Origin of the sequence: Actinokineospora cianjurensis, assembly GCF_003663795.1 — a bacterium.
GTDB lineage: Bacteria > Actinomycetota > Actinomycetes > Mycobacteriales > Pseudonocardiaceae > Actinokineospora > Actinokineospora terrae.
Genome location: NZ_RCDD01000008.1, coordinates 114,144 through 171,814, shown reverse-complemented (window position 1 = coordinate 171,814; position 57,671 = coordinate 114,144). Strand labels below are relative to the sequence as shown.

Here is a 57,671-nt window from a genome sequence, read left to right as displayed (position 1 = left end):
GTCGACCATCACCGTCATAGCGGCCGAGTCTAGGTAACGGCCCTTGATGGCCGCGCGGTCGCCGACTAGCGTCTGCGCACTTCACCCCAGCCGAGGAGGCGCTAATGGTGTTCGCCCGGGTGGCGACCGTGCTGCTCGCCGTGGTCGCGATGATGATCGGGGACTCCCGCGCCTCGACCCAGTGGATGACCTACCTGCCATTCTGAGTCAATTCTGTGTATAAGTGGAAAGCGCCATTTAAGTAAGGCCCGATTGCCCATAAAATGCCCGTGATCGCACAGTTTGTCCGCTTTGACCTGCGCCTTCACGGTGATGACGATGTGAAGATTTGGCCGTGTGAAGGCCCTGGTTTCACTCGCTTGCCCGGGGATAGCGTTCGGCGCCAATAGTTCATCCCTGCGTTTTCCAGGTTTCCCTGCCGTGGATTTCCCAACCACGTGAGACCTGGGAAAGGAGCACCATGAAGCCGGCACATCGCCTGCTCGCCGTCGGCGGCGCGGTCGCCGCGGGACTGGTCGTCGTCGGGACCGCCATCGCGGTCCCGAACACCCAGGCCCAGCCCGCGACCGCCACCACAGCCGCCCAGGCCCAGGCCAACGCCACCAGCGCTGTCTCGGCGCTGGTCGCCAACCCGCCTGCCGCACTGCACGCCAGTGGCAAGGACAAGTTCGTCCAGAAGGCCGTGCGGTCCGCCGGTGGCCTCAACTACGTCGCCTACGACCGCACCTACAAGGACCTCACCGTCATCGGCGGTGACTTCGTGGTCGCCACCGACGACCAGGGCACCGTCAAGGCAACCTCCGTTGCCCAGGACAACACCCTCGGCGAGGTGGACGTCACCAACGCCAAGCTGACCCAGGCAGGTGCCGACGCCGTCGCGCTCAAGCAGGTCACCGGCGGCAAGTCCAACGGCGCGGGCCGCAAGGTCGTCGTCGCCGAGGGCAGCGGGCGCCTCGCCTTCGAGAGCAACGTGATCGGCAAGGACGAGCACGGCCACGCCAGCGCGCTCAGCGTCTACGTCGACGCCCAGGACGGCCGCGTGCTGCGCACCGTCGAGCACCTCGCGGAGGGCACCGGCACCGGGTACTGGAACGGCCCGAACCTGCCGCTGAACACCACCAAGTCGGGCAGCACCTACAGCCTGAAGGACCCGAGCATCTCGGGTCTGGACTGCCGCGACTACAGCTCCGGCGCGGTCTTCTCCGGCTCCGACGACTCGTGGGGCAACGGCACCGCGACCAACAAGGAGACCGGCTGCGCCGACGCGCTGTTCGTCGCCCAGACCGAGAACAAGATGCTCTCGCAGTGGGTCGGCCGCAACAGCTTCGACGGCCAGGGCGGCGCCTGGAAGATCAACGTCGGCCTCGACGAGCAGAACGCGTACTACTACTCCTCGCGCCCGGCGTACGTGAACCTCGGCCACAACCCGCAGGGCCAGTGGGTCGGCTCGCTCGACATCCTCGGCCACGAGATGGGCCACGGCATCGACGACCACTCCGGTTCCGGCGGCTTCTCCGGCGGTGGCACCCAGGAGTTCATCGGTGACACCTTCGGCACCGCGACCGAGTGGTACGCCAACGAGCCCTCCGCCTACGACGAGCCCGACTACATCATGGGCGAGGACACCAACCTCGTCGGCAGCGGCCCGATCCGCTACATGTACAAGCCCTCCCTGCACGGCAGCGACCCCAACTGCTACTCCAGCAGCGTGCCCAACATGGAGGTGCACGCGGCGGCCGGTCCCGGCAACCACTGGTTCTACCTGCTCGCCGAGGGCTCGAACCCGAGCAACGGCCAGCCGGTCAGCCCGACCTGCAACAACACCACGCTGCAGGGCATCGGCATCCAGAAGGCCATCAAGATCATGCACGGCGCCGTGCAGCTGAAGACCTCCAGCAGCTCCTACCTCAAGTACCGCACCTGGACGCTGACCGCGGCCAAGAACCTGTACTCGGGCAGCTGCGCGGAGTTCAACGCGGTCAAGGCCGCCTGGGACGCGGTGAGCGTCCCGGCCCAGTCCGGTGACCCGACCTGCACCGGTGGCACCACGCCGCCGAGCAGCACCACCACGACGCCCCCGACCACCTCGTCGACCCCGCCGACCACGAGCACCCCGCCGACCACCACGACCCAGCCCCCCGGCGGCTGCTCCGGCCAGAAGATCCTGAACCCCGGCTTCGAGTCGGGCAAGACCAACTGGACCGACCCGAACACCACCATCGGCAACTGGACCAGCTACCGCGAGCCCGCTCGCAGCGGCACCCAGTCGTCCTGGCTCGGTGGCTGGGGCTCGGCGCACACCGACACCGTGTCCCAGTCGGTCACCATCCCGGCCGGGTGCCGGGCGACGCTGAGCTTCTACCTGCACATCGACTCCGCCGAGACCGAGAACCTGGCCTACGACAAGCTCGCGGTCACCCTCGGCTCGACCTCGGTCGCCTCGTTCTCGAACACCAACAAGGCGAGCGGCTACGTGCAGAAGACCTACGACGTCTCCGCCCTGGCAGGGCAGACGGTGACGTTGAAGTTCGCGGGCAGCGAGGACAGCAACCTGCAGACCTCGTTCGTCCTCGACGACCTGGCACTGACCCTGGGCTGAGTCCCCAGAGCAGTCCGGTAGGGATAACAGGGAAACGGGCGGGCACCCGGGGTAACACCCGGGTGCCCGCCCTCTTCCCATTCAGTAGCTCACTCGTGCTCGTGCAGGTGCGTCCTGGCGTGGTTGTCGAGCGCGGCCCGGATCTCCTTGTACGACTTGGGCTCCGCGGTGGCGGCCACCCGCGCGGTCGGACCGTTCGGGCCCGCGAACGGCTTGCCCGGCGTGTAGAGCCACACCTTCAGCAGCTGCCGCACCGGCCGGTTCGGCGCGATCCGCTCGGCCAGCGCGGTGAACTCCTCGATCCGGCCGGTGCCGCCCTTCTTGGTGGCCTGCCAGGTCTTGAGGATCTGGAAGAACTTCTCGTCGCCGACCTGCGAGCGCAGCGCGTGCACGGCGGCGGCGCCCCGGTCGTAGACCGCGGCGTCGAACTGCCGGTCCGCGCCCGGGTCGCCGGGCAGGACCTGCCAGAACGGGTCGTCGGCAGGCTTGGAGTCGTAGACGTACTGCGCCAGCTCCGCCGCCGTGCCCTCGCCGACGTGTTCTGACCACAGGTACTGCGCGTAGGTCGCGAAGCCCTCGTTGAGCCAGATGTCGCTCCAGCGGCCGACCGCGACGCTGTCGCCGAACCACTGGTGGGCGTTCTCGTGCGCGACCAGCGAGGCGTTCGAGCCCGCGATGAACCCGCGCGCCCCGTACACCGGCCTGGTCTGGTTCTCCAGCGCGAACCCGATCGCGGTGGTCACCACGCCGCCCTGCGCCTCGAACGGGTAGGGCCCGAACTGGGTGGCCAGGAACTCGTTGATCTCCGGGGTGCGCTCGACGCTGGCCTTCGCCGCGCCGAGGGAGTCGCCGAGGTCGGCGCCGTAGGCGGTCACGAACGGCTTGCCGTCCGGCGTGGTCTGCCGGTTGACCTCGAACTTGCCGACCTCCAGCGAGGTCAGGTAGGTGGCCTGCGGCTGGGTGCTGCGCCACCACCAGCGGGTCCAGCCGGTGCGGTTCTTGGTGGTGCGCACCAGGGTGCCGTTGGACAGCGCGACGACGCTGTCGGGCACCTCGACCGACACGTCGAAGGTGGCCTTGTCGGTGGGGTGGTCGTTGGACGGGTACCACCAGGACGCGATCTCCGGCTCGTTCACCGCGAGCGCGCCGTCGGCGGTCTTCACCCAGGAGGTGAACCCGTTGATCTTCACCGTGGACGGCCGGTCGTTGTAGGCGACGACCACGGTGACCGGGGCGCCCTTGGCCAGCGGCCGCGCCGGGGTGACCACCAGCTCGCCGTCACCGGCGGCGTTGGCCGAGAAGGTCGCCGCCACGTTGTTCACCAGCACCGACGAGACCCGCAGTCCGAAATCCAGGTTGAATCTGGACAATTCCTGCGTGGTGGTCGCGGTGATGGTCGTCGTGCCGGACAGGACATCCGTCGTGGGCTGATAGGTCAGTCGGATGTCGTAGTGCGAAACGTCATATCCGCCGTTTCCGGCATTTGGGTAGTACGGGTCGCCGACGGTCGGCGATCCCGGGCCGGGTGCGGCCGCTGCGACGCTGGTCAGCAAGGTGGCGGCGACGCAAGCGAGCGCTGCGGTGGATGTTCCGCGAACAGTTCTGCGCATGATTCCCTCCCTCGTGGGCGCCGCCGAAGGTAGTGCTTCCTCCGGGTGTTGACATACGGCCGAAAGTGGGCTCCTACAAACTGGGAATCATTTGTTTCACCGCTGCAAGCGATAGCGACGAACGGCGTGGGCCATTGCGGCTAACCCTCGTGTGCCATGCTGTCGGCGTGCTCAGCGAAGACCTGGTCCGGCTGCGGCAGGCCCGCGACCGGATGGACCGCGACTACGCGCAGCCGCTGGACGTGGCCGCGCTGGCCAAGGGGGCGCTCATGTCCTCCGGCCACTTCTCCCGCAGCTTCCGCGCCGCCTACGGCGAGTCACCGCACAGCTACCTGATGACGCGGCGCGTCGAGCGGGCCAAGGCCCTGCTGCGCCGGGGCGACCTGAGCGTCACCGAGGTGTGCTTCGCGGTCGGCTGCTCATCGCTGGGCTCGTTCAGCTCCCGGTTCACCGAACTGGTCGGCGAGAGCCCCAGCGCGTACCGGGCGCGCTCGCACGACGACGCGGTGGGCATCCCCGCCTGCTACGCCAAGCGCTTCACCAGGCCGGTCCGCCACCCGGTCACGAATGGAGAAGCGACCGGGCCGGGGCCGAAGTAGCGTCGTCCACATGGCACTGACGATCTCGCACACCTTCATCGCCGTCCACGACCACGACGCCGCGCTGGCCTTCTACCGCGACGCCCTCGGGCTCGAGGTCAGCAAGGACGTCTCCTACGAGGGCATGCGGTGGGTGTCGCTGCGCCCGCAGGCCCAGCCCGAGCTCGAGATCGTGCTCGAGCCGCCCGCCGCGGACCCGAACACCTCCGCCGCCGACCGCGCCGTCCTCACCGACCTGCTCGCCAAGGGCCTGCTGCGCGGGGTCATCTTCGCGACCGACGACTGCGACGCGACCTACGAGCGGGTCGCGGCCAGCGGCGCCGAGGTCGTGCAGGAGCCGATGGACCAGCACTACGGCGTCCGGGACTGCGCGTTCCGGGACCCTTCTGGCAACCTGATCAGGTTCACCCAGGCCAAGCAGGCGTAACACCCGGTAGCCAGGGGCCGACATCCTGTTGGCGCCGCTCGGGACCGGGGCGGCGCGGAGGGGGTTGGTGCGGTCTATGCCGGGCGAGTCCCGCGCCGTGCTCATCGGCACGTCGACCTACAGCGACGCCGACCTGCCCGACATCCCGCAGGTCGGCCCCGGCCTGGCCGAACTGGGCCGGTTGTTCACCGCGCTCGGGCTGGTGCAGGGCTGTGACCTGCTGCTCGACCAGCCCAGCGTCCCCGAGCTCGGCCGCGGCCTCACCGCGGCGATGGACCTGGCCGAGGACCTGCTGCTGGTCTACTACATCGGCCACGGCCTGGTCGGCCGCTCGCACGAGCTGTACCTGGGCATGCGCGACTCGGTGCCCGCGCACCCGGACTTCGGGTCGCTGTCGTACAACTCGCTGCGCGAGCGGGTGCTGGACAGCCCGGCCGCCACGAAGATCGTCATCCTGGACTGCTGCTTCTCCGGCCGCGCGCTCGGCTCGGCGCTGTCCTCCCAGGTCGACGAGCTGATCATCGACGGCACCTACCTGTTGACCTCGTCGCCGCGCGACAGGGTGTCTCTTGTGCTGCCCGGCGAGGAGCACACTGCCTTCACCGGCCGCCTCTTGCGCCTGCTTTCCACCGGCATCGCCGGCCGCGGCGACCACGTGACCATCGACGACGTGTACCACGAACTCCTGCGGATCATGACCGCCAGCGGTCTACCCCGCCCGCAGAAGCGCGCTACCCGAGCCGCCGACCAGTTCCGCATCCCGAACCGGGCCGCCGTTGTCTCTCCTGAGGACCTGCGCGCCCAGGTCGAGGCTGTTGTCGACGTGGCCCGCGCCTCCGGCTGGTCTACCGCGGTCGATGACCTCACCGGCCTGCTCAACCGCCAACTCGACTCCCTCCCGACCGATCACCCGGACGTGCTGCGCACCCAGTCCCACGTGCTGTTCGCGCTCGCTGCCGGTGGTGCCGCCGCTGAGTCCGCCGGTCGGTTGGCCGAGGTACACGCCGCCCAGGTCGGCGCGCACGGACAGGACCACGTCGACCCGCTGCGCACTCAGCACTACCTGGCCATCTGCGTGGGTGAGAGCGACGGGCCTCTTGCGGCTATCCCGCTGCTGCGAGTGCTGACTCCGGCGCAGCGCCACGTGCTCGGGTACGAACACGAGGACACTCTTCGCGCCCACCACACGTTGGCCAGGTACCTCTACCGGTCAGGAGCGGTGGAAGAGGCGCTGGTGCTGCTAGAGGAGGTGCTCGTGATCCGCGAACGAGCCCTGGCGGCTGGCGACCCGGTGCTGCTGCGTACCCGGCGCGACCTGGAACTGGTGCGGAGGTGGTCCGGTGGTTGAGCGGTTCGAGGGGTTCACCGAGGACGCCCAGCGGGTCATCGCCCTGGCCGAGGCGGAGGCCGGGCGGTCGCACCACGACTACCTCGGGTCCGTCCACCTGCTGCTCGGCCTCGCCCAGGGGCGTGGCCACGCAGCGCGCACGCTGGTGGGGGCGAAGCTCGGGCCGGACGTGCTGCGCGCGCGAGCCGAGTCCCACGTCCGCCGCGGGGTGTCGACCGGCCGGGCACCGCTGCGGGTGGCGGCCGAGGTGCGCCGGGTGGTGGAACACGCTCGGGAGGAGGCCGCTGAGCTGGGCCGCCCGTTGGTCGACACCGAGCACCTGCTGCTCGGCCTGCTCAGCGAACCCAACTGCGTCGCCGCCCAGATGCTGCACAGTCTGGGCGCGGACCGCTTCGACCTACGCCAACGGGTCATGGCAGCGCTAACTCCGACGCCCCGTCCTACCGGGAACCGGCCGGTCGACCGCTACACCGAGGCGGTACCTCCCGCGCCTGCTCTTGGCCGTGACGCCGAGATCGACCAGGTCGTGAGAATCCTGGGCCACCGCACCGGCGGCGTCGTCATCCACGGACCAGCGGGCATCGGCAAGTCCGCGGTGGTGCGCGGGGTCGTCCACCGGATCAGCACCGGCAAGGTGGTCCGCGCCCTCGCTAACCGCCCCGTCCGCGTCCTGCGCGCCTCCCTGGCGGCCGACGTCCGCGAACTGGTGGAGGAACTTCTCAAGCTGCACTGCGTGCTCTGGGTCCCGTTGCCGTCCGCGCAGGCTGCGTCGGTCCTGACCCTTGCCAAGCAGGTCGGCGTAAGAGTCATCGTTACCGCTGACGACCTGTCAACGCTCCCCGAGGACAGTCCCCGCGAGACCGTCGAACTCTCCCCCTTGGCCGTTGACGCCACCGTCCAAGTTCTCGCCGCCCTCCGCCCGGACCTCCAGACCCAATACGACATCACCATCACCGACGACGCCCTGGTGGCCGCAGCGGAATCCGCCCCCACCCCTCTCCCCGGCTCCGCCATAGACCTCCTGGAGTACCTCTGCTCCCGCGCCACCGACCCGATCCTTACCGCCGACCACGTCCGCCCCACCCCAACCACCCCCGCCGACTTCGACACCGACATGTGGTCCCTCGGGTGACGGTCGACCAGTTTCTGTTCGGCTGGCGCCCAGGGCAGGGGTACGACCTCGTCTCGGCTTCGGTCAGGGAGGCTCGTACCTGGGTGGACAGGTTGCGCCCGCACGTCCGTCTATACGGGTTCGAGCACATACCGCCACCGGCTGACGCCCTGTCCTACCTGGTCTTCCCCGACCACACGGCGGCCGTGGTGCGTCGGTTCAACAATGGCCCCACGGTCGGTCTTGGCGCTACGCACGCCCTAGTGGGACAGCAGTCTGATCTCACTCCGGAGACCGCGCTCGGCCTGGCCAACTGGGCCGGCTGGCTCCAGACGGACCCTCTTATCCCAGCGACCCTGCCCGACGCCGTGGTGCCGCCGACCCAAGAGGCGATCCGCCGAGTCCAACCCAGGTTGGACGCGCTCACCAGGACACCGCCCATCACCATCGTCGGTTGCCCCGAAGAGGACAAGATCCCGCTCCTCTGGTGCCTGCGCCCGCGCTCGTTCACGACCCACCACCACACCCGCGCGGCCGGGGCGGACGTCGTCTTCCTCCCCGAAGGCTGACGTTTGCGCTGGTCAGGGCGAATTCATCGCCCGACCGATGAGTTTGCGCGCCCGGTCCCGTTACACGGGTACAAGGATGGCCACCGAGGCCCCCGACCCGAGGAGACACAGCAATGGACTGGCAGCTTCAGGTAGTCGTCGTTCCGGTTTCCGATGTGGACCGCGCGAAGGAGTTCTACGCGGACAAGCTCGGGTTCCGGGTGGACAACGACTTCCGCGCGGGCGAGCACTTCCGGGTGGTCCAGGTGACCCCGCCCGGCAGTGCCTGCTCGATCACCTTCGGCAAGGGCATGGGCGACGGCGAGCCGGGCAGCGTGAAGGGCTGCCACCTGGTCGTCACCGACATCGTGGCCGCCGGGAAGCAGCTCGACGCGGCCGGGGTCGAGCACTCCGGGCCGCAGCACTTCGTCGACGGGGTGATGACCCCGGGCGCGGACCCGGAGAACCGCGACTACGGCTCGTTCATCTTCTTCGCCGACCCGGACGGCAACGCGTGGGCGGTGCAGCAGGTCGTCACCCCGGCCAGGTGAGCGGTGACCGACTTCGAGCAGTACCGGCGTGAGCTGCACGTGCACTGCTATCGCATGCTCGCCTCGTACGAGCAGGCCGAGGACGCCGTGCAGGAGACCTTCCTCAAGGCGTGGCGCGGCCGCGACGGCTTCGACGGCGGCAACACCAGGGCGTGGCTGTACAAGATCGCGACCAACGTGTGCGTCGACCAGGCCCGCTCGGCCACGGCGCGCACCGAGGTGGCGTGGCTCACCCCGTACCCCGATCGGGAGCTCGACGAGGTCGCGCCGACCGCGCAGGAGCCGCACGTGGTCGCGGTCGCCAGGGAGACCATCGAGTTGGCCTTCCTGGCGGCCCTGCAGGTCCTGCCCGGCCGCCAGCGGGCCGCGCTGCTGGCCAGGGAGGTGCTGGGGATGCCTGCCGCGGAGATCGCCGACCTGCTCGGGGTGAGCGTCGCGGCGGCCAACAGCGCCCTGCAGCGGGCCCGCGCGACCCTGCGCGACCACCTGCCCGCCCGGCGCGACGACTGGGCGGCGCGGGAGCCGACGGCGGCCGAGCGGGACCTGCTCGCCCGGTTCATCGACGCCCACGAGCGGTGCGACGCCCCCGCGGCGCTGGCCGTTGCCGCCGAGGACATCCGGGTCACCATGCCGCCCAACCCGCTGCGCTTCGACGGCCGCGACGCCATCGCGGGCCTGCTGGAGCGCGCCTTCGGCCCCGACCGCGACGGCGATTGGCGGTTGCTGCCGACCACAGCCAACCGGATGCCCGCCGCCGCGAGCTACCTGCGCAGGCCGGGCGACACCGAGTTCCGGGCGTTCAAGCTCGACGTCCTGCGGGTCGAGGCCGGGCTGATCGCCGAGATCACCACCTTCGGGTACGCCCTGTTCGACCACTTCGGACTGCCGACGCGGCTGCCGTGAGGTGCACAGGGTCCACATAGGTCGGCCACAACGGGGGCAAAGCGTCCGCGCCGATCGTTGTGGGCATGGAGACGATGCTGGCCCCGATGGGCGAACGGACGGACAACGGTGACCCGGTCGTGCTCGACGTGGTCATCCCGGTCCACAACGAGGAGCGTGACCTGGAGCCCTGCGTGCGGACGGTGCGCGCGTACCTGGCGGTGTCGGTGCCCTACCGGTTCCGGATCACCATCGCCGACAACGCGAGCACCGACGGCACGCCGCTGGTGGCGCGCGGGTTGGCGGAGCGGTTCCCCGAGGTCGCGGTGCTGAGCATGGCCGAGAAGGGCCGGGGGCGGGCGCTCAAGGCGGCGTGGCTGGCGTCGGACGCGGCGGTGGTCGCGTACATGGACGTCGACCTGTCGACCGACCTGGCCGCGTTGGGGGCGCTGGTGGCGCCGCTGCTGTCCGGGCACTCGGACGTGGCCATCGGGTCGCGGCTGGCCAGGGGCGCGCGGGTGGTGCGCGGCGCGAAGCGGGAGTTCATCTCGCGGTCGTACAACCTGATCCTGCGCACGGTGCTCGGGGCCAGGTTCTCCGACGCGCAGTGCGGCTTCAAGGCGCTGCGCGCGGACGCCGCCCGCTCGTTGCTCCCGCACGTGCAGGACACCGGCTGGTTCTTCGACACCGAGTTGCTGGTGCTGGCCCAGCGCGGCGGCATGCGCACCTACGAGGTCCCGGTCGACTGGATCGACGACCCGGACTCGTCGGTGGACATCGTGGCGACGGCGGCCGCCGACCTGCGCGGCGTCGCCCGGCTGTGGCGCTCCCGGTCCCGCAAGGCAGGCCGAGCCCTCAGGTCCGCGCGCGTCGCGGCCCCGGCGTGGTGAACCCGTGCGCGAGCAGCTCCCCGGTCGGCACCGGGACCCGCAGGTAAGCGGTCTGGGCGAAGGACTTGACCCGCACCGGAACCGGGACGTACAGCCCAGGATCGTCGTTCGCGTACCCAGACAACACGGCGTCCACGTACGCCCGCTCCGACACGACGGCAGCGACCTTGGTGCCTGGCCCCGACCGCTCCAACAACGCACGCACGGGCCCGGCATCGAGTAACCGGTGCGCCTGCACGCGGGCCATACCGCTACCTGCTGTGATAGACCTACCTCCCGTGAGCGGTCCTATATGGATAGTCACCCGCATCCGCACTCCGTCACTCAACACCTCTTGCAATGCAGGCAGAAACGGATTCAACAACCGCGGCAGCAGCCCTGACCGCAGCCCCAACACCCACCCGTCCCCCGTACTCACACTCAACGAGGCCCGCCCCCACTCCGCCCCCAACCCACAAACCTCCAACGCCCGCACCAAAACCCGCGGCACCAACCCCGTCAACGCCGCGTGCTCCCGCCCCGGCCGCCCCGCGAAGTCCTTCACATCCACCACCAAAATAGCCCGATACGGCGGCAACTCCACCCCACCACCCACTGTCGACTCCTCTCACCGGAGCCCCCAGCCTGCCCACCCCACCCCTCCCCAACCGTCCGCTACCGGACTGATTCCCCCCTGGAAACCGCCGCGCCCTCACGCGCTCTCGCCTCTAGCGTGCGCCCCGGCCCCCTCCAGCAGCCCCACCCGCCCGCCGCCCCAGGCAGGCCCACTACCAACCAACCCGCCGCAATGCCTTGCCCCCAGCCCCTGCGGACGCCCTCAGGCCCGTTCGCGATGCCTTGCGCCCTCTGTCCGGCGCCTGCTGATGGCCCCACCCCTTTCGGCGACGACTTCCGCTCCCGGCGCCGCCCTGCGTGTATGCCCGCACGCCTCCGCGCTGCCCCGCCCCGACGCCATCCCTCGCACCCCGCGCCACCTCGCACCCCAGGCCGCAGTCCCCGCCCCGCGGCCTCGCACCCTCTTACGCCCCCGCACCCGCCCCGCACCCGCGACCGGGGCGCAGCCCCCACCCTCTCCGGGGGGCGGCCCCGACGCCAGTCTAACGAATGTCAAGCCCCCGCAGGGCGAGTCCGCGCGATCTGTGGACAACCTGACCGTTGTGGATAAACCCGACCAGCGAACCCCGACCATCGCCGGACTGGCTTCACCCGATAGGGAACCCGGCCCGGCGCGCCAGTTCTGATCTGTCCGCGACCACCAGCCGCGGTCCACGCCCCAAGGCGCCGCATCGACGCAACTCCGCGATCTGTTCGGCAACGGTGCTCCGCGCCATCCCCAGTGCCCCCGCGACCGCCTCTTGCGACAACGGCACCCGCCGGTCCGCACCTTCTGCTCGGTCGATCACCTCAAGCAGCAGCCGCGCGACCCGAGCGCCACTAGACAGGTGCACCACCGGAACCGCGCCCACCATCGCGACCAGCTTGATCCGCAGGTACTCCCTAACGGCGCCTCTAGCACCGCCCGCCAACACCCCGTCCAACGCCGCGGCCCCCAACACGGCAACCGTGCACCGGTCCAACGCCACCACGGACGCCGTTCGCGTAACCCCCGCCTCTGGCGCTAACTCGCCCACTAAGTCCCCAGGTCCGCGCAACGACACGAGCAGCTGCGCCCCCGACACGTCCGACACCATCACCCGGACCCGCCCTCGCAGCAGCGCTAGCACCTGTCCGCCCGGTTCGCCCTGTCGCAGCAGCACGGCTCCTCTCGCGTACTCCCGCGCTGTCCCAGCGGCCACGACCGCCGCCCATAACCGCGCGCCGACCAGGGCTTGGAAGGTCTGCACACCCTCCACCTACCGCTCTAAGAGCCACTGCGCGCGCCGGGACCCGCCTGGTTCGCCCGAACTGATCACGCGTGGCCACCTCGTCAACCTGGACAGAACTTGGTCAACCGGTGCCGGACCCCGCCGGTCCGCAGCGCGGCGGTTTACCGTCGGGCGCTGCCAAGCAGGAAACGAGCAGGAGAGGAGCTCCACCATGGAGACCGAACAACCGAGGTGAGTAGCGCGCCGCCCACCGCCCCGCGATGATCACGGTGACCTGGTGAGCGGCGGAGGGTGGCCCATGCGACTTCCGAGTGACCTGGTGGCCGAGTCCCTGATGGCCTACCTCTCCGAGGAGGACCGCGCGCACGTGGTCGGGACCGGGACGCCGCGGGTGTTCGGCGCGGGTGAGACGTTGCTGCGCCAGGGTGACCCGACCGACCACGTGCTGGTCCTGGTGCACGGTTGGGCGCGGGTGCTGACCAGGCGCGCGGACGGGCAGACGGTGCTGGTGGCGTTCCGCGGCCCCGGTGACGTGCTCGGTGACCTGGCCGCGTTGCACGGGTGGGTGCGGTCGGCGGACGTGGAGAGCCTGGAGGAGGTGCACGCGGTGCACTTGCGGGCGCACGAGTTCGGCACGTTGCTCGAGGAGCGCCCTTCCGTTGCGATCGCGATGGTCAAACAGCTCGCTGCTCGGCTGCGTGAGGCCGAGAACGCCCGCGCCGAGTTCGCAACGATGCACGTCACCGAGCGCGTTGCCGCCTATTTGCTCTGGTTGTCGCACAGCTACGGTGTCACGACCGACGCGGGTGTCGCGTTGCGCGTCCCGTTCACCCAGCAGGACATCGCCAACCGAGTTGGCGCCTCGTTGCGCGCCGTGGCCAGGGCGTTCGCCGTGTTGCGCGACCGCGGCATCGTCGTCAACACCCGCAGGCAGACCGTCATCGCGCGCCCGGACGTGCTGCGCGCCTTCGTCCGCGAGGTCCCCGAGCTCTGATGTGCCAAATGGCGTGCTGGGGGCGCGCCACAGGTCATCGCGAGGGCGTTGTCCCAGGGGCATCCTTGGTCTTGCGAGCGAGATCCGGGGAGGGATCGGGATGAGGATGCTGATGACGGTGGGATCGGTAGCGCGAATCGGTTTCTGGACTTTCCTGGCCGGGTTCGGTTCCGGCATGTTGCTGGTCATCGGTTTCTGACCGGCCACCACGGGTGTTTCACCACGGGGGAGTCGTCTGCCCTTGAGCTGGAGGAGGTGTGTGCGATGGAGAGCCACTGGATCCTGTTCTTGCTGGTCTGAGCGCTGCCGCCGCTCGTCGGGGGGTGGGCGGCGGCAGTAGGGGGAATGGGGGGTGGCGCCCGGTCCGCGTCGGGGTAATGCGGACCGGGCGCCCTTCTTCCCGCCATTGTCGGCGGAATTGCGTGGCGGATCCGGTAACGGGAAGGCGGGTGCGGCGATGCTGGTGGGTGGAATGGGCGTGCGAAAGGGTGGTGGCCGGGTGGGAGTCGAGATCGCCGATGTCGTCGCCGAGCTGAAGGAGGTCCGCCGGGGTCGGGGCGTGCGCTCCGACGACCTGCACCACCGGGTCGGCCCGGCGCTGCGGATGGCCTGCGACATCACCGACCTCGACGACCCGGCGCTGGTGCGGCGCAAGCTGGTGCTGCGGCTGACCCACCTGGGCGCCCGGCTCCCGTCCGACCTGAACCTGGCCGCGACCGCTGCGCTCGGCCTGCACAAGGACGCCGACGGCGGGTTCCTCGACCAGCGGATCGACTGGCTGGCAACGAGGTTCGACCGCGATCCGCGCACCGCGCGCAGGCGGGTGGACAGTGCGTTCCAACTCTTGGCGGAACTGCTCTACGACGCGGGCATGCGCGACCGCAAGTCTGGCTCGTACTCGCCGGACGGGTGGTACGTGGAGTCCCTGCGGGCAGCGCTACGGCTGGATCTTGAGGTACCGACGCTCACCGAGCAGCGTCAGATCGTTGCCGCAGTGGATGAACTCGATGAGTTGGTGCTATCGCTGAGTGCCCCGCGCGACCAGGCGATGCCAGACGGGCAAGCGATCACCGCCGAGATCGCCTACGGCGGCGAGATCGTCGAGGAGCAACGCGTCTCCTCTAGCCATACCCGCTTCATCGTCCGCTTGCCTAGTCCGCTGAGTCTTGGACAGCGGCATGACTACAGCATCAAGTTCACCTCTTACCCGCGATCGTGGATGCGGCCGTACTACGTGTTCACGCCGTTGCGTCGGTGCGAGGAGTTCACGGTTCGCGTGCGGTTCGATCCCGCGCATCCGCCGAGTCGGGTATGGCGCATCAATGGCTTGCCCGCCAAGGCTTTCGAGGACTTCGCTCCGGGCTCGGACAACCTGGAGATCGACCGAGTGGGGGACGTCGCCCTGGAGTTCCACGACCTCCAACAGGGCCTCAGCTACGGCCTGCAATGGCACAACTAGCTTCCCGTTCGCCCTAAAGTGAATCCGCGTCCGCTTCGAGTGAACTCCCTGGCACGCCAGCACTTTCCCAGGACACGATGGATGCATGCGACTGCTCCCCATCCTCATCCCACTGCTGACCGCACTCCTCACCACCGCGACGGCCACAGTGCCCACGGCAACGGCGGCCGCGGCGCTCACCGCTGCAACCGCGGCAACCACTGACATCCAGTGGCGCACCTGCCCAGGCGGAATCCGCGCGGCGGACGCGGGCTTGATGCCCACCGCCCGATCGCCTGCCGCACAAGGACAACGGTGCGGTCAGATCCGGGTGCCCTTGGACCACGGCAAGGTCAACGGTCCGGCGATCACCATCGCCGTATCGCGGTTGACCATGGCCGATCCCGCTGTCCGCCGTGGTGTTCTGCTCATCGTCCCCGGCGGCCCTGGCGGCGCGGGACTCGACCTGCCCGGCCAGGTGGCGATGCTGATGCCGCCCGAGGTGCTCGCGCGCTATGACCTGGTCAGCTTCGACCCGCGCTTCGTCGGTCGCAGCACCCCGGTGACCTGTGGCATTCCGGAATCCCGCCTCATCGACATCGAGCCGTGGCCGCGGCCGGGGTTGTCGGCGTCCATGGACCGGATCGCCGCTGGGTGCGATGCCCGGTTGGCGCACACCAGCTCCGCGGACATCGCGCGGGACATGGACCTGGTCCGACGTGCGCTAGGGGAGAAGCGGGTATCGCTGCTCGGCTATTCCGCGGGGGCCTTCCTGTCGGCGGTGTACCAGTCGCTCTTCCCGGACCGGGTGGACCGCGCACTGCTCGACAGCGGCGCCGATCCCGACCTGGTGTGGCGGGGCGTCTTCCGGGCATGGGGCGCGGCGACCGAGGCACGGTTTCCGGACTTCGCGGCCTACGTCACCCGCACCGGCCTGGTGGCGAACCCAGCCGAGGCGCGCGCCCTGTACTTCGCCCTCGCAGCCCGGCTCGACACCCGGCCGGTGACACTGACCGACGGCAATGCCCTGACCGGGTCGGTGTTCCGGGAGGCGACTCGGCAGGCGCTGTACTCAGACCAGTCGTTCCCCGGCCTGGCGGCGCTGTGGTCGGCGCTCCGGGACGGGCGTGTGCCGGGAGTGACGTTGGCTCAGGTCGTCCCGATCTTCGCAGGCAAGTCGGCCCCTGCCGAACCCGGATGGCCCGCGGTCCCACCAGATTCCTTCGTGGTCGGCTTCCTCGGCGTCGTGTGCCGTGACGCCGTCTGGCCACGCTCCACCCACCGATACACGGCAGACGTCGCAGTCGACTCGCTCCGCTACCCGTTGGTCGGCTCGATGTCCGCAGGCATGTTCCCCTGCGCACGGTGGCGCTTCCCGACCGCTCCACCAGTCACGCTACGCCCAGCCACCAGAGACACCCTCGTCCTGCACAACCTCCGCGACCCAGCAGCCCCCTTATCCGGTGGCCGCGCCCTGGCATCGGCCCTCGGCCCCAAAGCCCGATTCCTGTCCTTCGACCAAGGCGGTCACGGAACCTACCTCCTGTCGGCCAACCCCGAGGCCAACGCCATCGGCACGGCCTACCTGGCCCATGGCCTATTACCCGGCTAACGGCCAACCAGACCATTCCCGCCGGCCTTGCCGTTGCCCATCCGCCAACCAGCCTGATCATCTCCAGCGAGAGCGGCCGCCACCGGACAACAGGGGCTCGTTGGTTTCAGGTGATGGGTGCTGGGCCTTGACCTCAATGGGTCATTGCGCCACCGTGCCGGTCGCCGTGGTGAACACCGCGTGGTCGGCCATCTCGCCGCCCCGGTCTCAGGTGATCGATTTCCGAGGGAACTCGGGCAGGGTCCTCATCTTGTACGCCAACAACATCGCGACCCGATCCGCCGGCCGGTCATGAGGAACCCGGATCAACATCACGAACCGCGTCTGAGCTCCACCAGCATCAGGATCTGCGATGTACCCGCCGACCCGAGAACCAGGTCACCCCCCAAGAAACCGGGCACCACCCGGTCCTCGGCCTCCTTCGGACGCACGCCGATGTTGACCCTACGTACGACCGACTGTTCCAGCGTTCGGTGGGTCGGGGAGAGGAGAGGAGAGGAGAGGAGAGGAGAGGAGAGGAGAGGAGTTGTAACCCGCTTGATAAGTGGGACCGCGTTTCTTGGAATGTTATGACAAAGGGGACGATGGCAACGGGAAGGGGGGTTGCTGTGGGTGGGTGATAATTTCGCGCGGGCTTCTTGCGGGTGTACTGGCCGGTAGTTAGCGTGGGCCCACGGCGGCTTTCTGCTGATTATCCCGGGTTGTTCGCACCCGAGGGAGGAATACCGTGAATCCTGCCAAGATCTCTAGGACCCTGGTCGCGGCGGTGGCGGGCACCGGTGCTGTGGGGCTGGTGGCGGCTGGGCTGCTGCTGGGCTCCGGTGCCGGTGTGGCCGAGCCGGTCTCGTTGACGCTGAACTACACCTGTCCGTTCCCGTTGATCGGCAACCAGGCCATCAAGGTGGTCATCAGTTCCGACATCCCGGCCACCATCGGTGTCGGGGAGCCGACCGGCGCGTTCGACATCACCGCGATCACCACCGTGCCGGACACCGCCACCCAGGGCCTGACCCTGGTCGGGGCCGCGACGGTGGAGGGCAAGGCGGTGTCGGGGGCCAGTGTGGCGGCGCCGGGGGTGACGGTGCCGGTCAATGTGCCGATCACGGTGGAGAAGACGCCGGTGCCCGCGTCCGGGGCGTTCGACGTCAAGGCCACCGGGCAGACCCCGTCGCTGACGTTCGCCCAGGCGGGGACGGCGAAGATCAGTGTCAACGAGTTGACGCTGACCCTCACCCCGAAGAAGGCGGACGGGACCCTGACCGGGCTCGGCACGTTCGACTCGCCCTGCACGCTCAACCCCGGCCAGGACAACACCCTGCACACGTTCCAGATCACCGGAGGCACCACCCAGCCCACCACCACGACCACCACGCCGTCGACACCAACGACCACGGCCACCACGACAACGCCGCCGATCACCACGACGCCGACCACTACGCCGCCGACCACTACGACAACGCCGACGAGCACGACCCCGACCACCTCGAGCACGACACCGACGACGACCACGGCGCCGCCGACGACCACAACGCCACCGACTACCCAGCCGACGACCACAACGACTACGCCGCCAACGACTACAACGCCGACGACCACGAGCGCGACGCCCACCAGTACGACACCGCCGACCACGTCAACGTCCCCGACCACCGCGACGACCACTCCGACGACCACGCGGCCGCCCGGTCCCGGGGTGAAGGTGGACTACGACCTGACCGGCAGTTCGAACCTCAAGGCGCTCAAGGGGTCCGTCGCGCTCACCGGCGGGTTCAGTGCGGAGGCGGACCTGGCGGCGGGGCGGTACACCGGCAGGCTCGCGCTCAACCCGACCAGCGGCAGGTTCACCATCCTGGGGTTCCTGCCCGCGACGGCGGCGGTGGCGTTCGAACAGGTCGGCACGGCGGGTGGCGCGCTGAGTACCGGCGCCATCACCTTCGCCGGGAAGTTGGACATCAAGCTGACCCGGATCGCGGTCCTGGGTCTGCCCGTCTACCAGGGTGACACCTGCAAGACCGTCACCCCGTCCGACGTCACCCTCACCTCGTCCGGCCCCTTCGACGTCCTCAAGGGAGGCAAACTCACCGGCGGCTACGACCTCGGCAAGGTCAGCGGTTGCGGCAAGCTGAACAACCTCATCGCCCCTCTCATCACCAGCAAGGGCAACACCATCGACGTCACCCTGGCGATCAAGAAGTAGCCCCGCACAAGCCGACCTCGGGGCTCCTCCCCGCCCGCCCGAGGAGTCCCGGGGAGCCGGCACGTCGCAGTGCTGCTCTGCGGTTCCACGGCCATCCGACCGAGGAACCGCAGAGCGGTGGCGCACCACCGGGTAGGGCCCGCTCAGGGATGGGGCTACTGCCGGATGGCCCACTCCGGCAGGCGGGCGGCGATGTCGGTGGGGCTGGGCAGGGCGGCGATCTCCTCGGCGAGTGCGGCGACGACCTTGGCTGCTGTGTCGTCGGCGAGGAGGTCGGTGGCGGCCTCGGTCAGGGCGGCCGCGGTGACGGCTTCGCCGAGGAGTTGTTTGGCCGCGCCCGCGGTGGTGAAGGTCTCGGCGTTGGTGAACTGGTCGGCGCCCTGGGGGACGAACAGTTGGCGTACCCCGGCGGCCGCGGCGCCGAGGGTGGTGCCGGAGCCGCCGTGGTGGACGACCAGGTCGGTGTGGGGGAGTACCTCGGCCTGCGGCACCCACGACTCGATGGCGACGTTCGCGGGTGGCTCGCCCAGGGCGTCGAGGTCGACCGCGGGGCCCGCGGCGACCAGGACGCGGTGGCCGGTGGCGGCGAGGCCGTCGATGGCCTCGCGCAGGACCTTCGGGTTGCCGAAGGCGGTGCCGAGGGTCAGGTAGATCAGCTTGCCCTCGCCCTGCGTCACCGCCGCCGGGAGCTCGCCGGGTGTGGCGAAGGCCACCGGTCGCAACGGGACCCTGGTCGCGTACTCGGCCAGGGTTTCCCTGTCCTGCAACGACTCCGGGTAGATGTCGAGGTACGGGCCGCCGAAGCCCAGCTTGGTCGTGTCGTCGAGTTCGACGCCGAACTCCGCGGCGAGGGTGGGCAGGGCGTTCTTCAACGCGGGCAGGTGCGCGAGCGAGGTCGGCTTGCTGATCCCGTGCGCCACCGCCGGGATGCCCGCGAGCTTCGCCGCGATCGCCGCGCCGAACGCCGCCGACTCGTTGACGACCAGGTCGAAGTGCCGCTCCCGCAACAGCGGCAGCAGGTCGGCGACGGCCAGCCGGGGCAGGACCTCGCCGAACACCCGCATCGCGGCGCCGGTGACCTCCTCCGGCTCCATGTCCTGCAGCGTCCGGTCGCCGACCACCCGCTTGAACTCGGTGGCCATGTCCCCGCCCGCGTGGATGGTCTCGAACCCCAGCGCGGCCACGACGGGGTGGAACGTCTCCCAGGTGGCGTAGGTGATCTCGTGCCCGGCCGCCTTGGCCGCGATGGCCAGCGGCAGCAGGGGGAAGGTGTGCCCGTGCGCGGGCAGACTGCTGAAGAGGATCTTCACCCTCTCCAAGGTAGGCAACATCGCCGCACCCAGGCGAGTGATTTGCCCGCAGCGCCCGACTGATGTCGGATTCCGCCGGAAAATCGCCCCCCAGCGTGGCCAAGAACACCGCCCACGAACCAGCGCACGACCGACCCCGACCCAAGCGGTGCGGCGAGCCGAACCTCACCGTGGCCCTGAACTGCGCATGCGCGCGTGACGAGTCGTACCCCAGGTGGCCGGGAACACCACCACCGAACCAGTGCGCGACCGGGTTCGGTCCAAGCGGTGGCGCTTTGCGTGGATGCGTGGAGCAGCGGGCGAGAGTGGTGGTCGGCTCGTGTGGGCGCGGCGTGGGGCGTCGGACCTTGGCGTGGGCGGGGCGCTGTCTGCTGGGTTTGGTCTAGGTGATGTGGCGAGCCGCGATGGGGGGCTTATTCCAGGGTGGTCAGGAATATCGACCGCTGTGCTTGGACCAGGGCGAGGCTGGACTCTGCCCATTCGATCGCCCGGGACGCGTGCGCGCGGCGCGTTGGGCTGAGGCGGGTGTCGTCGAGGTTGGTCGTTTCCAGGGTGATGATGCGGGTCTGTTGCTGGACCATCGCGTCGACCAGGGGTTCTGCGTCGACCTTGCCGTAGCCGTCGCGGAGTTGGCGTAGGTGTGCTGCCTGGGAGGTCACCGGCACGTTCCCGGTCGATTGGACGCACCACGTCCATGCCAGGTATGCCAGGTCCGCGAGCGGTTCGCCCGGTCGGCACCCGGTCCAGTCGATGAAGGCGACTGGCACGCCGCGCTGGAAGATGGTGTTGAACGGTCCCGCGTCCCCGTGCACCACGCAGGCGCGGTCTCCAGCGAGCGGGTGCCCTGCTGTGACGTCGTGAAGCCCGCGGAGCATCGCCCCCGCCCGCGCGTACGCCCCCTCGGCGCGCTGCGAGGGGTGATCCGTCGTCTCCCCGGGGATGTAGCTGAGGACGTCGCGGCCCTTCTCGTCCACGCCGAGGTGCCGTGGGGCGTAGGGGTAGCCCGCGGATTCCAGGTACCGCAACACCTCCGCCGCGAACGTGGACCGACTGCGCCGCACCGTGTCCCCGACGCGGACGACCTCCGCAGTGCTATTCCCCCCGACGAGGTGCTCTTCCACCATGCCCACACCCTCGGCTGATGACCAGGCCGGAGTCAACAGGCGAGGGTGTGGGGAGGCGGTCAGCGCAGCGCGGGCGGGAGTTGCGCGGGGTCCCCGGTCGGCCAGGTGAGCGGGTCGCCGAGGGGGACCAGGTCGGTGAGTTGGAGGACGGACCACGGCGAGATGTCGAGGGTGCCGGTGGTGACCTCGTCGAGGAAGTCCGGCCAGGTCAGCCAGCGGACGGAGTCGACCTCGGCGGGGTTGGGCTGGGGTTCGGTGTCGACGACGACCCGGTACACGGGGCAGATCTCGTGTTCGACGATCCCGTCCGGCATCACCGCGCGGTAGCGGAACGCGGGCAGGATCAGCTCGACCTTGTGCGGTCCCGGTAGGCCCAACTCCTCGGTCAGCCTGCGCGACACCGCGTCGAGCGGGGACTCGCCGGGGGCGGGGTGCCCGCAGCAGGAGTTGGTCCAGATGCCGGGCCACGTCTTCTTCGTCAGCGCCCGGCGGGTGATCAGGAAGCGGCCGTCGGTGTCGAAGACGTAGCTGGAGAAGGCCAGGTGCAGCGGGGTGTGCTCGTGGTGCACGGTGGCCTTGTCCGCCGTGCCGATGCTGTTGCCCGCGTCGTCGAGGAGCACGACCTGTTCGGCGATTGTCACCCGGTCACTGTGCCGTCACACCCTGCGCAGGGCAAGCCACAACCGATCCCCCGATCGGGGCCAGAACGGGGGATCGGCCACTCACAGTTCCGCGGGCGCCTCGATGCCCAGCAGGTCCAGCCCCAGCACCAGCACGTCCGAGGTCACCCTGGTCAGCGCCAGCCGGGACGCGCGCACCTCGTCGGGGACGTCCAGGCGCAGGATCGGGCAGCTGTCGTAGAACGTGGTGAACGTCGAGGCCAGGTCGTAGAGGTAGCCGGTCAGCTTGTGCGGTGCGTAGCCCTCCACCGCGGCGGCGATGGCGGCGGGCAGTTGCAGCAGCCGCACCAGCAGCGCGCGCTCGGCCGGGTCGGTCACCAGGACCTCGCCGAAGCGCGGCGTGCCCGCCTTGCGCAGCACCGACTGGCAGCGGGCGTTGGCGTACTGCAGGTACACCGAGGTGTTGCCCTCCTTGGCCATCATCCGCGACCAGGTGAAGACGTAGTCCTTCTCCCGGTCGTTGGACAGGTCGGCGTACTTGACCGCGCCGATGCCCACCGCGCGGGCCACCTCGGCCTGCCGGTCGGAGTCCAAAGAGGACCGTTCGGCGACCGTCTTGGCGGCCTGCTCGACGGCCTCGGCCAGCAGGTCGGCCAGCTTCACCGACTCGCCGGAGCGGGTGCGGATGGTCTTGCCATCCTCGCCGAGGATGGTGCCGAATCCGATGTGGACGCTGGTCTGCGCCTCGGTCAGGTACCCGGCCTGCCTGGCCGCCGCGAAGATCATCGCGAAGTGCTGGGCCTGCGGGGTGCCGACCACGTAGAGCAGGTCGGTCATCCCGCGTTCGGTGATCCAGTACCGCACGGTCGCCATGTCGGTGGCCGCGTAGCCGTACCCGCCGTCGCTCTTGCGCACGATCAGCGGCAGCGGCTCGGCCTCGCGGTTGGTGAACCCCGGCGGGAACACGCACACCGCGCCGTCGCTGATCTCGGTGAGCCCCTTGGCGGTCAGCTCGTCGATCACCGTGTCCAGGTACGGGTTGTAGAAGCTCTCCCCGTAGACGTCGCCGGGGGTGAGCAGGATGCCGAGCAGTTCGTAAGCCTGCTGGAAGTGCGCGGTGGACTCCTCGACCAGCGCCCGCCACAGCGTCAGCGTCTCCTCGTCGCCGCCCTGCAGCGCGACCACGCGCGCGCGGGCGCGGTCGGCGAAGGTCGGGTCGGCGTCGAACTTGGCCCTGGCCTGCTGGTAGAACCGGTTGAGGTCGCTGATGCCGGAGTCGGCGCCGTGCCCCTCGTCGACGAGGTGCTCGATGAGCATCCCGAACGGGGTGCCCCAGTCGCCGAGGTGGTTGTGCGGGACGACCTCGTGGCCCGCGAAGCGCAGCAGCCGCAGCAGCGCGTCGCCGATGATGGTCGAGCGCAGGTGCCCGATGTGCATCTCCTTGGCCACGTTCGGGCTGGAGTAGTCCAGCGCGAACCGGCGCGGCTGCTCGACCGGCGCGACCCCCAGTCGGGTGTCACCCAGCAGGGCGCTGACCCGGCCCGCCAGCCACTCGTCGCGCAGCCGCAGGTTGATGAACCCCGGTCCGGCGACCTCCGGCACCTCGAGCAGGTCGGCCGAGTCCAGGTGCGCCACGATCGCCTCGGCAACCTCGCGCGGCGCCTTGCCGATCTTCTTGGCCAGGCTCATCGCCGCGTTGCACTGGTAGTCGACACCCTCTCGGGTGGACGGTCGGATGACGGCCTCCGCCGGGGTGATCTCCAGACCGAGTCCGCGCCGCAGCGCCCCGGCCACCCGTGCCCCTAGCTCCAGCCCGACATCCCCGTGCGCCACCCTGGCACCTCCTCGCTTCTCGACACCGAGTATCCCAGGGTCGCGCACGGGGATTTCCGGCGCCCGCCGCCGCTCGGCTCAGCAGGTCGACTTCTGCGCCCGTCCGGCGAACCTGGCCTCCAAGAACCCGTACGCCTCCGGGTACGCCGCCACCGCGCCGCCGACGTGCGTGGGTGCCACGTTCGTGGCGAACCGCACGTTCGCGCCGAGCCCGCACCACCGCCGCACCAGCGCCCGCCCGGTCGCGTACGGGATCACGTCGTCGAGCAGCGAGTGCGTCACGAGCACCGGCACCGCGGGCTTGCGCTGACCCAGCAGTTGCTCGGCCACGATCGTCCGGAACGGTTCCTCGCCGAGCAGTGCCGCGATCGGTCGACCGTCGCGGGTGAGCCCGGCGGTCTTGGCGAAGGCGTAGCGGGGGATCGACTCGAACAGGCACTGCCCCTTGATGTCGGCCAAGAACCGCTTGCCCTTGTCGTTGAGGTAAGAGGCCGCGTCGATGCCATAGGACGCCTCAAGCCCCGCCACCGCGTAGCCGACGAACGCGACGTACAGGCTGCCGTCGAGTGTCGTGCCCACGTCGGCCAGGTCGGCCGGGACCGCTCCCGCCGAGACACCCCGCAGGTCCAGTTCCGGCGCGTACGTCCCGGCGAGTTCGGCGGCCGACGCGGCTGCCCCGCCGCCCTGCGAGTACCCGACGACCGCGACCGGCCCGCGGTCCGGCAGTTCCGGCAGCTTCTGCGCCGCGCGGATCGAGTCGAGCACCGCGGTCCCCTGCACGGCCCGGCTCATGTACGTGTGCACCCCCGGCGTCCCGAGCCCCTGGTAGTCGGTCAGCACGACGGCCCAGCCCCTGGCCAGCAGCCCCGCCACGAACGGGCCCTCGTACTCCATCCCGGCCGCCAGTTGCCGCGACGGCGCGCACTGGTCGCCGAGGCCCTGCGTGCCCGCCGCGTACCCCACGACCGGCCGCACGCCCGCGCCCGTCCACGCCTTGCGTGGCGTGATCACCGTTCCCGTCACCGCGATGGCGGCGCCCGTGCGGTCGCTGGAGCGGTACATGATCCGCGTGACCGAGCCGTCCACCCTGATCAGCTTCGCCGGGTCGACGAAGAACTCGGAGGGTTGCGTGCGCACGAGGTCACCGTTGTGCGCGGGCAGCGTCGCGGGTGGTTGGTAGAAGTCCTCTTGTGCCGTGGCGACCGCGGGCGCCGCGACAATCAGGGCACTCACGGCGAGCGCGAGTGGCCCGAGCCGCTTTCGGTTGAGTGGCATGGGTTTTCCTCCGACCTGGTGGGGGACCGGATCGAAAGCTACTGACAGGTATAGCCACTGTGCTCGTCGTCACAACGAACTTTGTCCACCGCGACAACCGGGGAAATGGCAGTGGGGGCCACGACGCCCGTGCGGTAGGCGGTGGCCCCCACGCCAACTGGAGCCACTGTGTGGGACAGGCTCCTGGCCGGGCTGGCTTCGTGTCCTGGCTGGTCGGGGCAGGGCGCGGCGGTGGGGGTTATGCACGCCCACCGCCGCCGCCACGCGTTCCCCAGACCCGCAGGGGGGCGGTCCGCGACGGGCGGCCTGCTCGGTGCAGGGTCCCCGGTCCCCCAGCCCTCGTTGGGGGTGCTCCGGCGAGTTGAGCGGTGTTCCCGTCGCGTGGAACGAAGTCAGTATTTGTTAACCACCGTGAACATGACAAGACGGTGCACCGGTGCGGAATTTCCCGTTTCCCAGTTCTGCGCCGTTCAGCTCTCGGCCAGGTCCCGTTCCACCGCGGCCAACTCCGCCGCGCTGCCCTGCACCTTCGGGCCGGTGAACCACTTGCGCGCCGACACAATCCACCACAGCGCCGCCCCGCCGAGCAGCACCGCGAACGCGATCGGGGTGTAGTTGAGCGAGTCCCAGGTCACCGGGTACACCTGCGGCAACATGAACAGCACGAAGATGAAGCCGACCCAGATGGTCGCGATCGTCCCAATAGGACGGCCCCAGCGGCCGAGGTGCCACGGTCCCGGTTTGAAGTCGTCACCGGCCCGCACCCGCAGGAAGATCGGGATGACATAGGCCGTGTAGAGGCCGACGACGGCGATCGAGGTGACAGCGGCGTACGCGGTGTAGCTCCACAGGTAGGGGACGGCCAATAGGAACGCTCCCACCGCCGCCAACCACACGGAATTCGTCGGCGTCCTGGTGCGCTTGTTGATGCGGTGCCACACCCGCGAACCGGGGATCGCGCCGTCGCGGGCGAAGGCGTAAATCATCCGCGAGTTGCCGGTCACCGCGGCCATCCCGCAGAACAGCTGCGCGCCGATGCAGATCAGCAGCAGCACCTTGCCGGTGGCGAGCCCCACCGCGTCGATGAACACCTGCGCGGGCGGCACCCCGGTCGCCGAGCTCGCCGCGCCGTCGTAGTCCTGGATGGCGAAGGTGAGCCCGATCAGCAGCACCCACCCGGCGGCCAGCGACACCAGGATGGACATGACGATCCCGCGCGGTCCGGCCACCGCCGCGCCGCGGGTCTCCTCGGTCATGTGCGCGGACGCGTCGTACCCGGTCAGTGTGTACTGGGCGAGCAACAGGCCGATGAGGAACACGTAGACAGGTGAGCTCCACCCCGTCTGGTTCACGAACTCGCCGAAGACGAACGACGCGTCCTGGTGCTTGTCCGGTACTACAGCCAGCACGATCACGATCGCCAGCACGCCCAGTAGGTGCCACCAGACGCTGACGGTGTTGAGGATCGCCACCACTCTTACGCCGAAGGTGTTCAGCAGCGCGTGCACCAAGAGGATGATCGCCAGCAGCAGCACGGTGTGCCCGGGCGTCGCCGCGAAGCCGAATTGCAGGTCTAGGAACGCGTTGAGGAACAGCGCCGCGCCGAAGTCGATGCCCGCGGTGACCGCGACCTGCCCGACCAGGTTGAACCAACCGGTGAACCACGCCCACGCGGGCGCGTTGCGCTTGGCCAGCTTCGCCGCCCAGTAGTACAGGCCGCCCGCGGTCGGGTAGCTGGAGCACACCTCCGCCATGCCGAGCCCGACCAGCACGACGAACACGCCGACCAGCGGCCAGCCCCAGATCATCGCCGCCGGTCCGCCGGTCTTCATACCGAACCCGTAGAGGGTCAGGCAGCCGGACAGGATCGAGATGATCGTGAAGGACACCGCGAAGTTGCTGAACCCCGACAGCGAGCGGCGCAGCTCCTGGGCGTAGCCGAGCGAGTGCAGCCTGGCCTCGTCGGAGTCGGGGGTGTCTGAGGGGGGAATCTCGGAGGTGGGCATACCTGCTCCAATGGATCGAAGGCGCTCCATTGCTGGGCCAACAAGTGTGATCCTCGCTACTCTGCGGGTCAAGGTCCATTCGCGGTGACCTGTCGACTTCGGCGGGTAGTCACCGGTTGGGCCAGGTCGGCGGGTTTGCGGCTGGGCGGTTGCGCTGACGGCGCGGCACTGCGAGCATGCTGGGGATAGCCTCCAATGGTCTGTTCCTGATCCTTTACGGGAGGTAGGCGTGGCCGAGACCGGGTTCCCCCTCGAGCGGCTGCGCGCGCTCGCCGACCAGGGCGAGGTCGACACCGTCCTGGTCGCGGTGACCGACATGCAGGGCAGGCTCCAGGGCAAGCGGGTCACCGCCAGGTTCTTCTTCGACGAGGTCGTCGCCAACGCCACCGAGGCGTGCGACTACCTGCTCGCGGTGGACGTCGAGATGAACACCGTCCCCGGCTACGCCAGCTCGTCCTGGGAGGACGGCTACGGCGACTTCGTCCTGCGGCCGGACCTGTCCACCCTGCGGCTGCTCCCGTGGCACCCCGCGACCGCGCTGGTGCTCGCGGACCTGGAGTTGGTCGGCGGCGGCCCGGTCACGGTGTCGCCCCGGCAGGTGTTGCGCCGCCAGCTCGACCGGCTCGCCGAGCGCGGCCTCACCGCGTACGTCGGTACCGAGCTGGAGTTCCTGCTGTTCAAGGACACCTACGAGCAGGCGTGGGACGCGGGCTACCGGGGGCTGACCCCGGCCAACCAGTACAACGTGGACTACTCGCTGCTGGGCACCGGCCGGGTCGAGCCGGTGCTGCGCGCGATCCGCAACGGCATGGCGGGTGCCGGGATGTACCCGGAGTCGGCCAAGGGCGAGTGCAACCCCGGCCAGCACGAGATCGCCTTCCGCTACGCCGACGCGCTCACCACCTGCGACAACCACAGCGTCTACAAGACCGGCGCCAAGGAGATCGCGGCCGCGCTCGGGCACAGTCTGACGTTCATGGCCAAGTACAACGAGCGCGAGGGCAACTCCTGCCACATCCACCTGAGTCTGCGCGAGGCCGACGGCACCCCGGTGATGGCGGGCGACGACGAGCACGGGTTCTCCCCGCTGATGCGGCACTTCATCGCCGGTCAGCTGGCCTACCTGCGTGAGCTGACCTTCTTGATGGCGCCGAACGTGAACTCCTACAAGCGCTTCGCCGACGGGTCGTTCGCGCCAACGGCGTTGGCGTGGGGAGTGGACAACCGCACGTGCGCGCTACGGGTCGTTGGGCACGGGCAGTCGCTGCGCGTGGAGAACCGGGTACCGGGCGGTGACGTGAACCCGTACCTGGCCGTGGCCGCCATGATTGCCGCCGGGTTACGCGGCGTCGACGAGCGTCTACCGCTGGAGGACGCGGTGACCGGTAACGCTTACACTGCCGCCAAACCCCGTGTCCCGACCACCCTGCGCGAGGCGGCTGACCTGTTCGCGGCGAGCACGGTCGCGGCTGAGGAGCTCGGCGCGGACGTGGTCGACCACTACCGCAACGCGGCCGCGGTCGAACTGCGTGCGTTCGACGCCGCCGTCACCGACTGGGAGCGCGTGCGTGGCTTCGAACGGCTCTGACCGGCCGCCGGTCATCGGCATCACCACCTACCTGGAGAACGCCACCTTCGGGATCTGGGAAACCGAGGCCGCGGTCCTGCACCGTGACTACCTGGACTCAATACGGGTAGGAGGCGGCAACCCGGTCCTCTTGTCCCCGATCGGCGACTGGCGCCCCTCAACCCTGGACTGGCTCGACGGCTTAGTACTGTCCGGCGGCGCCGACGTCGACCCGGCTCGGTACGGCCAACCGCCGCACCCGACCACTGGGACCCCGCAGCCACTACGGGACGCGTCGGAGTTCGCGCTACTGGCAGCCGCGATCGAGATGGACTTGCCTCTGTTGGCCGTCTGCCGCGGCCTTCAGGTGCTCAACGTGGCGCTTGGCGGGACCTTGCACCAACACACACCCGAGATCGTTGGCACTAACGACCACCTTCCGCACGTGGCGTCCTTCGGCAAGACGGAGATCTCGGTGACACCGGGGTCACTGCTCGGGGACATCCTGGGCGAGTCGGTGTCGGTGCTGTGTCATCACCACCAGTCGATCGACCGGGTAGCCGACGGCCTGCATGTGGTCGCCCACGCCCAGGACGGCACGGTCGAGGCCCTGGAACTCCCCGGCCGCCGCTTCGTGGTCGCCACCCAGTCCCACCCGGAACAGAACGTCGACGACACCCGCCTGTTCACCGCCCTGGTGGCGGCGGCTCGGGCCAGGAGGGAAGGCCGATGACCGCGTTCGAGGTCGTGAACCCGGCGACCGAGGAAGTGATCGCCTCGGTCGGGTTGGCCGGGGTGGACGAGGTTGATCGGGCTATCGGGCGGGCCGCGGCGGCGTTCGCGGAGTGGTGGGCGGTGGCGCCCGCGGATCGGGCTCGGTTGTTGCGGCGGTTCGCGGACGCGGTGGACGCGGATCTGGAGAACCTGGCCGGGCTCGAGGTGGCCAACGCGGGGCACACGATCGGGAACGCGCGGTGGGAGGCGGGCAACGTCCGTGATGTCCTGCACTACTACTCGGCCGCGCCGGAGCGGTTGTTCGGGCGGCAGATCCCGGTCGCGGGGGGTGTGAACATCACCTTCGCCGAGCCGCTGGGGGTCGTGGGGGTGATCGTGCCGTGGAACTTCCCGATGCCGATCGCGGCCTGGGGGTTCGCGCCCGCGTTGGCGGCGGGCAACACGGTAGTGCTCAAGCCTGCGGAGTTGACGCCGTTGACCGCGTTGCGGCTGGCTGAGCTGGCGCGCGAGGCGGGTATCCAGGAGGACGTGTTCCAGGTCGTCCCCGGGCGGGGCGATGTCGTCGGGCAGCGGTTCGTGACGCACCCGGCGGTGCGCAAGGTCGTGTTCACCGGGTCGACCAGGGTCGGCAAGCAGATCATGGCCGGGTGCGCCGACCAGGTGAAACGGGTGACCCTGGAGCTCGGCGGCAAGAGCGCGAACATCGTCTTCGCCGACGCCGACCTGGCGAAAGCGGCCGCCACCGCCCCGTACGCGGTGTTCGACAACGCCGGTCAGGACTGCTGCGCGCGCTCGCGGATCCTGGTCGAGCGGTCGGCCTACGACGAGTTCATGGCCGCGTTCGAGGTGGCCGTGCGCGGGGTCGTGGTCGGGGCGCCCGGCGAGGAGACCACGGAGATGGGGCCGTTGATCTCCGCCGCGCACCTGGACCGGGTGCGGTCCTCTGTGGACGACGCGCCGGTCGCGTTCCGGGGTGCCGCGCCGGACGGGCCCGGCTTCTGGTTCCCGCCGACCGTGCTCGGGCCGGGGAACTACCGGGCCCAGTCGGAGGAGGTTTTCGGCCCGGTCGTGTCCGTGGTCCCGTTCGCGGACGAGGCGGACGCGCTGCGGCTGGCCAACGACACCGAGTACGGCCTGTCCGGGTCGATCTGGACCCGCGACGTCGGCCGGGCGCTGCGGGTCGCGCGCGGGGTCGAGGCCGGGAACCTGTCGGTCAACTCGCACTCGTCGGTGCGGTACTCGACGCCCTTCGGCGGCTTCAAGCAGTCCGGGCTCGGCCGCGAGCTCGGACCGGACGCGCTGGCCGCGTTCACCGAGGTCAAGAACGTCTATGTGGACACCCAGGAGTGAGCATGCGTCTAGAGGGACGGGTCGCCGTGGTCACCGGCGGCGCCAGCGGCATCGGTCTGGCGTCGGTCCGGCGGCTGGCCAGTGAGGGCGCCAAGGTCATTGTGGGTGATATTGACCCAACAAGTGGACTGAAAGCAGCCGAAGAGGTGGACGGGCTGTTCGTCCAGGTCGACGTGACCAGCGAGGACGAGGTCAAGGCCCTGTTCCAGGCCGCCGCCGACACCTACGGCTCGGTCGACATCGCGTTCAACAACGCGGGCATCTCCCCGCCCGAGGACGACTCGATCCTCACCACCGGCCTCGACGCCTGGCGCCGCGTGCAGGACGTCAACCTGACCTCGGTGTTCCTGTGCTCGAAGTACGCGATCGAGCACATGCGCCGCGCGGGCAAGGGGTCGGTGATCAACACGGCTTCCTTCGTGGCGGTCATGGGCGCGGCGACCTCGCAGATCTCCTACACCGCGTCCAAGGGCGGGGTGCTGGCGATGAGCCGGGAGCTGGGGGTGCAGTTCGCGCGTGAGGGCATCCGGGTGAACGCCCTGTGCCCCGGACCGGTGAACACGCCGCTACTGCGCGAGTTGTTCGCCGCCGACCCGGAGCGCGCCGCCCGCCGGCTGGTGCACATCCCGCTCGGCCGCTTCGCCGAACCGGAGGAGATCGCCGCCGCGGTGGCCTTCCTGGCCAGCGACGACTCCTCGTTCATGACCGCGTCGCAGTTCCTGGTCGACGGCGGGATCTCGGGGGCGTATGTCACTCCCGAATGACCCGCTCGACCCGGCCATGGCTGCCCTGTTCCGCCCGGTCCGCGCGGGCAACGCCTTCGAGGAGACCATGGAGCGCATGCTCCAGGCCATCCGCCTCGGGGTCGTGCCGCCGGGCGGACAGCTGCCACCCGAACGTGAGCTCTCGTCACGCCTCGGGGTGAGCCGGGTGACCTTGCGTGAGGCGCTGCGGGCGTTGCAGGAGTCCGGCCACGTCGAGTCCCGACGTGGTCGCTACGGCGGCACCTTCGTCCGCGTCCCGTCGTCGGACCCCCTGCCCGCCCCGGGCCCGGGCGACATCGAGGACACCCTGACCCTGCGCTACGCCCTGGAAACCGGCGCCGCCGAACTCGCCGCGTCCCGCTCCCTGCCGCCGGCAACCCGCCGCCACCTCCGCGGCTGCCTCGCCGACGCCTCCGCCGCGGGCATCGACCACTACCGCCGCACCGACTCCCGCCTGCACCTGGCCATAGCCGAGGCCACCGCCACACCATCCCTGACCGCCGCCCTGGCCGACGTCCGCACCCGCCTCAACGCCCTCCTGGCCGCCATCCCCCTGATCCCGGCCAACCTCACCCACTCCAACGCCCAACACAAAACCATCATCGACGCCATCCTCGACGGCGACGCCGGGGCCGCCCGCGCCGCGATGGCCGAACACCTGGCGGGCACGGCGGCGCTGCTTCGTGGGTTCCTGGCCTGATCCGGCGCCGTCTAGTCAGCTTGACGCTTGCGCGGCAAGCGCGATAGACATACCCTGTGGTCAACAAGCGGCTGCGCCCGACGGCGCTCCTTCGGTTGACGCGCAAGGTGGCGCGTCAGCACAAACGCAGTCTGGTAGAGGAATCTGGGCGAGGTAAGGGGTCGCACCGCCTGTACTTGCTACTGGATGAAGGCGGCGCCGAAGTCGGGCGGATCGTCGTCCCTGATCACGCGCGAGAGCTGTCGTGGACGGTGTTGCGCAGCATCGAGGACGCGCTCGCCCACGAGCTCGGCGAGCGGTGGATGGAGGAGAAGTGACTGACCAACTGCCCGTCTACTCCGTCGTGGTCTCCCGGGAGGACGACCTCTGGGTGGCCGTGGTCGAGCAACTCCCGGGCGGTGCGACGGACGTCGAGCGCTTCGGGGAGCTGCCGGACGCGGTTCGAGACCTCGTGTCGACCCTGGTGGGCGTCGAGCCCGACGCGTTCTGGATCGAGTGGCGCTACCAGCAGGGCGACGCGGACCTGACCCACGTGATCGAGACCTTCCGCCAGTGGGAGCGGCTCGCCACGCAGTTGTCGCGCCACCGGGACGCGTCGCGGCTGGCGGCTGTGCGCGACATGCGTTCCGCTGGGCTGTCGTACCGGGAGATCGCTGACGTGATCGAGGTGTCGCACCAGCGGATCGGCCAGCTGCTGGACAAGTCCGGCGTCGTCGACGGTGCTGAGAAGGCGCTGGCGGGCGTCGTCATCGACGGTCCCGGGTCGGGTGTCGCCACGCCGTTCGACATGCTGGTCGCGGTCCTGCTCGACAGCGCGCGCCGACTACCTGCGGCGTCCAGGTCCGGTCTGCTGGCCACCGCTGCGTCGCTGCTGCGCGAAGCGTCTGTGGACCTGCGGCCCGCTGGGTGATGAGGTGCGCTAGGTCTGCTTCTCGGCCAGGGCGACGACGACCTGGTTGGGAGTCTTCGGAGATGATCCGGCCGTCCTGCGCCTCGGTCAGCCGGCCCGTGCCAGGCCGAACACCCCGCCGCGCCGACCGGTCGAGTCGCCGGTGGCCGCGTGGAACCGCGGGTAGCGAAGAGCATCCACACGCCGATCCTGCCAGCGGCTACTTGGTGACGATGGGTTCGGGCTCGGCGAAGTTGTCGCCGCCAGGGGGTGAGAGGCGGGTGGTGTGGAGGGAGATCACGCGGCCGTCGGTGCAGGTGATGCGGAGGTCGGTGACGTTTTTGTCGACGGCGTAGGTGTCGATGCTGGTGATTTCGGGGTGGCCTGCTGCTTGGAGCTGCTCGCGCAGGTAGTCGACGAAGCGGTCGCGGCGCATCAGAGGGCCGACTCGGGGATCGCGTACGCGGCGTGGGCGGGGACGCCGGGGCCGGTGACCTCGCGGACCATGATGGTGGCTCGGGCGCCGCTGGCGAAGTCCACGCGGAGCCTGCTGTGCCCCTTGTCGATCTTGACCACCTCGGTGATCTCCGGGTGGTCCTTGCTCAGGACGTCGAACAGGACGTCATCGAGTTCGCGGAGGCGCATGGATCAATATAGGCACACAAGGGCCCCCGAAATGATTCGGGGGCCTCGTGTCAGCTGACTCTGGTGAGGAGGCTGGTGAACGCGCGGGTGGGGAACCGGAGGGTGGGGGCCGGGTTCTTGGTGTCGCGCAGGTGGACGGTGGTGGGGGTGGGGTGGGCTACCTCCACGCAGTCGTTGTTGCCGCCGCCTGCGCCGCTGAAACTGCTGCGGCGCCAGGTCATCGGGTGACGCCGGTGAGGAAGATGGCGAACGACTGAGTGCCGAAGCGCAGGTTCGGGCCGGTGTGCTTGCTGTCTCGAAGGTAGACAGTGGACCCGATGGCGGGGCGGGCGACTTCGACGCAGTTGTTGTTGCCGCCGCCTGATCCGGTGCGGCTGCTGCGACGCCACTGAAGCTCGTTCACTTAGCTCAAACTCCTTACTCTGGCGCGGATCACCTCCGCGCTGTCCTCGGGGTTCAGGGCTTGCGTCCGAATATCCCCGAACATGACTAGGAATTGCTGGACATCGTGTTCATTCTCCACCCACACACCACCTGCTGGGTGCTCTAGATACACGACGTCTGAGTCGCCCTCGTCGTCGAAGGTCATGATCTGGTACCCGCCAGACATGTTGCCGTAGGCGCCAACCTCGAACGGAACGACGTGCAGTGTCACGTTCGGTTGCTCGACGAGGGCAAGCAGTCGCTGCAACTGGTCGTGAAGCACCTTGCGCCCACCGACTTGCCTATGCAGCGCGGCCTCGTCGAGGCAGATGCACACCTCGATAGCGTCCGGATCCTCGAGGAAGCGTTGGCGCTCCAGTCGGGCCTGGACTAGTTCGTCTACATTGGATTGGCCATTTGTCGTGGCGAACATCGCCGTCGCGTAGTCGGCGGTCTGGAGTAGACCGGGGATCGCCGAGGTTTCCAAGGCAAGGATCTGCTCGGCCTCGCGCTCGGTGTTGACGAGTTCGCGGAAGGCTTTGGGGGAGTCGGCGGGGAGGCGGATCTTGGGCATGGTGACCGAGGCGGCGTCGTAGAGGGTGCTGGCCTTCTCCTCGGCGTCGTCGCCCGCGCCGTAGTAGGTGAGCAGGACCGAGACGGCGGCCCAGGCGGGCTTGTAGATGCCGTTCTCGTACCGGCTGATCGTGCTCTCCTCCGTCTTCAGCTTGCGTGCCGCGTCCACCGCGCGCAGGCCCGCTGCCTCTCGGAGCTCGCGCAGGTATCGGCCGAGTCGCTTCTTGCGTCGGGTCGGGGTTGCCGCCATGGGATGAGCCTAGCGACTGTCCGTGTGGAGCATGTGCACTCTAACGGGGCATTGTTGGAGCAACTTGCGCCGGCCTAGGTTGGCGTCATCACCAACAGACGACAGGAAGGTGCCCCCATGCTGCGCTCCGATCTGGAGATCACCACCTGGGCCAAGATCAACGACAGTTGCTCGATCTCCGCCGAGGTCGAGGGGACTGACCTGGTGGTGCGCTTCGCCGGTCAGCTCGACAACTTCGAGGTCCTGTTCACCCCCGCCAGCCTCGACCAGCTCATCACCGCCGCCACCGAGGGCCGCGCCCTGCTCAACGCCTGACCCCGCCGTCCGACCCGCCGCCGGTAGAGGGCATTCACCTCCTCCGAACGGACCTGTGACGTACCTTTTAGGGGTCCGTTCCACAGCCGAGGGGGTGCACCACATGCCGGACGACCGGCGGCGGGTCCCCCCACGCCGCCCCCAGGACCCCGAGGCCCCCCGCCCCGCCCGGCGGGCCCCCGAACCCCCGCCGGAGCGCACCCGCCACTCGGGCTCGCTCAACGGCTCTCTCGACCCGACCCCCTCCCGCCCCACCGGCGCCAACCCCGTACCGCCTCGTCCGGCCGCCGCCGGGCAGCCACCGCCCCACGGCCGCCCCGCGAACAGCCAGCCCGCGACCAGCCAGCCCGTGAATGGCCGCCCCACGAACGGCCGCCCGGCGAACAGCCAGTCCGCGAACAGCCAGCCCGCGCGCCCGCCCCGTCCAGTGAACGGGCAGCCGCTCAACGGCAGGCCGATCCGCCCGGCGACCGGTCGCCCGGCGGCGGACAGGCCCGCGGCAGGCAGGCCGCCGCACGCGCGAGCCCACCCCGCCGAGGCGCGGACCGAGTTGATCCCGCCGGTCACCGACGACGACCCGACCGAGTTCATCCAGGCCCACCGCGGCTCGCTCGGCTACCGGGACCCCGAGACCGAGCGCATCCGGCCTGCCGACCAGGACGAGCCGGACGACCGGGTCCACCTCGACGACCCAGCCGACTACGACGACCACGACGACCACGACCACGACAACAACGACGACCCGGACGACGAGTTCGACGACGACCCGCTGCCGCCGCCGCGTAAGCGCAAGGAGAGTGCCGCGTCCGTCATCGTGCGGTCCGTCGGCGAGATCATGGTCACCCTCGGCGTGATCGTGCTGCTCTTCGTGGTCTACGAGGTCTGGGTCACCGACCTGGTGTCCGCCGAGAAGCAGGAGGACGTCACCGTCGCGCTCGACGACCAGTGGCAGCACCCCGACCCGGCCGACCCGCAGCGGCAGCAGAAGTTCGAGTTCGCCGACGGTGAGGGCATGGCGAAGCTCTACATCCCCGCGCTGGGCGACGACTACCACTTCACCGTCGTCGAGGGCACCTCCGCCGCCGACCTCGAGACCGGTCCCGGCCACTACAAGAAGTCCGCGCTCCCCGGTCAGCCGGGCAACTTCGCCGTCGCCGGGCACCGGGTCGGCAAGGGCGCGCCGTTCAACGACCTCGACCTGCTGTCCTCCTGCGACGCGATCGTGGTGGAGACGCAGACCTCGTGGTTCGTCTACCGGATGCTGCCCACCTCCGACGACGCCAAGAACTGGGCCGCCAAGGCCGCCGACCCCCAGTGCGCCGGGGTGGCCCCGCAGACCGGCGACTACGCCAGGGCGACCGGCCGCCAGATCGTCACCCCGCAGCAGAGCGAGGTCGTCGCGCCCGTTCCCGGCAACCCCTCGGCGAAGACCGCGGCCGAGCAGCGGCAGAAGATGATCACTCTCACCACCTGCCACCCCAAGTTCTCCAACCGGCAGCGGATGGTCCTGCAAGGCGTCCTGGTGCGCGAGCAGCCCAAGAACGCAGCGGAGCCCACCGCGGTTCCCGCCGAATTGCGCGAGACCGCCTAGAAACACCCCATGGTCCACTTCACACACTGCTGACCAGCATCGTTACCGACATTTACCCGACCTGGTGAATCCGGCGGTGCTGGCGCGCGCCGCCCGTGCACCCAAGGCAGATTCCGATTCGTCGGAAACTGTCGTTCTGCATGGGAGTTGGGACATGTCCATAACGAGAGCGGTCCGCCGTGGTCTAGCGGCGGTACTGGCAACGGTGACCGCCGCCGCCGGGGTCGTCGTCCTCGGGGCCGCTCCGGTGGAAGCCGCGGTCGTGCGCCCGTTCACCCTGAACTACGACAAGGAGCTCTACGGCGACTTCGTCCAGGCGGGCAACGGCACCATGCAGTGCCCCAACGGCGACGACCCCGAGGACCCGTTCGGCGAGCCGATCGCGACCTGCACCCAGTCGCAGGCCAGGACCAACACCACCTCGACCGGCATCAACGACAGCTACTACATGCGGTGGGCCGACGTCGACGGCTCCCCGGCCACCTACAACTCCAGCACCGGCTCGGTCACCATCCCGGCGGGCGCCAAGATCGACTACGCCCGGCTGAACTGGGCGGGCGACACCGGCACCGTCCGACTCGCCGACGGCACCATCTCGTCCTCCCCCGGCTGCAACACCCGCCAGTTCCTCGCGGGCGCGGGCAACGCGATCCTGCCGTCGGGGACCCCGGAGTCGACCTCGGCCCGGCTGACCGTCGGCGGCGTCACGACCGCGTACGCACCCGCGGTGATCAGCCGCGACGCGCTGGCGAACGTGCCGAACTCGCAGCCGCAGTTCTACACCGCCTACGCCAACGTGACCGCGCAGGTCGCGGCGAACCTGACCACCGGGTCCGCGCAGACCCTCACCGTCGGCAACGTGTGGTCGCCGCAGGGCTTCGGCTGCTTCGCGGGCTGGTCGCTGGTCGTGGTCTGGTACTTCGACGCGCCCAACGGTGACGCCCCCGCCAAGCGCGAGGTCTACATCTACGACGGCCACGTGCGCCAGTCCTCCGCCGACGCCGCGACCACCACCACCGTGTCCGGCTTCCGGGTGGGCGACGACAACGTCCGCGTCGGCGTCACCGCCTACGAGGGCGACTTCAACATCAGCGGCGACTCGTTCTCCATCAACGGCACCGCCGTGGAGGAACCGATCTCGGCGGCCGTGACGAACAACTTCTTCGTCTCCAACGCCGAGAACGACACCAACCCCGCGGTCGCCAACAACATGAGCGTCGACTCCAAGGTGATCGCGACAAACCTGATCACCACGGGGTCCACGTCGGCGACACTGACCTTCGCGACCTCGGGTGACACCTACCTCGCCGAGAACCTCGTGCTGTCGGTGCCGATCCCGTCGATCAGCGTCACCAAGACGCTCAACGCCCCCGGCCCGTACAAGCCGGGTGACACGGTCACCTACAACTTCTCCATCGTCTCGCCGGGTGGCTCCAGCGCGACCAGCGTCGAGGTGGACGACCCGCTCGCCGCGAACTGCGACAGGGTCATCGGCACACTGCTGGCCGACGCGCCCTACACCTACTCGTGCACCGGCCTCGCCGGTTCGGACGACTACATCAACACCGCGACAGCCACCGGCGACAGCGCCTTCGGCGACCCGCTCACCGGCACCGGCGAGGTCCCGGTCACGGTGATCAACCCGTCGATCGACATCACCAAGGTCGCCGACCAGGCCACCTACACCACCGGCCAGACGATCACCTTCACCATCACCGTCCACAACGACGGCGACAGCCCGATCACCGGCATCTCGGTGAGCGACCCGACCGTGCCCTCGTGCGCCAACGCCACGATCGGCACCCTGGGCGCGGGCGGCAGCAGCAGCTACACCTGCACCGCGACGGCACCGATCGCCGGTGACAGCAACACCGCCACCGTCAACGGCACCGACCAGCTCGGCGACCCGATCAGCGACTCGGCCACCTCCTCGGTGCCGACCGTGGGTGAGATCTCCGGCCGCGTGTTCATCGACCGGAGCAACAACGGCACCTACGACCCGGGCGCCACCCAGTACGACACGGGTGTCTCCGGTGTGACCGTCACGCTGACCGGTACTACCGCTGGCGGTAGCCCGGTCAACACGCCTGGCACTACCGCCAGCGACGGCACGTTCGTGTTCGCGAGCGTCCAGGCCGGTACGTACACGGTCACGGAGACCCAACCCGCCGCCTACGACGACGGCACGGACACCGCGGGCACGCACGCCGTGTCGGGTGGCAACGACATCTTCACGGTGACGTTGACCTCCGGGCAGTCGAGCACCGGCAACCTCTTCGCCGAACTGGCGACGTCAAGCCTGGCGGGCCGCGTTTACCTTGACGCCGACAACAGCGGCACGGTCAACGGCGCAGAGGGCGCGCTCACGGGCAACCCGGCGGTGACCATCTCGCTGACCGGTACCGACAACGGCGGCAACGCGGTCACGCTGTCCACGACGACCAACGGCGCGGGCAACTACACCTTCTCCGCGCTGCGACCCGGTACCTACACGATCACCGAGACGCAGCCGGGCGGGTTCACCGACGGCAAGGAGACCGTCGGGACCTCCGGTGGCACGCTGTCGCCGCCGAACGCCATCAGCGCCATCTCGCTGGCGGCCAGGGCGAACGCCACCGGGTACCTGTTCGGTGAGTACGTGGCCACCTCGATCACCGGCAGTGTCGTCGACGACGGCGGCAACGCCATCGCCAACGTGACGATCACCCTCTCCGGTGACGCGTCGTCGAGCACCACGACGGCGCCCAACGGCACGTTCAGCTTCACCGGCCTCGCCCCCGGCACGTACACGATCACCGAGACCCAGCCGGTCGCGTACGGCGACGGTCCGGAGAGCGCGGGCAGCCCGGCGGGCAACATCTCGGTCAACGACGTGATCAGCGGCATCGTGCTGTCCTCGGGCACCGCGGGCGCCGAGTACGTCTTCGCCGAGGACCGCGGGTCCATCGCCGGTGTCGTGTTCGACGACTACGACAACGACGGCATCAAGGACGCGGGCGAGCCCGGCCTGGCGGCATCGGTCACCCTGACCGGCGTCGACGCCAACTCGGTCACCATCACCCCGGTGACGATCACGTCCAACGCCACGACCGGTGTGTACACCTTCCCGAACCTGCTGGGCGGCACCTACGTGGTGACCGAGGCGACGCCGGGCAACCGGCTCGACGGCAAGGAGGTGGTCGGCACCACGGGTGGCACGCTGTCGCCGCCGAACGCGATCACCAACATCACCCTCGCCGGTGGTGAGGACGCGACCGGGTACACCTTCGGTGAGCTCACCGCGTCGTCCATCTCGGGTCTGGTCACCGACAACGCGGGCGCACCCGACCCGCTCGCGGCGAACCCGCTCGAGGGCGTCACGGTCACGTTGACCGGTCAGGACGACCTGGGCGTCAACATCACGCCGATCGTGGTGGTCACCGCCGCCGACGGCACCTACACGTTCCCCGGTCTGCGGCCCGGCACCTACACGATCACCGAGACCCAGCCCAACGGTTACGGTTCCGGGTCGTCGACCGCCGGTTCGGAGGGCGGCGACGACTCGCTGCCGAACGTGATCGCCGAGATCGTCCTCGACCCGAACAAGTCGATCACGGACTACAACTTCGTCGACGCGCTCGGCTCGCTGACCGGACACGTGTTCCAGGACAACAACAAGAACGGGATCCAGAACCTGCCCGGTGACATCGGGCTCCCGAACGTCGTCCTGCACCTGACCGGTACCGACGTCAACAGCCAGCCGGTGACCCTGACGGCCACCAGCAAGGGCGACGGGTCCTACCTGTTCCCCGACCTGGTCGCGGGCACCTACTCGCTGACCGAGGAACAGCCGGACACCTACAACGACGGTCAGGACACCCCGGGAACCGGCGGCGGGTCGACCAGCGGGTCGGACACCATCACCCCGATCACGATCACCGCCGGTGAGGTGGCGAGCGGCTACAACTTCGCCGAGTACCCAGACTCCATCGGTGGCCGGGTGTGGGTCGACCTCGACGGCGACGGCGTGATCGACGTCGACGAGACGACGTTCCTGGCCAACGTGACCGTCACGCTGCAGGACGGCAACGGCGTGCAGATCACCACGACCACCACCGACTCGAACGGGCACTACTCGTTCCCGAACCTGCCGCTGGGCAACTACATCGTGGTGGAGACCCAGCCGGTCGGGTACGGCTCGACCACACCGAACACGGTGCCGGTGACCCTGCTGCAGATCAACCCGAGCACCATCGAGGGCAAGGTCGTCAACTTCGGTGAGCGGCACGGCAGCATCGGCGACTTCGTCTGGAGCGACACCAACGGCAACGGGCTGCAGGACAGCGGCGAGCCGGGTGTGGCCGGGGTGACCCTGACGCTCTACAGCGACACGGGCACGCCGATCACCACGACCACCACCGACGGCGACGGCAAGTACCACTTCGGCGACCTGGTGTCCGGCACCTACTACGTCGGCGTCACGCTGCCCGCGGGCAAGTCGTTCACCAAGCCCAACGTGGAGGGTGACGCGACCAACTCCGACGTCAGCTGGGTGACCGGCGTCAGCGCGGCCCTCTCGGTCGAGCCGGACGGCAACGGCGCCATCCCGCAACTGACCGATGTGGACGCGGGCCTGGTCACCAAGGTCGTCGACCTCGCGGTGGGGGTCACCACCCCGACCCCGAGCGCCAACATCGGCCAGACGGTGATCTTCACCGCCACGGTCGCCAACACCGGCACCACCCCGGTCCAGGGCGCCCGGACGACGATCACCATCCCGGCGGGCCTGAGCGTGGTCTCCGCGGGCGGCACCGCGGTTCCCGCCGCGAGCTCGCAGGACATCAACGCGGCCGCGGCCATCGAGTGGCAGTGCTCCACCAGCGGCCAGACCGTCACCTGCGCGACGGACGCGATCATCCTGCCGGGCCAGTCGCTCGGCGCGATCACGGTGAACACCACGGCCACCCGCGCGGTCACCGACACCACGGCCCGGGCCACGGTGACCCTGGCCGACGGCTCATCCGACGACAACCCGAACAACGACGCAGCCGTCGTCTCGGTCGGCGTGTCGGCGTCCTCCTCGGACCTGGTCGACACCGGCGCGGACGTCAAGTGGCCCTTCTTCGGCGGCCTGTTCTTGCTGCTGGTCGGCTCGGTGACGGTGTTCATCACACGTCGGCGGCGGGGTAGTAGTAGCGAGTGATCTCTAGCTAGGTAGGACGAGGCCCGCGGGAATCCCGCGGGCCTCGTCGCGTGTCGGGGGTCGGGCGTTGCGGGTGTCGCGAGTGGACCCTGCTTGTGGCGGGTGTTGTGACGGGCGGTTATGTGCATCGCTGGTTCGTGGTGTTCTTTCGTTATCTGATTTCACCTGTTCAGCCCAAAAAGTCGATCAAGGACTTGTGTCCGTAGCTGACTGGCCGTAAACCATCACCCATCAGTGGGTCAGTGGTAGGAGGCATCATGGGTCAGCCGGTCAACGCCAACTGGCAGGGGTTCTGGTCGGACACCCCGCACGAGCAGGGGGTGGCCATCTGGGACAGCGCGCCCGGGGTGACCTCGACCGCGCACCTGCCGTTGTTCGAGCAGCACTTCGCCGTCGACCTGGCGGTGCTCGACATCGGGTGCGGGAACGGGACGCAGTCCGCCGCGTTGGCCGCGCACTACCCGCGCGTCCTCGGGCTCGACTTCGCGCCCGCGGCCATCGAGCACGCCACCGCGCTGTACGGCGAGTCCGGTGTCGACTTCCGCACCTTCGACCTGGCCGACACCGCCGCCGCCACCGCCCTGCACGGCGAACTCGGCGACGTGAACATCTACATGCGCGGCGTCCTGCACCAGATGCCCGACGAGCGCCGCGCCGACGCCGCCGCTTCGCTGGCCACCCTGATCGGCACCTCCGGCCACCTCTTCGCCGTGGAACTCGCCCCCGCCGCGGGCGAGACCATCAAGTCCGCCATGTCGGAGAGCCCCACCGCCGTCCCCAAGATGCGCCAGGTCTTCAAGCACAACCTGACCCCCGCCGCCTGGGTCGACGGCAAGCTCGAGGAACTGCTGACCGGCGCCGGCCTCACCATCCTCGACACCGGCCCCATCACCCTCGAGGGCACCGACACCCGCGTGGACGGCACCCGCCTCGACCTCCCCATGACCTACGCGGTCGCCCGTCGCGCCTGACCCCCACCCACCCCGGCGGACCGGGCCGCCGGGGTGGGGCATGATCCACGCCACTCCCGCGGGCGCGGGTGGGTGGATAGGGTCGAGGGGTGATTGAGCAGATCCTCCCGGCCGCCGCCGTCGCGGTGGAAGCGTTCGCGGACCCGGTTGAGGCTGTGCTGTTGCCCGAGGAGGAGCCGTTCGTCGCCAAGGCCGTGGACAAGCGGCGGCGGGAGTACACGACGGTTCGGCACTGCGCCCGGGTGGCGTTGGCGCGGTTGGGGCGTGCGCCCGCGCCGATCCTGCCGGGCGAGAAAGGCGCGCCGCAGTGGCCGGACGGGGTGGTCGGCAGCATGACGCACTGCGCGGGCTACCGGGCCGCCGTGCTCGCTGAGTCCGCGCACCTCACCACCGTCGGCATCGACGCCGAACCCCACGTCGCCCTCCCCGACGGCGTCCTCGACGCCGTCAGCCTCCCCGACGAGCGCGACCACCTGGCCGACCTCGCCCGCCGCGCCCCCGAGGTCCACTGGGACAAACTCCTCTTCACCGCCAAGGAAAGCGTCTACAAGTCCTGGTTCCCCCTCACCCGCAAGTGGCTCGGCTTCTCCGACGCCCGTCTGCGCCTGAGCGAGGACGGCACCTTCACCGCCGCCCTCCTGGTCCCCGGCCCCACCGTCAACGGCACCGAACTCACCGGCTTCACCGGCCGCTGGACCACCGGCGACGGCCTCGTCATCGCCGCCATCGCCCTGCCCTAGGGACTCCAGCCCCGCCTCTCCGGCCACCGCCAACGCACCGCGGCGGGGCCCACTCCGCCCTGGATCAGCGCGCCTGTGACCCTGGTCGATGACTAGTCCGGAGCAATACGCGGAACGATCTGGTCGACCGCTGCCGTGGCGGGGGTAGCGCGGGGTGTGAGCTGCGGGGCGGGTGGGTGCGTGTTCCGGGAATAGCGCGACGCGGGCTCTGGGGCATTGCTTGTCGGAGTGAGCTGAATACGTTCCTCAACGGAAAGCCCTGCGTGAGGAAGGTTTGGTCACAGTGGACGCGAAATGGCGATGGTGGGCCGCGGGGGCGGCCTTGTGCTTGGTGGGCGGGTTGTCCGTGGCGGTCGGGGTGCACGGGGGTGCGGCGGCTCAGGGGCGGGGGTCGGCCGAGGTGGTGGTGGTTGGGGCCGGGGACATCTGCGGGTCCAACTGCAAGCAGACCGCCGACTTGGTGAAGGCGGCCAATCCGGCGGCGGTTTTCACCACCGGTGACAACGCGTACGAGAACGGGGCGCTCAGTGATTATCGGACTTACTACGAGCCCGCGTGGGGGCAGTTCCGGTCGCTGATCAAGCCGACGCCGGGGAATCATGAGTATCAGACCTCGGGTGCGGCTGGGTATTGGGACTACTTCAACGGGGCCGGGAACAACAACGGGGTCGCGGGGGAGCGCGGCAAGGGGTACTACAGCTGGGATGTCGGCGATTGGCACTTCGTCGCGCTCAACAGCAACATCTCGATGTCGGCCGGGTCGGCGCAGGAGGTGTGGTTGCGCAACGACCTCAAGGCCACCGGGAAGCCGTGCACGGCGGCGTACTTCCACCACCCGTTGTTCACCCGCGGCTCGCACAGTCCCACCACCACGGCGCGCCCGATCTGGCAGGCGTTGTACGACAACAAGGCCGACCTCATCCTCAACGGCCACGACCACAACTACCAGCGCTACGCCCCGCAACGCCCCGACGGCACGGCTGACGCGACCAACGGCATCCGTGAGGTCCTAGTCGGTACCGGTGGTCGGGCGTTCTACACCTTCTCGCGCACCATGCCCAACATCGAAGCCAGTAACGACAACACCTACGGCATCCTCAAGTTGACCCTGTCCGCCACCGGTTACCGCGGTCAGTTCGTGCCGGTCGCTGGACGTACCTTCACCGACGACTTCTCCGGCGCGTGCAAGCAGAAGGGCACTACCGGCGGGTTCTCCCTGTCTGCCGACCCTGCCACTGTCGCGCCCGGTGGGTCGACGACCACGAAGGTCACCGTAAGCGGCACCGGCTCGGCCAACCTCAGCCTGTCGGGGCTGCCGTCAGGTGTTACCGCGAGCATCCAGCCGAACCCGGTCACTGCCCCTGGTGCCGCGACGGTCACCCTGAACGCGACCGCTAACGCCACACCTGGCACCACCACGGTCACGGTAAGCGGCACTGCCGGGGGCCAGACCAAAACGACGACGTTTGCGCTAACTGTCGGGTCGCCGTCCAGTGACGTCTACTTCGACGACTTCGAGCGCGACACCGGCTGGACGGTCGGCGCCTCCGACACCGCGACCACCGGGGTCTGGGAGCGCGGCGACCCCGAGGCGACCGCCGAGAACGGCGACAAGCAGCTCGGCACCACCACCAGCGGCAGCAACAGCCTGGTCACCGGTCGGCTGGCCGGGTCGGGCGCGGGCAGCTACGACGTCGACGGCGGTCGGACCTCGATGCGGTCACCGGCGATCACCCTGCCCGGCGGCCAACCGCGGCTGTCGTTCCGGTGGAGCGCCGGCCTCGGCGCCAACGCGTCCACAGAGGACTACTTCCGGGTGACCGTGCAGGGCGCCACCAACACCATCGTGCTCGAGCAGAAGGGGACCGGCGCGCACGTCAACGGGTCGTGGCGCACCGCGTCGGTCGACCTGTCGGCGTTCGCGGGGCAGGTGGTCCGGCTGCTGGTCGAGGCGGCTGACGGCGGGTCGGCGAGCCTGGTGGAAGCCCAGGTCGACGACGTGCGGGTCAGCCGGGGCTAGCGGTGTACCTGCGCGAACTCCCGCGCGGGGGAGCACGGTCGGCGGCGAAGGTGCCGTCGACCGTGCTCGCCCTCGGCGTGGTCAGCCTGCTCACCGACATCTCCGCCGAGATGGTCACCGCGTTCCTGCCCATGTACCTGGTATACGGGCTCGGCGCGGGCTACCTGCAACTCGGCGTGGTCGACGGCCTCTACACCGGCGCCACCGCCCTGCTGCGCCTCGCGGGCGGCCACATCGCCGACCGCACCGGGCGGCCCAAGGCGCTCGCGCTGGTCGGGTACGGCCTGTCGGCGGTCACCAAGCTCGGGTTCCCGGCGGCGGGCTCGTCGCTGCCGCTGATCGGCGGGCTGCTCGCGGTCGACCGGGCGGGCAAGGGCATCCGCACCGGACCGCGGGACGCCATGATCACCTTCGCCAGCCCGCCCGGGCAGTTGGGGCGCGCGTTCGGCGTGCACCGGACGCTGGACGCGGTCGGGGCGTTGCTCGGGCCGGTGGTCGCGTTCGCGCTGATCGCCTTGGCCGCGCCCGACTCGGTGTTCGTGGTCAGCTTCGGTTTCGCGGCGGCCGGGGTGCTCGTGTTGGCGACGTGGGTGCGCGATCCGGGCGGGCGCGGGCATGGGGCTGGTGAACTCCAGGTCCAGCGCGATCCGGTCGGTGATCACGTCGCGCCGGAACTGGGCGGTGAGCGGGTGGTAGGTCTGGCCGGTCGCCTCGATGCCTGCGACGGTGAGGCCGCCGTCGCCGGTGCGGTGCCGGTAGGGCCGGAGCGGCTGGACCTGCGGGCGTTGCTGCGGCCCGAGTACCGGCGGGTGACGGTGCTGGCCGTGCTCCTCGGGTTCGCCACGGTCAGCGACGCGTTCCTGTTCCTGGCCGCCCAGCAGCGGACCGGGGTGGACCCGAGGTGGTTGCCGCTGCTGCCGGTCGGGGTCGCGGTGACCTTCCTGACGTGCGCGGTCCCGGTGGGGCGACTCGCTGACCGGTTCGGCCGGTGGCGGGTGTTCCTGCTCGGGCACCTGCTGTTGCTGGCTGTGTACGGGTTGCTGCTGGTCGGCGGGCAGTGGCCGGTGTTGCTGGTGGCGCTGGGATTGCACGGGCTGTTCTACGCGGCGACCGACGGCGTGCTCATGGCCTGCGTCGGGCCGCTGGTGCCGGAGGGGCAGACGGCGGGTGGGTTGGCGGTGGTGCAGACAGCGCAAGCGCTTGCCCGGACGTGCGCGGCGTTGGGGTTCGGGGCGTTGGCGGCTTCGGCAGGGTTGGGTTTGTCCTTTGTGGTCTTCGGGGTCGTGCTGGCTGGGGCGATTGCGGTGGCTTGGCGGTTGCGGTGATGCGTGGTCTGTCTGGCGCGCGGGGCGGCGGTCGTGGTGCCGCGGCGATGGGCAATGCGAGACCACCGGGCTGGCCTGGTCTTGGTGCGGGAGGTCGGCGTGGGTCTTTCGGCGCGGGCTTGTTCGATGCGATGTGGTGCTCAGTGGGACCTGTGTGGACGTTGCGAGGTGGAGGTTGCGGTGAGGAAGCTCTTCGGGGTGGCGGCGATCGTCGCGGTGGTGGTGGCGACGGTGGCGTATGTGGTGGTGTCAGCCGAGCCGAGCGGCACGGTGGACCTCGCGGTGCCGGACTCGTTGCTGTACGTGGACAATGGCCGGGTCGGGCGGGCGCCGTTGGGTGATCCGGGGGTGGGTGGGCCTGGCGGGATGTCGTGCTTGCGGGTCTTCGCGGCTGGGGGCGCGGCGGTGTGCTTGCGGGCGGTCGCCGTGCCGCCGAGCTTTGAGGCTGTTGTGTACGCGGGCAATGACGTGGAGAAGACGATCCCGCTCGATGGCACTCCCAGCCGCGCACGGGTATCCCCCTCGGGGCGCCTGGTGGGGTGGACCGTGTTCCGCGAGGGCGATTCGTACCTGCCCGCGGGCTACTTCTCCACCACGGCAGGCATCTACGACCGCGCGTCGGGCACCCTCTACGGCTCGATGGAGGATTTCACCGTCCAGGGCATCGACTCCCATGATCGCAACTTCTGGGGCATCACGTTCACGCCTGATGACAAGGGTTTCTACGCGACCCTCGCTACCGGCGGCACGACGTGGTTGGTCAAGGGGGACCTTGCCAGCCGCACGATGGTTCCGGTCCGCGAGAACGCGGAGTGCCCGTCCCTTTCTCCCGACGGGGGCCGTGTTGTGTACAAGAAACGGGTGGGGGACAGGTGGCGGTTGCACTTGCTGGACCTGGGCACGGGGCAGGAGCGCCCCCTCGGCGACACCGCAGATGTCGACGACCAAGCCGCCTGGCTCGACGACCGGACAATCCTCTACTCCCGCCCAGGCCCGGACGGCCACCCCGCCATCCACAGCCTGTCCACCGATCCCTCGGCCACGCCCCGCTTGATCCGAGCGAACGCGACATCGCCCGTCGTAACAGTGCGATCCGATCACTCGACTGAAGGGTGAACTGGAGATCGGGAGGGTGCATGCTCGAGGAACTCGCGGCATTGGCCGCAGCCGGGGGAACGGCGCTGGTCGAGGCCGCCGCCACCGACGCGTGGGAGACCACCAAGCAAAGGATCGCCGCGGTGCTCGGCGGCGGCGACAGCCGCAAGGTCGAACTGGCCGAGACCCGCATGGAGAGCACGCGCGCCGAACTCGCCTCACTCACCGGCGCCGATCTGGACCAGGCGAGGGCCGCCCACGCCACCGTGTGGACCACCCGTCTGCGCGACGCGATCGAGGAGCGTCCCGAGGCGGCCGACGACCTCCGCGAGGTGCTGGTGGCTCTGCCTGCCACGGGCATCTCGATCAGCGGAGGCGTGTACGTCGCCGGGAACTCCACCACCGTCGCCACCTCGGGCGGCATCGCGGCAACAGTGATCAACGGGGGTGCCTCGACCTCCGGAAACCCTCCCCAGCCGGGAGCGGCCAAGGGCTGACCGCTCCCGGGGACACGTTCGTCTTCGCCCAGCAGGCAGTTGTGGCGTCCAGCGGCGGGATCGCCTCCCGCGGTGACCTGTTCGGGCAGGCGCCGATAGACCTCTCGGCGCTGGCCGAGTCAGTGACCCCGCCTCCGATCAACACCACTCGACGTCTGCGTGGCCGCGATGAGGTGATCGAGGCCCTGGTCAACCCGGCCGAGGGGCGAGCCCACCTGCTGCACGGCCTCGGCGGCAGCGGCAAGACCTCGATCGCCGCCGACATCGCCCACCGTCCGACCGACCGGGACGTCTGGTGGATCTCGGCGGTCGACAAGACCACTGCGCTGTCCGGGCTGCACACCGTCGCTCGCCTGGTCGGTTTGGTCTCCGATTCACCTAGTGCCGATCAACTGTGGGGTCGGCTCAACACCCGCACCAGGCCGTGGTTGCTCGTCATCGACAACGCAGATGATCCGTCGGTGCTCGACGAGGACCCAGACAGCGTGGTCGCTGGTCGTGGCTGGGCGCGCCAACCCCGCACCACCCACGGGTTGGTCATCATCACCAGCAGGCAGGGGCCTGACCCGGAAAAGTGGGGTACCTGGCTCAGCGCCCACCCTGTCCGCATGCTGACCGCGGCCGACGGCGCGCAAGTCCTCTTCGACCACACCCACAACCGAGGCGGCACCCAGTCTGAAGCGCAGGCTCTGGCCACCCGCTTGGGCGGACTCTCACTGGCTCTGACGCTGGCAGGCTCCTATCTGGCACAGGCGATCGACGACCCCTGGCCCGACTCAGCCACTCCCAGCACCTTTATCGAACTGCACGCCGCCCTGGACAACGACCGCGCCGACGTCCTGGACGCCGCCACCGGCGAGCAAGTGGGCAACCGGCTCGTGGACCGCATCTGGCAGTTGGCGATCGACCTGCTGTAGACCCGCGACCTGCCCCTTGCGGCGCCCTTCATGCGTCTCCTCGCCCAGTTCGCGGACGCTCCCGTGCCCTACCGCCTCCTCCTCGACCGCGAGACCATCACGCGGTCCCCGATCTTTGCTGCCTTGGACCACGTCCAGATCAAGAACCTCCTGAAAGAGATGACTCATCTCGACTTGATCGAGACGAGTCACGCCCAAGAGCACCCCGCCCTCCGGATTCACCCCCTGATGCGCGACGCCGCCCTCCGCTACCAGGACTCGGACCACGACGCACCTGCATATCTCACGCTGGCCGCCCGCCTGCTCGTCAACGCGTGTGCGGACATGGATGACGAGTCCGTGCAGGAACATCCATATTGGCCAACTTGGGCCATGCTCTCCCCGCATGCGCTGCACCTCTGGCGGAAGCTCGTAGGTACAACTGGTCCCGATCTCGTGCTGGTCGAAGATCTCGCACGGGTAGTCCTGCTCGCCACAGTGAGTCTGTTCCGACAAGGCCATACCAGTCAGGCGCTCGCCGATTTCGAGAACCTGCACCGCGTACTGGTCCGACTTCTCGGTGCTGATAGCAGGCACACCTTGGTCGCTCGTCTCGGTATCGCGCAGGTACATTTGGAACTGGGCTCCTGGGAGCAGGCTCGGTCAGAATTGGTGTCGATCCTTGCCCGGCAGTTCGAAGTTCTCGGCGAGGACGACCCAAGTGTTATGTATTCGCGAGGCTATCTCGCTCGTACGTTCGAGGCGGCAGGCGATTTCGTCACGGCCGAGTCGCACTATTCCGCTCTGCTCGCGAAGTTCCGGCACGTCTTCGGATCGGCGCACCCACAGACACTGTCGATCTGGCGCATTTGGGCAACTATGCTCAGAGAGGTGGGCAAGATTGACGCTGCCCGTGCCGAGTGTCAGGCAGTACTGAGTGTTTCCCGTCGTGTCCTCGGCGAGGAGCACCTGTGTACGCTTGCGGTCCGCAGCAGTTTGGCCATCTTGGATACGTACTCAAATGAAAACTTGGCGGCGGAGGTTGAGTTCGAGTCTATTGCGGATATTGTCGGCCGCACTAGAGGGCTATGGGACCCTGCAACGCTGAATGCTCGCTGCAATCTCGCTGGAAGTTGGGCTGCGCGAGGCGAGTTCGGAGCGGCGCATTCGGAATATTTGGCTATCCTGCCGGTGATAGTCGAGATGTTCGGGCCTGGCAATCAGGACGTATTGGCGCTTCGGGTGAAGTTCGCGAAGGTCCTCCGTAATCTCGGCAGATTGGCCGAGGCCAAGGTTGAATACGAGGCGACGATACGGCTCTTGCGGGAGTACTACGGCGATGATCACCCCGATACGCTCAAGGCGCGAATTGGCCTCGCTGCACTTCTTTCTGTGATGGGAAAGAGGGTGGAAGCCGAGGCTGAGGTGCGATCCGTGTTGGAGATCCAGTTTCGCACGCTCGGCTCTGATCACCCGGATGTTCGCCTCACGAGAAAGAACCTCCTTGTCATACGACAGCACACGCCTGGGCCGGGCAAGCCGGTGATGTGGCACGGGCCGGGGAAGCGGAAGAAGAAGGGGAAGAAGCGCTAGTCGGGGAGGGTTGCGGCGGTGATGGGGCGGGGTTTGGTTGCGCGCCAGGTGGGGATGAGGGTGGCGGAGAGGGTGAGGAGGGCCATGGTGGTGGCTATGGCGAGGTAGATCCATAAGGGGCCGGTGGGGAGGAGGGAATCGTGGACTACGAGGGTGAAGGGGACGAGGGTTCCCGCGGCGACAGTGGTGCCCAGGGTTAGGCCGATGAGGGCGGTGACGAGGGCCTCGGTGGTCATCATGCGCAGGACCTGGGGGCGGGTGGAGCCGGTGAGGCGTTGGAGGGCGAACTCGCGGCGGCGGGTGGTGGTGGACATGGCCAGGGTGTTGATCACGGCGATGACGGTGTAGGCGATGATCATGCCGACGAGGGTGTAGTTGACCCAGGCGCCGATGTCCTGGCCTTTTTCGAAGGCCGCGGTGAGGGATTCGCGGGTGCCGATGACGGCGTCCGGGGTGGTGGCGATCGCGGCGGCCAGGGCTGTGGTGTCGCCGCGGAGCAGGACTTGTTGGGGTAGGGCCGTTGTGGTGTGGGGGAGTACCAACGAGGTCGGAGCCAGGATGGTCTCGAAGCCGGGGACGCCGGTGAAGGTGGCCGTGACCGTGACCCTGGTTTCCGCGCCGTCGCCCAGGCGGACGGTGAGGGTGTCGCCGGGGTGGTAGCCGAGGGACCGCGGTACGGCGATGGTGTTGCCGGACAAGCTGTCGAGGGTGCCCTCGGTGACGGTCACCGCGGTGGTGGCCGAGATGTCGCCGGAGACGGCCTGGGTGGGGAAGCCGTCGTCGTCCTGGCCTGCGTGGAAGGGGGCGGTGATGTACAGGCGGGTGCTGGTCAGCGCGGTGGCGGCGGTGATGCCGGGGGTGGCGCGGAGGCGGTCGGCGAGGTCGGTGGGGAGGCCGCCGGTGGTGGAGGTGACCACGGCGTCGGCGCGCAGTGCGGCGGTGTACGCCTCCTGGGCCACTGCGACCTGGGTGGTCTGGAGGTAGATGTTCGCGGTCGCGATGCCGGTGGCCAGCATGATCGGGGTGACGGCAGAGGCGAGCCGGACCGTGCGGGCGCGGGCGTTGAGCAGGCCCAGTTCCCCCGCGACACCGGTGACCGCCCTCAGCGGCAGGCGCAGGACGGCCACCAGGAACCGGGTGATGCCGGGCGAGACGAGGGCCAGGGCGATCGCCCAGAGGATCACGGACGGTCCCGCGGTGCTCGCGGCGACCGGGCCCTCCATGACCGTGACGGTGACGATCGCCAGCGCGAGCCCGCCGCCGAGCGCCAGCAACGCCAGGACCGCGCGGGGAACGCTCAGCCACCGCGTCTCCAGCGACGACTCGGTCAACGCCTCGGTCGGCCTGGTTCGCGCCGCTCGCCTGGCCGCCACCAGTGCCGCCGCCACCGTCGTCAGCAGACCGGACCCCACGGCGACGATCATCGGGATCCAGCCCTGGTGGAACACGACGCCGTCGGACACCACGCCCTTGGCCACGAGCTCGTCGAACAGCAGCTCGCCGATCCACCGCCCCGGGACGCAGCCCAGCACGGTCGCCACGAGGCCGACCAGCAACGCCTCGCTGAGCACCATCCGGCGCATCTGCCGCGGTGTGGTGCCGATCGCGCGCAGCAGGGCCAGTTCGCGGGACCGCTGCCGCACGGACAGCCCGAGCGTGGAAGCGACCACGAACATCGCCGTCGTGATCGCCAGGCCCCCGATGACCCCGGCGAGCGCGATCAGCCCGCCGCCTTTCTCCTCGGCGTCGGGGTGCTCGACCAGGCCGCGGTCGTCACCGGTGAGGACGACCCCGAACCGGCTCAACCTCTCGGACAACGCCGCCAGGTCCGTTCCCGGCTGAGCGGTGACCGACACGCTGTCCACAGTGGATCGACCGGCCAGCTCGGCGACGTCCTTGTCCGAGAACACCGGCCACTCGGACGTCCCGGCGACGTCGAACTCGCGTGACTTGCCCCGGTAGGAGACTGTCACCCGCTCGCCTGACCCGGCGGGTAGCCATACCTGGCCTGGAGCGGTTGTCTTGTTCGTAGAGGCTGATCCGTGCGCGGTGGTGGGGACGCCGTTGATGGCTACGGGGAACGACACGTCCGGTTCGGCTGAGCGCACCCCCTGGACGCTCTTGACCTGATCGACGATGGCTGGCGCCAACCGCACCCGCTCAGTCAAGAGCACGGTGTCGGTGTGGTGCTTGTCGTCCTCATCGGACGGATCGTCCCGCGCCAACTCGAACTTGTTGGGCGCCACCACTTGGAGATCCGCGTGCGCCAACCGCTGCGGTGGGGTGGCGGTCCGGATCCCGGTCTCCATGAGACCGGCGCAGGCCAGGACTAGCGCGCTGCCGAAGAACAGCGCGACGAAGGTGCCGAGGAAGCCGCCCTTGCGGAAGCGCAGGGTGCGGAGGGCTAGGCCAAGCATGGTGCTACCACCCTGGTTTGACTATGGGCCATCTTGTCCGCTGGTGCCTGATGCTGATCGCTGGCTGCGCAGGTACCTCGCATGGCGGGCGAGGCGAGCGGGCGCTTGTCCGGCACCTGCCGAGGCGTTCCGGCAACACGGACGTCGGTGATGAACGCGTCAAGCCAGACAGGCTGATCGGCGCGCGCCACTCGGAGGCTCCCGTGGACAAGGCGTTGTGATGCCGCCGGTGCCTGGATATCGGGTTCCCTGAGGCCCAGGCAGGTCAGGACAGGGGTGCTGCCGAAACCGAAGGGGACGAGGAAGTCGTCCTTGCAATGGCGGAGGGTGCGGAGGGCTAGGGCGAGCATCACGCCACCGCCTTGGTGCCGGGATGGTTGGTGGATGGCGTGTGGCGGAAGCCGCTCTTGCGGGGGCGCGGGGTGTGACGGGCTAGGACGAGCATTGCGCCACCGTCCTGGTGCCGGGGTAGGTGGTGGGTGGCGCTTGGAGGAGGCCGGGCGCCAACCGCTTCGGTGGGGGCGTCGTGCGGATGCCGGATGTGGTGGGGCAGGCAGAGGCTGGTGCCGGTGCGCTGCTGGAGATGAGAGTGGCGGAGGTGTCGAGGAAGCCGCCCTTGCGGAAGCGGAGAGCGCAGAGGGCTAGGGCGAGCATGGTGCTACCGCCTTGGCGCCGGGGTAGTCGGTGGACGGCGTGTCCAGGAAGCCGTTCTTGCGGGGGTGCGGGGTGTGACGGGCTAGGGCGAGCATTGCGCCACCGTCCTGGTGTCGGGGTAGTCGGTGGGTGGCGTGCGGAGGAAGCCGCCCTTGCGGAAGCGGGGGGTGCGGAGGGTTAGGGCGAGCATGGGGTCACCGCGCAGGTGGGGGAGGTGGGCATCAGGCTGCTGCCCAGGCGCCGAGGTGGGTCATTCGGTCGGCTACGGCTTCGGGGGTGGGGGAGTGGAGTTCGCCGACCAGGGTGCCGTCGGCGAGGAAGATGACTCGGTCGGCGAAGGAGGCGGCTACCGGGTCGTGGGTGACCATGACGATGGTCTGGGATGACGCGGTGACTGCCTGGCGGAGGAGGGTGAGGACCTCGCGGGCGGTGCGGGTGTCGAGGGCGCCGGTGGGCTCGTCGGCGAAGATGACGGCGGGGCGGGTCACCAGGGCTCGGGCGATGGCGACGCGTTGCTGCTGGCCGCCGGAGAGTTGGGCCGGGCGGTGGTCGAGGCGGTTCGCCAGGCCGACGCGGTGGACGACCTCGGACATCGCGGCGCGGTCCGGTGTGCGGCCCGCCAGGCGCAGCGGCAGGGCGATGTTCTGCGCGACCGTCAACGCGGGCAGCAGGTTGAACGCCTGGAAGACGAAGCCGATCTTGTCGCGGCGCAGCCTGGTCAGCTGGTTCTCGCCGAGCCCGGTCAGCTCGACCCCCGCCAGCTCCACCGACCCGCTGGTCGGCTTGTCCAGCCCGGCGGCGCAGTGCAGGAACGTGCTCTTGCCGGACCCGGACGGCCCCATCACCGCCGTGAACGTCCCCCGCTCGAACCCCGCGCTCACCCCCGCCAGCGCGGCGACCGCCCCGCTGCCCTTGCCGTAGACCTTCCGAACCCCGGACAGGCGCACCGCGTCACTCACGTCTTCTCCCCATGTCGATTCGATCTGGGAGAGACGTTAGGGCGCTGAACAGCCGGAACCCATGGCGCTGGCACTAGTCTTCGGGGTAGGGCTAGCACTACCTCCGGCGGCGTCGGCTTCCCGCCGCAGCGGCCCCTGCGCCCACGATCAGCACGATCGCCGTCAGCCCCCAGCGCCGCTTCTCCTCGGTGCTGCTGCGCGCCCGACTGGCCGTCCGGGGGTCCTCGGTGGGTGTCGTGGGCTGCGGCCGGTACGGGCGCTTGGTCGTCACCTCAGGCGGGGGCGGGACTGGCGGGACGGCGGTGGTCGGTTGCGGCGCGGGCGGGGGCACCACCGGGATCGGCGTCGGGCTGATCACCGGCGGCGACACGGGAACCACCGGCGCGCGAGCGGGCGGCGGCGGAACAGGAGCCGGAACAGGGCCCGCGCCGGGAGCCGGGGCGGGTGGGGTCGGCTGCGGTGTCGTCGCGGGTTCCACCCCGGGCAGGCACGCCGTGGCGTCCGCCGAACTCACCGCGGGCCACGCGCCCACCTCGGTCGCCGCACCCGTGCCCAGGTCGATCCGGAACAACGGCGACCGCCCCGCGATCCGGTTCGCGGCCGCGTAGAGCGCGCCATCGGGGGCCAGCACCGCGACCCCGAACGACGCACCCCCCGGCAGCCCCGTTGTCGCTACCTGCACGACCTGCCCGTTCCTGAGGTCGACCCGGACCACCCGGCTGCCGCTGTAGTCGGACGCCACCCCGTACGCGACCCCACCGCGCACGTCGAAGTCGTCCACGCCGACGATCAGCCCCCGCGGCGAGGTCATCACCGCGTCGACCACGCCGAGGTAGGTGTTGCTCCCCGGGTCCAGGTCGATCCGGTAGATGGCGGAGTCGACGCGCACGACCAGCTCGGAGCCGACGATCGTGCCCGCCGTCGCGCTGGTGAACCTGTCGCTGGGGAAGTTCAGTTCGTTGACCCTGCGCACCGGTCCGTGATCGATGACGTCGCCCTCGGTCCCGATGGACACCACGTGCGCGCCGTCGCCGAACGTCCCCTCGGTTGACCGCGTCGACAGCCCCCACAGCGAGTTCGTGTCCTCGGAGTAAGCGATCGCGTTGACCCGGTAGCGCAAGGTCGCGATCTGCTGCGCCGCGCTGGTGGCGAGGTTCACCCGGCTCAACACCGAGAACCCCGACACGTCCGTGCTGTGCACGCGGAAGAACGTGCACGACACCAGTGGTGCCGCCTCGCCTTCCGCGAGTCCGAGCACGGCGCCACCGGCCAACACCACCCCAACGGCGCCGATGGTCGCGAGGCGTTTCATTGCAGTCGCGCCTGCGCGCTCTCGAACGCCGAGGGCTCCACCTTTGCCCCACCGCTGTAAGGGTTCTGCAATTGGTGCGTCGCGAACAGCAGCAGTGAGAGCGTCCCGGCCAGAATCGACACGATGACGATGTGGGTAATCGGCCGAGGTCCACCGAACATCAGCGGTAGGGCTACCGACATGACGCTGCCCGCGATGAGCGCGAACCACAGCACGTCGCTGATGCCGTTGCCCGCCGCGTTGAGCCTTTCCTGCCGGGCCTGGTAGACGTCCCACAGCTTGTTCGCCGCGTCGATCTTCTGGTTGTTCTGCCAGTCGTCGTTCGCGGGCGCCTTCGCCACCGCCGCGCGCATCCGCTCCAGGATCGACCACCCGTCGCCCGCGACGTCGTCGTTGCCCTGCTCCATGTCCGGCCACTCCTGCTCGACCACGGTGGTGGCGTAGTCGGCGCTGAGCCTGCGCACCTCGGACGCGGTCGGCTCCCCGAGCGAGTCCGTCGCCCACCGGGCCGCGACCAGGTTCTCCGCCTCGCGGTAAGAGGTGTCCTCGGCCGCGCTGGTGCCGTCGAACAACGAGATCAGCACGAACGCGAGCAGCACAGCGTGCAACCCGCCCACGATGGTGAACACCTGCCCCGCGGCCTCGTTGTTGTCGACGGTGCCCAGGGTCTCGCCGAAGCGGCGGATCAGGTACGCGACGGCGGCGGTGGCGATGGCCGCGCCGAAGACCCAGATCAACCCGGAGAGGTAGATGTTCATCGCAGCTTCAGGTGCCCTTTCGCAAGAACATTCACGATATGGCCGCACGGAGGTCCGTGACGCAGCAACTGTGCCGGAAGGACGGTTGCCGGTGCGCGGCGAGAGTGACCGAACTACTCGATCGGATTACCAGCCATCGTGAATTCCGCGCTACCGGCGAGTCCACAAGGTAGTGACCGGCGCGGTCGGCCCACAAGGGCGCCGGGCGAAAGCCCCTATTCGTTGCTCCTGAATGACCGAATAGCGGCACGCGGGTCCGGCCGGGCGCACCCAGGCGAGACCGAGCCCACCGGACGCGGGGCTTGATCGGCTGTCGGGGTGATGGGAACCTCTGCCGTGGTGACCACGCGTGCTCGCCGGGGCCGCGGGCACTCCCTCCACTGTGGAAGTGCCGCCCGGTCGGACGGGTCCCGGGTCACCCGCGGCAGTTCACCCTCCGAGGAGTCCCCATGAGCGACGACCGTCGCCAGCGCATCGTGTCCGTCCTGCACGCGGCCTTCGCCGACCTGATGGCCGCCGACCCCACCGCGTTCCGCAGCAAGTTCCGCAAGATGGCCGCCGAGCCGTTCGCGTTCTACCGGGGCAGCGCCTGCCTGTTCTACGCCGACATGGTGGACGAACCGGACGAATGGTCCGACCCGCGCACCGGC

General features: G+C 69.4%; 52 protein-coding genes (2 of these 52 cut by a window edge). 32 read left to right on the top strand and 20 right to left on the bottom strand.

Annotated features, from left to right (window positions below):
* Positions 1-18, bottom strand: partial view of a DNA cytosine methyltransferase gene (locus CLV68_RS30515; RefSeq protein ID WP_211346823.1) — the 5' end (the start) only. Its footprint begins 972 nt before the window's first position; only the first 18 of its 990 coding nucleotides appear in the window; it begins with the start codon at positions 16-18; its stop codon lies off the left edge, out of view.
* Positions 19-460: 442 nt separating this feature from the next.
* On the opposite strand from CLV68_RS30515, the gene CLV68_RS30510 reads away from it, so the two are divergent.
* Complete coding sequence (locus CLV68_RS30510; RefSeq protein WP_121394458.1) at positions 461-2,599, top strand: M4 family metallopeptidase; 2,139 nt, start codon at positions 461-463, stop codon at positions 2,597-2,599.
* Positions 2,600-2,688: 89 nt separating this feature from the next.
* On the opposite strand, the gene CLV68_RS30505 is transcribed toward CLV68_RS30510, so the two are convergent.
* Positions 2,689-4,209 (bottom strand): M1 family metallopeptidase, encoded by a 1,521-nt coding sequence (locus tag CLV68_RS30505; RefSeq protein ID WP_121394457.1) that lies wholly within the window; start codon positions 4,207-4,209, stop codon positions 2,689-2,691.
* A 212-nt stretch (positions 4,210-4,421) separates the two neighbouring features.
* Between CLV68_RS30505 and CLV68_RS30500 the strand changes: the two genes are divergently transcribed.
* The 8 genes from CLV68_RS30500 (at position 4,422) to CLV68_RS30465 (ending at position 10,565) form a co-directional block, all read left to right on the top strand.
* Positions 4,422-4,808, top strand: coding sequence for a helix-turn-helix transcriptional regulator (locus CLV68_RS30500; RefSeq protein WP_170224691.1), 387 nt, complete (start codon positions 4,422-4,424; stop codon positions 4,806-4,808).
* Between the two features lie 10 nt (positions 4,809-4,818).
* Positions 4,819-5,235: a VOC family protein gene (locus tag CLV68_RS30495; protein WP_092783355.1), complete on the top strand. Its 417-nt coding sequence runs from the start codon at positions 4,819-4,821 to the stop codon at positions 5,233-5,235.
* A 76-nt stretch (positions 5,236-5,311) separates the two neighbouring features.
* The gene (locus CLV68_RS30490) at positions 5,312-6,583 is read left to right on the top strand and encodes a caspase family protein (protein WP_121394455.1); all 1,272 of its coding nucleotides are present in this window, start codon (positions 5,312-5,314) and stop codon (positions 6,581-6,583) included.
* The gene (locus CLV68_RS30485; protein WP_121394454.1) at positions 6,576-7,715 is read left to right on the top strand and encodes a Clp protease N-terminal domain-containing protein; all 1,140 of its coding nucleotides are present in this window, start codon (positions 6,576-6,578) and stop codon (positions 7,713-7,715) included. The genes CLV68_RS30490 and CLV68_RS30485 overlap by 8 nt, the downstream gene beginning before the upstream one ends.
* A gap of 83 nt (positions 7,716-7,798) precedes the next feature.
* Positions 7,799-8,263 carry a hypothetical protein gene (locus CLV68_RS30480; RefSeq protein ID WP_147460227.1) on the top strand — a complete coding sequence of 155 codons (465 nt, stop codon included), beginning with the start codon at positions 7,799-7,801 and terminating at the stop codon, positions 8,261-8,263.
* Between the two features lie 113 nt (positions 8,264-8,376).
* Complete coding sequence (locus CLV68_RS30475; protein ID WP_121394452.1) at positions 8,377-8,793, top strand: glyoxalase superfamily protein; 417 nt, start codon at positions 8,377-8,379, stop codon at positions 8,791-8,793.
* A gap of 3 nt (positions 8,794-8,796) precedes the next feature.
* On the top strand, positions 8,797-9,696 hold the full coding sequence (locus CLV68_RS30470; protein WP_246010193.1) for an RNA polymerase subunit sigma-70: 900 nt from the start codon (positions 8,797-8,799) through the stop codon (positions 9,694-9,696).
* Between the two features lie 65 nt (positions 9,697-9,761).
* Positions 9,762-10,565, top strand: coding sequence for a dolichyl-phosphate beta-glucosyltransferase (locus CLV68_RS30465; protein WP_121394451.1), 804 nt, complete (start codon positions 9,762-9,764; stop codon positions 10,563-10,565).
* Here the strand turns inward: CLV68_RS30465 and CLV68_RS30460 are convergent.
* Together CLV68_RS30460 and CLV68_RS30455 are read right to left on the bottom strand one after the other, a co-directional pair.
* Positions 10,531-10,812, bottom strand: coding sequence for a hypothetical protein (locus CLV68_RS30460; RefSeq protein ID WP_121394450.1), 282 nt, complete (start codon positions 10,810-10,812; stop codon positions 10,531-10,533). The genes CLV68_RS30465 and CLV68_RS30460 overlap by 35 nt on opposite strands.
* A 955-nt stretch (positions 10,813-11,767) precedes the next feature.
* A complete protein-coding gene (locus tag CLV68_RS30455; RefSeq protein WP_246010192.1) occupies positions 11,768-12,409 on the bottom strand; it encodes a Crp/Fnr family transcriptional regulator in 642 nt (213 codons plus the stop codon).
* 280 nt (positions 12,410-12,689) lie between these two features.
* Between CLV68_RS30455 and CLV68_RS30450 the strand changes: the two genes are divergently transcribed.
* From CLV68_RS30450 to CLV68_RS34860, 4 genes are all read left to right on the top strand, one after another.
* Positions 12,690-13,385 carry a Crp/Fnr family transcriptional regulator gene (locus CLV68_RS30450; protein ID WP_121394448.1) on the top strand — a complete coding sequence of 232 codons (696 nt, stop codon included), beginning with the start codon at positions 12,690-12,692 and terminating at the stop codon, positions 13,383-13,385.
* A 499-nt stretch (positions 13,386-13,884) separates the two neighbouring features.
* Positions 13,885-14,844, top strand: a complete 960-nt coding sequence (locus CLV68_RS30445; RefSeq protein WP_246010191.1) for a hypothetical protein — start codon at positions 13,885-13,887, stop codon at positions 14,842-14,844.
* Positions 14,845-14,929: 85 nt separating this feature from the next.
* Complete coding sequence (locus CLV68_RS30440; protein WP_121394446.1) at positions 14,930-16,435, top strand: alpha/beta fold hydrolase; 1,506 nt, start codon at positions 14,930-14,932, stop codon at positions 16,433-16,435.
* 727 nt (positions 16,436-17,162) lie between these two features.
* Positions 17,163-18,632, top strand: coding sequence for a DUF6801 domain-containing protein (locus CLV68_RS34860; protein ID WP_211346822.1), 1,470 nt, complete (start codon positions 17,163-17,165; stop codon positions 18,630-18,632).
* Between the two features lie 155 nt (positions 18,633-18,787).
* Here CLV68_RS34860 and CLV68_RS30425 read toward each other — a convergent pair whose 3' ends face one another.
* From CLV68_RS30425 to CLV68_RS30400, 6 genes are all read right to left on the bottom strand, one after another.
* A complete protein-coding gene (locus CLV68_RS30425; RefSeq protein ID WP_121394444.1) occupies positions 18,788-19,942 on the bottom strand; it encodes a glycosyltransferase in 1,155 nt (384 codons plus the stop codon).
* 413 nt (positions 19,943-20,355) lie between these two features.
* Positions 20,356-21,066 carry an aminoglycoside phosphotransferase family protein gene (locus CLV68_RS30420; protein WP_121394522.1) on the bottom strand — a complete coding sequence of 237 codons (711 nt, stop codon included), beginning with the start codon at positions 21,064-21,066 and terminating at the stop codon, positions 20,356-20,358.
* A 59-nt stretch (positions 21,067-21,125) separates the two neighbouring features.
* Positions 21,126-21,707 (bottom strand): isopentenyl-diphosphate Delta-isomerase, encoded by a 582-nt coding sequence (idi, locus tag CLV68_RS30415; RefSeq protein WP_121394443.1) that lies wholly within the window; start codon positions 21,705-21,707, stop codon positions 21,126-21,128.
* A gap of 81 nt (positions 21,708-21,788) precedes the next feature.
* Positions 21,789-23,519 (bottom strand): arginine--tRNA ligase, encoded by a 1,731-nt coding sequence (argS, locus tag CLV68_RS30410; RefSeq protein WP_121394442.1) that lies wholly within the window; start codon positions 23,517-23,519, stop codon positions 21,789-21,791.
* A 78-nt stretch (positions 23,520-23,597) separates the two neighbouring features.
* Positions 23,598-24,794, bottom strand: coding sequence for a lipase family protein (locus CLV68_RS30405; RefSeq protein WP_121394441.1), 1,197 nt, complete (start codon positions 24,792-24,794; stop codon positions 23,598-23,600).
* Positions 24,795-25,264: 470 nt separating this feature from the next.
* The gene (locus tag CLV68_RS30400; protein ID WP_121394440.1) at positions 25,265-26,800 is read right to left on the bottom strand and encodes an amino acid permease; all 1,536 of its coding nucleotides are present in this window, start codon (positions 26,798-26,800) and stop codon (positions 25,265-25,267) included.
* 229 nt (positions 26,801-27,029) lie between these two features.
* On the opposite strand from CLV68_RS30400, the gene CLV68_RS30395 reads away from it, so the two are divergent.
* The 7 genes from CLV68_RS30395 to CLV68_RS30365 are packed head-to-tail and all read left to right on the top strand — an operon-like array spanning position 27,030 to position 32,826.
* On the top strand, positions 27,030-28,388 hold the full coding sequence (locus CLV68_RS30395) for a glutamine synthetase family protein (RefSeq protein ID WP_121394439.1): 1,359 nt from the start codon (positions 27,030-27,032) through the stop codon (positions 28,386-28,388).
* Entirely contained in the window at positions 28,369-29,100 is a 732-nt protein-coding gene (locus CLV68_RS30390; RefSeq protein WP_121394438.1) for a gamma-glutamyl-gamma-aminobutyrate hydrolase family protein, read from the top strand. Before CLV68_RS30395 ends, CLV68_RS30390 begins: the two co-directional genes overlap by 20 nt.
* Positions 29,097-30,452, top strand: a complete 1,356-nt coding sequence (locus CLV68_RS30385; RefSeq protein ID WP_121394437.1) for an aldehyde dehydrogenase family protein — start codon at positions 29,097-29,099, stop codon at positions 30,450-30,452. The genes CLV68_RS30390 and CLV68_RS30385 overlap by 4 nt, the downstream gene beginning before the upstream one ends.
* Before the next feature lie 2 nt (positions 30,453-30,454).
* Positions 30,455-31,216: a 3-oxoacyl-ACP reductase gene (locus CLV68_RS30380; protein ID WP_425454890.1), complete on the top strand. Its 762-nt coding sequence runs from the start codon at positions 30,455-30,457 to the stop codon at positions 31,214-31,216.
* A complete protein-coding gene (locus CLV68_RS30375; RefSeq protein ID WP_121394435.1) occupies positions 31,200-31,916 on the top strand; it encodes a FadR/GntR family transcriptional regulator in 717 nt (238 codons plus the stop codon). The genes CLV68_RS30380 and CLV68_RS30375 overlap by 17 nt, the downstream gene beginning before the upstream one ends.
* A gap of 56 nt (positions 31,917-31,972) precedes the next feature.
* Complete coding sequence (locus CLV68_RS30370) at positions 31,973-32,233, top strand: hypothetical protein (protein WP_121394434.1); 261 nt, start codon at positions 31,973-31,975, stop codon at positions 32,231-32,233.
* On the top strand, positions 32,230-32,826 hold the full coding sequence (locus CLV68_RS30365; protein WP_121394433.1) for a hypothetical protein: 597 nt from the start codon (positions 32,230-32,232) through the stop codon (positions 32,824-32,826). The genes CLV68_RS30370 and CLV68_RS30365 overlap by 4 nt, the downstream gene beginning before the upstream one ends.
* Before the next feature lie 199 nt (positions 32,827-33,025).
* Here CLV68_RS30365 and CLV68_RS30360 read toward each other — a convergent pair whose 3' ends face one another.
* The 5 genes from CLV68_RS30360 to CLV68_RS30340 are packed head-to-tail and all read right to left on the bottom strand — an operon-like array spanning position 33,026 to position 34,696.
* Positions 33,026-33,241, bottom strand: a complete 216-nt coding sequence (locus tag CLV68_RS30360; protein ID WP_121394432.1) for a hypothetical protein — start codon at positions 33,239-33,241, stop codon at positions 33,026-33,028.
* Positions 33,241-33,450: a hypothetical protein gene (locus CLV68_RS30355; RefSeq protein WP_121394431.1), complete on the bottom strand. Its 210-nt coding sequence runs from the start codon at positions 33,448-33,450 to the stop codon at positions 33,241-33,243. Before CLV68_RS30355 ends, CLV68_RS30360 begins: the two co-directional genes overlap by 1 nt.
* Positions 33,451-33,500: 50 nt before the next feature.
* The gene (locus CLV68_RS30350) at positions 33,501-33,671 is read right to left on the bottom strand and encodes a DUF397 domain-containing protein (RefSeq protein WP_121394430.1); all 171 of its coding nucleotides are present in this window, start codon (positions 33,669-33,671) and stop codon (positions 33,501-33,503) included.
* A complete protein-coding gene (locus CLV68_RS30345; RefSeq protein ID WP_121394429.1) occupies positions 33,668-33,853 on the bottom strand; it encodes a DUF397 domain-containing protein in 186 nt (61 codons plus the stop codon). The genes CLV68_RS30350 and CLV68_RS30345 overlap by 4 nt, the downstream gene beginning before the upstream one ends.
* A complete protein-coding gene (locus tag CLV68_RS30340) occupies positions 33,854-34,696 on the bottom strand; it encodes a helix-turn-helix domain-containing protein (RefSeq protein ID WP_121394428.1) in 843 nt (280 codons plus the stop codon).
* A gap of 117 nt (positions 34,697-34,813) precedes the next feature.
* Between CLV68_RS30340 and CLV68_RS30335 the strand changes: the two genes are divergently transcribed.
* From CLV68_RS30335 to CLV68_RS30280, 11 genes are all read left to right on the top strand, one after another.
* Positions 34,814-35,011, top strand: coding sequence for a hypothetical protein (locus CLV68_RS30335; protein WP_092783444.1), 198 nt, complete (start codon positions 34,814-34,816; stop codon positions 35,009-35,011).
* Positions 35,012-35,114: 103 nt separating this feature from the next.
* A complete protein-coding gene (locus tag CLV68_RS35835) occupies positions 35,115-36,602 on the top strand; it encodes a class E sortase (RefSeq protein ID WP_211346821.1) in 1,488 nt (495 codons plus the stop codon).
* Positions 36,603-36,756: 154 nt separating this feature from the next.
* Positions 36,757-41,784 carry a beta strand repeat-containing protein gene (locus CLV68_RS30320; protein WP_147460225.1) on the top strand — a complete coding sequence of 1,676 codons (5,028 nt, stop codon included), beginning with the start codon at positions 36,757-36,759 and terminating at the stop codon, positions 41,782-41,784.
* A 257-nt stretch (positions 41,785-42,041) separates the two neighbouring features.
* Complete coding sequence (locus CLV68_RS30315) at positions 42,042-42,755, top strand: class I SAM-dependent methyltransferase (RefSeq protein ID WP_121394426.1); 714 nt, start codon at positions 42,042-42,044, stop codon at positions 42,753-42,755.
* Positions 42,756-42,844: 89 nt separating this feature from the next.
* The gene (locus tag CLV68_RS30310) at positions 42,845-43,495 is read left to right on the top strand and encodes a 4'-phosphopantetheinyl transferase family protein (protein WP_121394425.1); all 651 of its coding nucleotides are present in this window, start codon (positions 42,845-42,847) and stop codon (positions 43,493-43,495) included.
* 346 nt (positions 43,496-43,841) lie between these two features.
* Positions 43,842-45,515, top strand: a complete 1,674-nt coding sequence (locus CLV68_RS34855) for a metallophosphoesterase (protein WP_246010200.1) — start codon at positions 43,842-43,844, stop codon at positions 45,513-45,515.
* Between the two features lie 2 nt (positions 45,516-45,517).
* Positions 45,518-46,840: an MFS transporter gene (locus tag CLV68_RS30300; RefSeq protein ID WP_246010190.1), complete on the top strand. Its 1,323-nt coding sequence runs from the start codon at positions 45,518-45,520 to the stop codon at positions 46,838-46,840.
* A 180-nt stretch (positions 46,841-47,020) separates the two neighbouring features.
* Positions 47,021-47,956 (top strand): TolB family protein, encoded by a 936-nt coding sequence (locus CLV68_RS30295; protein ID WP_211346819.1) that lies wholly within the window; start codon positions 47,021-47,023, stop codon positions 47,954-47,956.
* A 20-nt stretch (positions 47,957-47,976) separates the two neighbouring features.
* Positions 47,977-48,432 carry a hypothetical protein gene (locus tag CLV68_RS30290; RefSeq protein WP_121394423.1) on the top strand — a complete coding sequence of 152 codons (456 nt, stop codon included), beginning with the start codon at positions 47,977-47,979 and terminating at the stop codon, positions 48,430-48,432.
* A gap of 41 nt (positions 48,433-48,473) precedes the next feature.
* Positions 48,474-49,349 (top strand): P-loop NTPase family protein, encoded by an 876-nt coding sequence (locus tag CLV68_RS30285; protein WP_121394422.1) that lies wholly within the window; start codon positions 48,474-48,476, stop codon positions 49,347-49,349.
* A 63-nt stretch (positions 49,350-49,412) separates the two neighbouring features.
* Positions 49,413-50,921 (top strand): tetratricopeptide repeat protein, encoded by a 1,509-nt coding sequence (locus tag CLV68_RS30280; protein ID WP_147460224.1) that lies wholly within the window; start codon positions 49,413-49,415, stop codon positions 50,919-50,921.
* Here the strand turns inward: CLV68_RS30280 and CLV68_RS30275 are convergent.
* The 5 genes from CLV68_RS30275 to CLV68_RS30255 all read right to left on the bottom strand — a co-directional run bounded on the left by CLV68_RS30275 (position 50,918) and on the right by CLV68_RS30255 (position 57,021).
* Positions 50,918-53,338, bottom strand: a complete 2,421-nt coding sequence (locus CLV68_RS30275; protein ID WP_121394420.1) for an ABC transporter permease — start codon at positions 53,336-53,338, stop codon at positions 50,918-50,920. The two genes, CLV68_RS30280 and CLV68_RS30275, sit on opposite strands and share 4 nt — an antisense overlap.
* A 432-nt stretch (positions 53,339-53,770) precedes the next feature.
* Positions 53,771-53,992, bottom strand: a complete 222-nt coding sequence (locus CLV68_RS33575) for a hypothetical protein (protein WP_147460223.1) — start codon at positions 53,990-53,992, stop codon at positions 53,771-53,773.
* A gap of 221 nt (positions 53,993-54,213) precedes the next feature.
* On the bottom strand, positions 54,214-54,975 hold the full coding sequence (locus CLV68_RS30265; protein ID WP_121394419.1) for an ABC transporter ATP-binding protein: 762 nt from the start codon (positions 54,973-54,975) through the stop codon (positions 54,214-54,216).
* A gap of 73 nt (positions 54,976-55,048) precedes the next feature.
* Positions 55,049-56,263 (bottom strand): DUF6923 family protein, encoded by a 1,215-nt coding sequence (locus CLV68_RS34365; RefSeq protein WP_170224674.1) that lies wholly within the window; start codon positions 56,261-56,263, stop codon positions 55,049-55,051.
* On the bottom strand, positions 56,260-57,021 hold the full coding sequence (locus tag CLV68_RS30255; protein WP_121394417.1) for a bestrophin-like domain: 762 nt from the start codon (positions 57,019-57,021) through the stop codon (positions 56,260-56,262). The genes CLV68_RS34365 and CLV68_RS30255 overlap by 4 nt, the downstream gene beginning before the upstream one ends.
* 449 nt (positions 57,022-57,470) lie before the next feature.
* Between CLV68_RS30255 and CLV68_RS30250 the strand changes: the two genes are divergently transcribed.
* On the top strand, positions 57,471-57,671 hold the start of the coding sequence (locus CLV68_RS30250; RefSeq protein ID WP_121394416.1) for a DUF2252 domain-containing protein. The gene runs 1,110 nt beyond the window's last position; the window shows 201 of its 1,311 coding nt (coding positions 1-201); its start codon is at positions 57,471-57,473; its stop codon lies beyond the right edge, outside the window.

What these genes read in the sequence shown, in the direction of transcription:
- CLV68_RS30510 (WP_121394458.1), top strand. Translation starts at nt 461, where the DNA reads ATGAAGCCGGCACATCGCCTGCTCGCCGTCGGCGGCGCGGTCGCCGCG.
- CLV68_RS30505 (WP_121394457.1), bottom strand. Translation starts at nt 4,209, where the DNA reads ATGCGCAGAACTGTTCGCGGAACATCCACCGCAGCGCTCGCTTGCGTC.
- CLV68_RS30500 (WP_170224691.1), top strand. Translation starts at nt 4,422, where the DNA reads ATGGACCGCGACTACGCGCAGCCGCTGGACGTGGCCGCGCTGGCCAAG.
- CLV68_RS30495 (WP_092783355.1), top strand. Translation starts at nt 4,819, where the DNA reads ATGGCACTGACGATCTCGCACACCTTCATCGCCGTCCACGACCACGAC.
- CLV68_RS30490 (WP_121394455.1), top strand. Translation starts at nt 5,312, where the DNA reads ATGCCGGGCGAGTCCCGCGCCGTGCTCATCGGCACGTCGACCTACAGC.
- CLV68_RS30475 (WP_121394452.1), top strand. Translation starts at nt 8,377, where the DNA reads ATGGACTGGCAGCTTCAGGTAGTCGTCGTTCCGGTTTCCGATGTGGAC.
- CLV68_RS30465 (WP_121394451.1), top strand. Translation starts at nt 9,762, where the DNA reads ATGGAGACGATGCTGGCCCCGATGGGCGAACGGACGGACAACGGTGAC.
- CLV68_RS30460 (WP_121394450.1), bottom strand. Translation starts at nt 10,812, where the DNA reads ATGGCCCGCGTGCAGGCGCACCGGTTACTCGATGCCGGGCCCGTGCGT.
- CLV68_RS30450 (WP_121394448.1), top strand. Translation starts at nt 12,690, where the DNA reads ATGCGACTTCCGAGTGACCTGGTGGCCGAGTCCCTGATGGCCTACCTC.
- CLV68_RS30440 (WP_121394446.1), top strand. Translation starts at nt 14,930, where the DNA reads ATGCGACTGCTCCCCATCCTCATCCCACTGCTGACCGCACTCCTCACC.
- CLV68_RS30420 (WP_121394522.1), bottom strand. Translation starts at nt 21,066, where the DNA reads ATGGTGGAAGAGCACCTCGTCGGGGGGAATAGCACTGCGGAGGTCGTC.
- CLV68_RS30405 (WP_121394441.1), bottom strand. Translation starts at nt 24,794, where the DNA reads ATGCCACTCAACCGAAAGCGGCTCGGGCCACTCGCGCTCGCCGTGAGT.
- CLV68_RS30400 (WP_121394440.1), bottom strand. Translation starts at nt 26,800, where the DNA reads ATGCCCACCTCCGAGATTCCCCCCTCAGACACCCCCGACTCCGACGAG.
- CLV68_RS30385 (WP_121394437.1), top strand. Translation starts at nt 29,097, where the DNA reads ATGACCGCGTTCGAGGTCGTGAACCCGGCGACCGAGGAAGTGATCGCC.
- CLV68_RS30380 (WP_425454890.1), top strand. Translation starts at nt 30,455, where the DNA reads ATGCGTCTAGAGGGACGGGTCGCCGTGGTCACCGGCGGCGCCAGCGGC.
- CLV68_RS30375 (WP_121394435.1), top strand. Translation starts at nt 31,200, where the DNA reads ATGTCACTCCCGAATGACCCGCTCGACCCGGCCATGGCTGCCCTGTTC.
- CLV68_RS30360 (WP_121394432.1), bottom strand. Translation starts at nt 33,241, where the DNA reads ATGCGCCGCGACCGCTTCGTCGACTACCTGCGCGAGCAGCTCCAAGCA.
- CLV68_RS30355 (WP_121394431.1), bottom strand. Translation starts at nt 33,450, where the DNA reads ATGCGCCTCCGCGAACTCGATGACGTCCTGTTCGACGTCCTGAGCAAG.
- CLV68_RS30350 (WP_121394430.1), bottom strand. Translation starts at nt 33,671, where the DNA reads ATGACCTGGCGCCGCAGCAGTTTCAGCGGCGCAGGCGGCGGCAACAAC.
- CLV68_RS30340 (WP_121394428.1), bottom strand. Translation starts at nt 34,696, where the DNA reads ATGGCGGCAACCCCGACCCGACGCAAGAAGCGACTCGGCCGATACCTG.
- CLV68_RS30335 (WP_092783444.1), top strand. Translation starts at nt 34,814, where the DNA reads ATGCTGCGCTCCGATCTGGAGATCACCACCTGGGCCAAGATCAACGAC.
- CLV68_RS35835 (WP_211346821.1), top strand. Translation starts at nt 35,115, where the DNA reads ATGCCGGACGACCGGCGGCGGGTCCCCCCACGCCGCCCCCAGGACCCC.
- CLV68_RS30320 (WP_147460225.1), top strand. Translation starts at nt 36,757, where the DNA reads ATGTCCATAACGAGAGCGGTCCGCCGTGGTCTAGCGGCGGTACTGGCA.
- CLV68_RS30315 (WP_121394426.1), top strand. Translation starts at nt 42,042, where the DNA reads ATGGGTCAGCCGGTCAACGCCAACTGGCAGGGGTTCTGGTCGGACACC.
- CLV68_RS30290 (WP_121394423.1), top strand. Translation starts at nt 47,977, where the DNA reads ATGCTCGAGGAACTCGCGGCATTGGCCGCAGCCGGGGGAACGGCGCTG.
- CLV68_RS30275 (WP_121394420.1), bottom strand. Translation starts at nt 53,338, where the DNA reads ATGCTTGGCCTAGCCCTCCGCACCCTGCGCTTCCGCAAGGGCGGCTTC.
- CLV68_RS33575 (WP_147460223.1), bottom strand. Translation starts at nt 53,992, where the DNA reads ATGCTCGCCCTAGCCCTCTGCGCTCTCCGCTTCCGCAAGGGCGGCTTC.
- CLV68_RS34365 (WP_170224674.1), bottom strand. Translation starts at nt 56,263, where the DNA reads ATGAAACGCCTCGCGACCATCGGCGCCGTTGGGGTGGTGTTGGCCGGT.
- CLV68_RS30255 (WP_121394417.1), bottom strand. Translation starts at nt 57,021, where the DNA reads ATGAACATCTACCTCTCCGGGTTGATCTGGGTCTTCGGCGCGGCCATC.